We start from the raw sequence: 54639 nt of genomic DNA on the forward strand, positions 1-54639 counted from the left end.
CTCTGTATGCCGCTTTGTGTTCGGCATGGGGTGAACTGTAAAGATTGCGGCCAGGGGAATAAATAACCGCCGCAGCAATGGAAAGTTGCCGATCGGGAAACAATCCGGGTCCGCTAAGCTGCGCCGCATGCGCCGCGACCCCGATGCCCTGTTCAAGACCGTGCTCCAGGTGGTCGCCATCCTGGGCCTCATGGGGCTGATGGCCATGGTCTTCCACAAGGCCTTCGCCGACGTTTCCGTGCTGTGGCAGCAGCATTCCGGCGCGGCCTTCTGGTCCGAGCTGGCCCGCTACGTCTTCAAGAACCTCGCCGGCTAAGGGCGCGCCGGGCCTGGGCTGAGCGCGGCGTCAGTCCGCTGCGATGTCCCGCAGCCGGGGCAGCAACTGCGTCTGCCCGCGTGGCGTGAGCGCGAGCGCGCGTCCGTCGCCCCGGCGCAGCCAGTCCTGCTCGATGAAGTGCCCCAGCACCTGCTCGGCCAGTTCGCCTGCCAGGTGGTCCACGCCCTCGGACCAGTCGTGGCAGGCATAGGCGTAGCGGCGCCGGCGGCCCGAGGGGGCAGGCGCCGTGAAACCGAATGCCCGCAACGCGCCGTGCCCGGCGGGCGTGAGCGCCAGACCCTCGGGCACGGCGTCGAAGGCGCCCTGGCGCACCAGGCCCGAGAACAGCGCCACGCCCAGTTCGCCCGCCAGGTGCCGGTAGCAGCAGCGAGCGAACTTCAAGCGCGCGCGCGCCGGGTGCCGCCAGGCGGGGCTGGTGGCGTCGCGCTCCGACACGGTGGCCAGCGATTCCAGCAGGCGCCCCACCGACTCGTCAGCCAGCGCGTAGTAGCGGTGCCGACCGCGCGGCTCCACGCGGATCAGCCGGCCGTCGAGCAGCTTGCCCAGGTGCCCGCTCGCGGTGGCGGCCGACACGTCCGCGACGGCCGCCAGGTCGGAGGCGCTGGCCTTGCGCCCGCCCAGCAGGTGAAGGAGCATGCGCGAGCGCGACGGGTCGGCCAGCAGACTGGCCACGGCGGCGACGGTGGGTTCGAACGGGGCGTGCATGGGACGTCCATCATGGCACCGCGTGCCGCTCCCGCGCGAAGGTGCCCGGCACGCTGGCCAGCCAGGTGCGCTCCTCGCGCAGGATGAAGCGCTGCGTGCGCGCGCGCTCGAAGTTGGCGCGACCGGCCTCGTCGGCGCGCAGGCGGGCGCGGTAGCGTTCGTAGGCGGCAAGGTCGTCGAAGCCGATCAGGCCCCAGGCGATGTCGTTGGTGCCCTCGCTCGGCACGAAGTAGCCGATGAGGTGGCCCCCGCAGCGCGGAATGATCTCGCCCCAGTGGGCCGCGTACTCGGCGAAGGCGGGGATCTGGAAGGGGTCGAGCTGGTAGCGGATGAAGCAGACGGTGTTCACGGGTTCTCCTGTGTTGACAGGGCCACTGTGGCGCCGATCGGGTGCTCGATGCTTCGGTGTGCGTCGAAACGTTCAGTGCCGCTGGCCGCGCAGCAGCCAGCGCCCGGCCAAGGCCAGCAGCGCGTGGCCCGTGAGCCCGATCAGGCTCAGCAGCACCAGGCAGGCGAAGAGTTCGCTGGCGCGGTAGGCGCGCGAGGCGATCAGGATGGCCAGGCCCAGGCCGTCCTGCGAGGCCAGCATCTCGCCGAGGGTGCTCACGATGAGCGCCACGGTGAGCGACAGCCGCAGGCCGGCCAGGATGTCCGGCACCGCGTTTGGTAGGCCCATCTTCCACAGGAAGGCCGCGCGCGACAGGCGCAGGCAGCGCGCCACGTCGAGGAGGCGCGGCTCGACGGCAGCAACGCCGTGCACCGTGGCCAGCAGCGTGGGCCAGAGCGAGCCGAAGGCGACGACGGACAGCACCATGGCCGGCGACAGGCCGTAGAGGGCGATGGCCAGCGGCATGACGGCCGACGCCGGCAGCGGGCGCAGAAACTCCAGCGTGGGTTGCACCCAGGGGCGCAGCGTGGCCGAGCTGGCGATGGTGGCCCCCAGCGTGATGCCCGCCACGGCGGCCAGCAACCAGCCCTGCAGCATGCGCCCGATGGTGGCCAGGCTGGCCTGCAGCAGCTCGCCGCGCAGTCCCTCGGCCAGGCTGGCCGCCGTGGCTGGTGGCGTGGGCAGAAAGGCGGGGCTGAACCACCCCGTGAGGCTGGCGGCCCACCACAGCGCGATGAGCGCGACGAGCAGGGCCAGGGAGGCCGGCCAGGCGCTCTTCACGCGACGACTCCCATGCGCCGGTCGATCGCGCGCTGCAGGCGCAGCATGGTGGCGTTGAGCAACACACCGATCACGCCGATCCAGGCCAGCCAGCCGATCATCATGGCCGGCGCCAGGCTTTGCTGCGCCAGCAGCATGGCGTGGCCCATGCCGTGCGGGTTGCCAGCGAGTTCGACCGTGACGGCGATCACCAGCGCGAACCCCATGCCCAGGCGCAGGGCCGTGAACACGCGCGGCGCGATGGCGGGCAGCACGATCTTTCGGATGCGCTGCGCCGTGGACAGCCCCAGCAGCCGGCCGAGTTCGAGCAGTTGGGGGTCCACCCGCCGCACGGCCGCCTGGATCAGCAGCAGCTGGGGCCAGAAGGTGCCGACGGCCACCAGGCTGGATTCCAGGCCGGTACCGAAGCCGAACAGCAGCATGGCCAGCGGCAACAGCGCCACGGACGGCAGCGGCCGCAGCAGCTCGATGCTGAGGAACGTGGCGCGCGAGGCGCGCGCCGACAGACCGAGCGACAGGCCGGCCAGCGTGCCCAGCCCCGCGCCGAGCGACAGGCCCAGCGCGGCGGCGCCCAGGGTGAAGCCGGTGGCGGGCCAGAGCGAGCCGTCCAGCGCCGCCTGCGCCAGCGCGCTCAGCGCGGCGCTGGGTGGCGCCAGCACCTCGCTGCCCAGCGCCTGCGCGCGCCGGGCGGCGGCTTCGAACAGGCCCAGCAGCAGCAAGGGAAAGGCCGTGGCGCGCAGCGTGCGCCACAGCCGCCCCCGGGAACCGCCCGCTTCAGGCATGGCCTCGCTCGATGTGGTCGAACAGCTCGCGGCGCAGCCGCAGGAAGGTCGGGTCCTCGCGGGTGGCCAACTGGTGGCGGGGCCGATCGATCGGCACTTCGATGGCGTGCGCCAGGCTGGGGCGGTCCGGGCCGGGGTGGGTCCGCATCGCGATCACCCGGTCGCCGAGGTAGATCGCTTCCTCCAGGTCGTGCGTCACGAACAGGACGGTGAGGCCTTGCTCGCGCGCCAGGCGGGCCAGTTCGTCCTGCAGGCCCTGCCGCGTGATCGCGTCCAGGGCGCCGAAGGGCTCGTCCATCAGCATGAGCGTGGGCCGCTGCGCCAGGCAGCGCGCGATCTGCGCGCGCTGCTGCATGCCGCCCGACAACTGCGCTGGGAAGTGCTGGCCATGCGCCTGCAGGCCCACCTTGCGCAACGCGTCGGCGATGCGGCCGGGCCACTCGCCACGCGGCGTACCGGCGGCTTCCAGCGCCAGCGCCACGTTGCCGTCGACGGTGCGCCACGGCAGCAGCGCGCGGCCGTAGTCCTGGAACACCATCGCCGTTTCGCGGGAGGGCTCGGTGATCAGGCGGCCGTTGCGGTGCACCTCGCCTTCGTCGGGGCGCAGCAGCCCGGCGGCCGCGCGCAGCAGCGTGGTCTTGCCGCAGCCGCTGGGGCCGACGATGCAGACGAACTCGCCGCGCGCGACGTCCAGTCGGGCGAGCGAGACGACATCCTTGCCGCCGAGGCGGATCGCCACGCGGTCGAACCGGAGAAAGGCCTGGGTCGGTGGACCCGCGACGGGGCCGTGGGCGCTCACCGGACGATGAGGCGGTCGAGGTCGGGCACAGCATTCAGCATCTTCTGCTCCCGCATCATGTCGACCCAATAGGCCAACTGTTCCTTGTCGATGCTCGCATTCGGCCGAACGATGGGGATGTTGTTCAGCACCTCCAGGGGCAGTTTGAGGTACTGCGCCAGAGCCGCGCGAACACGGGCGTCGTTCTGTGGCTGCCGAACGAAGCGGACGCCCTCTTGCACCGCTTCGCGAAAGGCGCGCACCGCCTCGGGGTTCTGTCGCACCCAGTCGCGGTGCGCGGCGTGCAGAACGGTGGGCCGGTTGTCGGGCAGGAAGGTGAGGTAGTAGGACACGACCTGGCCGATGTTGGCGTTGATGATGCGGGCCATCATGGGCTCGCCGGTCAGCACCGCGTCGATGGAGCCGCCGCGCAGCAGATCGGCGTGCAAGGGGAAGGCCGCCTCGACGAACCGGACCTGCCGGTGGTCCACGCCCTGCTGCTTGAGCCAGGCCCGGAACGTGATGTGCAGGAAGGCGTCCAGACCCGGCACGCCGATCTTCTTGCCCACACAGTCCGCGGCCGTGCGTATGCCCGAGCCGGCGCCGGCCACCAGCCCGGCGTGGGTGATCTCCTTGGCGGTGACGGCGCCGCCCGAGACCACCACCAGGTCCAGGCCGCCGTTCACGGCCTGCAGGAAGACCGAGGCGGTGGGCCCGCCGATGTGCAGTGAACCCGATTGCAGTGCGGCCGGAATCGTGGGGTTCAGGGGAATCAGCCGCAGCTCGACCTCGAGCTTGCGCTTTCGAAAGAAGCCCTCGCTGGCGGCGACAAAGACCGAGGCGAAGTCGGTGACGCCGGTGTAGCCGAAGACGATGGGGGCGGCCGACAGGGCGGCGCGCGGCAGGCCCACGCAGGCCGCTGCGGCACCAGCACCATGAAGCACTGTGCGTCGTGAGAGGGGCATGGTCGAAGGCTCCTGAGGGGTCCGACAACGGTCACGCCGGCCACGGCGCTTGTCGGAAGATGCGCCGCAAGGCGTGGCATTCTGATCCTTTTCGCCGACAAGCGGTTGTCGATTTCCCGTCCCCTGGGCCGTCGAGTCAGTAGCTGGGCGAGCCAAGCCGGCGACCGCACTGTCCTCCGCCCGGGAGGGCGGTGTGATCTCAAGAATTCATCACGTCTTCACTGAAAGGAGTCATCCATGCCCACCGGAACCGTCCGCCTTCACCGTGTCCTCAAGGCCCCGCCGCAGCGCGTCTTCCGCGCCTTCACCGAGCCCGCCGCCATGTGCCGCTGGCTGCCGCCCTACGGCTTCACGGCCGAAGTGCAGCAGATGGAGGCGCGCCTGGGCGGCAAGCACCGCATGTCTTTCACCAACTTCGGCACCGGCCAGTCGCACGGCTTCGGCGGCGAGTACCTGGAGTTCGTGCCCGGTGAGCGCCTGCGCTACACCGACACCTTCGATGACCCGAACCTGCCCGGCACCATCACCGTCACGGTCACGTTCAAGGCAGCGCTCTGCGGCACCGAACTGAACGTCGTCCAGGAGGGCCTGCCCGAGGCGATCCCCACCGAGATGTGCTACCTGGGCTGGCAGGAATCGCTCGAGCAGTTGGCCAAGCTGGTCGAGCCCGAGATCCCCAGCGAGTGAGGCCCGGGCGCGGGCGGCGGTTCACAGGAACATGCCGCCCGACACCTCGATGCGCTGCGCGTTGATCCAGCGGTTCTGCGGCAGCAGCAGCGTGGAGATGGCATCGCCGATGTCGTCGGGCTGGCCCACGCGGCCCAGCGCCGTCTGCGCGGCAATGAAGTCGTTCACGGCCTGGTTGTCGCGCACCGTGCCGCCGCCGAAGTCGGTCTCGATCGCGCCCGGCGCCACCACGTTCACCGCGATGCCGCGCGGCCCCAGTTCCTTGGCCAGGTAGCGCGTCAGCACCTCGACGCCGCCCTTCATGGCCGCGTAGGCCGCGTAGCCCGGCAGCGCGAAGCGCGCCAGCCCGGTGGAGATGTTCACGATGCGCCCGCCATCGGCGATCAGCGGCAGCAGCGTCTGCGTGAGGAAGAACGTGCCCTTGAGGTGGACGTTCATCAGCTCGTCGAACTGCGCCTCGGTGGTCTCGGCGAAGGGCACGTGGACACCGATGCCGGCGTTGTTCACCAGGTAATCGAAACGCTCGCGCTGCCACGTGGCGCGCAGGTGTTCCTGCACGGCCTGCGCGAAGGCGGGGAAGGTGCGGCTGTCGCCCACGTCCAGCGGCAAGGCCACGGCGCGCGCGCCCAGGCGATGGACCTCCGCCACCACCGCTTGCGCTTCGTCCGCGCGGCTGCGGTAGGTGAGGAGCACGTCCACGCCGCGCGCGGCGAGCTTGAGGGCGGTGTTGCGGCCCAGGCCGCGGCTGGCGCCCGTGACCAGGGCAATGGGGTTCGTGTTCATGGAGGTTCCTGAGCAGAAGTGGAGGGTGAAGGCAGCCTATTGATCGACAATCAGCAGATAAATCACCAGAATCCAGTCAATCTGTTCGTCATTTCCGAACAAAGGAAACCCCCAATGAACACCCTGGACGCCATGCACGTCTTCGCCCGCGTGGCCGAGCTGGGCAGCTTCACGCAGGCGGCCAACAGCCTGGGCCTGCCCAAGGCCAGCGTGTCGGGCGCCGTGCAGCAACTGGAGGCCATGGTGGGCACGCGGCTGCTGCAACGCACCACTCGCCGCGTGAGCGTCACGCAGGACGGCCAGGTCTTCCACGAGCGCTGCCGCGACCTGCTGGACGACGTGGAGGACCTGCGCACCCTGTTCCAGCCCGAGGGCGCCGTGCTCAGGGGACGGCTGCGAGTGGACATGCCGATCGGCGTGGCGCGCCACCTGGTGCTGCCGCGCCTGCCGGACTTCCTGGCCGCGCACCCGCAACTCGACCTCGAGCTGAGCAGCACCGACCGCCGCGTCGACCTGGTGCGCGAGGGCTTCGACTGCGTGCTGCGCATCGGACCGCTGGGCGATTCCAGCCTGGTGGCGCGGCCCATCGGCGGCTGCGAACTCGTGAACGTCGCCAGCCCCGCCTACGTGCGCGCCCACGGCAAGCCCACGCGGCTGGAGCAGCTCGCCGGGCACCGGCTGGTGCACTACGTCACCACGCTGGGCGCGCGCTCGCCGGGTTTCGAATACGTCGACGATGCCGGCCACACGCAGTTCCTGCCCATGGCCGGCGCGCTCACCGTGGACAACTCCGAGGCCTACATGGGCGCCTGTCTCGCGGGCTTGGGCATCGTTCAGGTGCCGCGCTGGGGTGTGGCCGAGCGGCTGCGCGCGGGCGAGCTGGTGGAACTGCTGCCGCGCCACAAGGCCGCGCCCATGCCGGTGAACCTGCTGTACGCGCACCGGCGCCACCTGCCGCGGCGCGCGCAGGTGTTCATGCAATGGCTGGCCGAGGTGGTGCGGCCGATGACGGTGCCGCTGGCGCGCGGGCGCTGAGGGCGTCAGCCCTGGGGGAACAGCAGCGAGCGGTGCGTGGCCGCGCCCGCCATGGCGCCGTCGCCCACCGCCAGGGCTACATTGCCGGCCGCGCGCGCCAGGTCGCCGCAGGCGAACACGCCGGGCACGGTGGTGGCCTTCATGGCGTCGGTGCGCACGAACTCGCCCATGGGGCTTTGTTCCATCGCGCAGCCCAGTTGCGCGGCGATCGGCGTGGCCGGACGCGTCCAGCTCATCGTGAACAGGCCGTCCATGGGCAGGCGGCGGCCGTCGTCCAGCTCCACCGTGGCGTGCTCCACGAGGCGGCGCACGGGCGTGCGCTCGATGGCCACGCCTCGTGCGTTCAGTTCGCGCCCTTGCTCCTCGCTGGGCGTGAAGGCCTCGTCCAGGAACAGCGTCACCTGGCCCCAGTCGGGCAGCATCAGGGCGTGGTGCATGGCGAGCTCGCTGCGCGCGAGCACGCCGATGCGTCCCTGCTGCAGCTCGTAGCCGTGGCAGTAGGGGCAGTGGAAGACGGCGCGGCCCCAGCGCTCGGCCAGGCCGTCGATCGGCGGCAGCTGGTCCTCCACACCGGTGGCCAGCACCAGGCGCGCCGCGCTCAGTGTGTCGCCGCTGCTGGTGCGCAGCTCGAAACCCTTGCCGGTGCGCGCCGCGTTCGTCACGCTGGCGTCGACCCAGCGCACCGTGGGGTAGGCGCGCAACTGCGCCTGCGCCTCGGCGGCGATGTCCTGCGGCGGGCGGCCGTCCTGCCCCAGGAAGCCATGCGAATGCGCCGCGAAGCGGTTGCGGCGCTGGCCGGCGTCGATGACCAGCAGGCGGCGGCGCGCGCGCGCCAGTTGCAGCCCGGCGGACACGCCGGCGTAGCTGCCGCCCACGATGGCGGCGTCGAAGGCTTCAGTGTTCATGGAAGTGCTCCCGGTGGGGGTGGGCGCGAAAGCGCCGGTCGAAGTCGGCCGCGAGGTCGGCCAGGGTGATAGCCGCGAGGCGCTGGTCGATCAGCGCGCGCGCGGCGGCGAGGGTGTCGTCCAGCGCGGCGTTCACCGCCTGCTCCACCAGGCAGGCCGGGTTCTCGCTGCGGTGGCCCATGGCGAACACCGTGGGCGCGCCCACGGCCTCGTACACATCGCGCAGCGTCACGCGGCGCAGGTCGACGGCGATGGCCCAGCCGCCACCGTGGCCCTTGCCGGCCACGACGAAGCCCGCGTCGCGCAGGCCCGCGAGCGTCTTGCGCACCACCACGGGGTTGGTGCCGAGCATGCGCGCCAGTTCATCGGAGGTCATGGGGCGTCCGCTGTGCGCCATGTGCAGCAGCACGTGCAGGACAGAGGAGAGCTTGCTGTCTTTCATGTAACTTTGAAGAGTACATGAAATGCGAAACCCCGCTCCAGGCGGGGTTTTCGGGGAGGGCGTGGCGACTCAGTCGCCGCGCGGTTCTATGCAGGCCTCGAACAGCCGCAGCGCCGCTTCCAGCGCGTCGTACCCGCCCGCCACCTGGGCGAAGGGCGCCAGGCGCTCGTTGAAGTCGGCCTGCATGCGCGCCATCACCCTGTCCACGATGGCCTTGCCGCGCGGCGTGAGCCGCACCAGGTAGCCGCGCCGGTCACGCGGGTCGGGCAGGCGCTCCGCCAGGTCCTGCTTGGCGAGCTGGTCGATGCGGTAGGTGGCGGTGCCCGAGGTCACGCTGTGCATCTTCAGGATGTCGGTGGGCCGCATGGCGCACGGGTCGCCCAGGCGGCGCAGGGCCATCAGCAGCAGGAAGTCGGTGTGCTTCACGCCCTCGGCTTCGCTGTGCGCCATGGTCAGTTCGTCCAGCAGCATGCCGATGCGCCGGATGCGGATGCCCATCAGCACGCCCTCGGAACCCTCGTCGCCCAGCTCGCGGCGCCACTGGCCGACCAGCACATCCGCATTGCCCCACACCGTATTGAGGTCCGGCGCTTCCTGCGGCACGGGCAGGGCGTCGGCGTACTTGTCCAGCAGCATTTGCGCGGGGGCGTCGGCGCGCGCGCGAATGGTCTTTGCGCGGGTTCGGGTTTTGGGCGGGTTCTTGCTCATCGTCGGACAAGGGCTCTGGTGCTTTGAGGCTCGAGTATCGGGGTTTTCACTTATCTTGATTTTCAAGATACTTAATATTATTCCAATCCAGAAAGCGACCCCTCCCACCGACACGCACAGGACCACCCCATGAGCAAGACCATTCCCATCGTCGACGCGGCCCAGCACGCCGGCAGCGCCTACCACCACGTGCCCGGCCACCCCGACCCGCAGCTCAGCGCTGTGGCGAAGGGCACGCCCACCGGCGAGTACCTGCGCCGCTACTGGCAGCCCGTGGCGCTGTCGGCCGACGTGACCGATCGCCCGCAGATGGTGCGCATCCTGGGCGAGGACCTGGTGCTGTTCCGCGACAAGGCCGGCCGCGCCGGCCTGCTGTACCCGCGCTGCATGCACCGCGGCACCTCGCTCTACTACGGCCACGTGGAAGAGGCGGGCATCCGCTGCTGTTACCACGGCTGGCTGTTCGCGGTGGACGGCACCTGCCTGAACCAGCCCTGCGAGCCCGAGGGCGGCCTGCGCCGCGAGGCCGCGCGCCAGCCCTGGTACCCGGTGGAAGAGCGCTACGGCCTGGTGTTCGCCTACATGGGCCCGCCCGAGAAGAAGCCCGTGCTGCCGCGCTACGACATCCTCGAAGACCTGGAAGAGGGGGAGTTCATCGAGGTCCAGGGCGGTGGCTTCGCCGGCTACGCCGACCATGTGCAAGACCCGAACGTGCCTTACCACTGGCTGCAGAACTGGGAAAACATCATGGACCCGTACCACGTGTACATCCTGCATTCCACGTTCAGCGGCATCCAGTTCGCCGAGAACTTCAAGATCCTGCCGCGCGTGGACTTCGAGGCCGTGGACGGCGGCGTGATCTACCACGCCTGGCGCGATCTGGAGGACGGCAGGAAGCTCGAGCGCATCAACTCCGCGCTGTTCCCCAACATCTCGGCCATTCCCATGATCGACCTCTCGCCCGGCCAGGGCCGCTGGATCGGCTGGCACGTGGCGGTGGACGACCAGCACTTCCGCGGCTTCTTCGCCGCGCGCACCAAGACGCCGGGCAACTTCGCGCCCTTCAAGATGCACAACGGCAAATCCTGGACGGAGCTCAGCGAGCAGGAGAAGCAGGACTTCCCCGGCGACTTCGAGGCCCAGTACGGCCAGGGGCGCGTCACGCTGCATGGCGAGGAGCACCTGGCCACCAGCGACCGCGGCATCGCGCTGCTGCGCCGCCAGATGAAGCAGCAGATCGCCATCGTTCAACAGGGGGGAGATCCCGCGGGCGTGCACTTCAACGAGGCCGACGCCCTGGTCCGCATCCGCTCGGGCAACTTCTATTCGACCTCGGACACGACCGAAACCGCCACGGCCTGATCGGCACCGACCGGCCGTTCCCACCCCACGACAAGGAGACATCCCCATGAAACGCCTCATCCTCGCGGGCGTGCTCGCGCTCGCCTGCGGCGCGTCCGCGCTGGCCCAGACCGTCAAGGTCGGCATCATTGCGCCGCTGTCCGGCCCGTTCTCGTCGAACGGCAAGATGTGGGAGGCCACCGTCAAGGCCTACCAGAAGATCCACGGGACCAAGGTGGGTGACGCCACCGTCGAGGTGGTGTGGAAGGACCTGGCGGACATCAACCCCGCCCAGGCCCGCGCGCTCGCGCAGGAACTGATCGTGAAGGAGAAGGTGCAGTACCTCGGCGGCCTGTACTTCACGCCCGACGCGCTCGCGGTCGGCGCCATCGCGCAGGAAGCCAAGGTGCCCACGGTGATCTTCAACGCGGCCACCTCGTCCATCCTCGACAAATCCGACCACCTGCTGCGCACCTCGTACACGCTGCCGCAGGTCTCGGTGCCGGCGGCGCGCTACGCGCTGGAGCAGAAGCTGCGCACGGTTGTCACGCTGGTGAGCGACTACGGGCCGGGCCTGGACTCCGAGAACGCCTTCGTGAAGACCTTCACCGCTGGCGGTGGCCAGGTGCTGGAGCAGATCCGCGCACCGCTCAAGACCTCCGACTTCGGCCCCTTCATGCAGAAGATCAAGACCATCAAGCCCGACGCGGTCTTCGTCTTCGGCCCCGGCGGACCGCCCACCTATGCCATCATCAAGGCCTATTCGGAGGCCGGCCTCAAGCAGGCGGGCGTGCGCTTCATCGGCACCGGCGAGACGAGCGAGCTCGACCTGCCCGCCATCGGCGACGCCGCGCTGGGCCTGGAGACCGCGCTGCACTACTCGCCGGCGCACGAGTCGGCCATGAACCAGGCCTTCCTCAAGACGGCGGCCGAGCTCTCGCCGCAGGTGGTGCTCAACGCCGTGTCGGTGGGTGCCTACGACGGCATGGCGGTCATCTACCGCATGGTCGAGGCCACCAAGGGCCAGCGGGACCCGGCCAAGGCGCTCGCGGCGGCCAAGGGCTGGCAGTGGGAAAGCCCGCGCGGCCCGGTGAAGATCGACGCGCAATCGCGCGAGCTGGTGCAGAACGTCTACGTGCGCGTGGTCGACAAGGACGCCTCGGGCCGCCTGCGCAACCGCGAGATCAAGACCTACGAGATGCAGCCCGACCACGGCCGTTCGGCCGCGCTTCAGGCCAAGTGAGCGCGCGAGCACGGAGACCCCGATGTCCCTCGAACTCGCCGGGAGCATCCTGATGGACGGGGTGGCCTACGCCATGGTCCTGTTCATGATCACGATCGGCCTCTCGATGACCATGGGCCTGATGCGCGTGGTCAACCTCGCGCACGGCGCCTTCGCCATGGCCGGCGGCTTCCTGGCCGCCGCGCTGCCGGGCGCGCTCGGCCTGCCGGTGTGGCTGGGCATGGTCCTGGCCATCGCCCTGGTGGCGCTCGCGGCACTGCCCATCGAGCGCTGGCTGCTGCGCCGCTTCTACCGCCGCAGCGAACTCGACCAGATGCTGGTGACCATCGGCATCATGTTCATCTGCATGGCGCTGGCCAACATCGTGTTCGGCTCCTCCATCAAGAGCGTCGCGCTGCCCGAGGCCCTGCAAGGCTCCATCGACATCGGCTACCGGCTGGTGCAGAAGCACCGCCTGTTCGTGATGCTGCTGGGCATGGCGGTGCTGGTGCTGCTGTGGTTCGCGGTGGAGCGCTCGGACTTCGGCATCCGTGTGCGCGCGGCGGTGGACAACGCGCCCACCGCGCAGGCCGTGGGCATCGACACCGCGCGCCTCTACGCCGTCGCCTTCGCGGCCGGCGCGGCGCTCGCCGCGCTCGGCGGCATCGTCGGCGCCGAGCTGCTGCCCATGGAAGCCTCCTACGCGGGCAAGTACCTGGTGACCTTCCTGGCGGTGGTGGCCGTGGGCGGGCAGGGCACGCTGGCGGGCTCCTTCGTCGCGGCCCTGCTGCTGGGCGGCGTGGAGACCACCATGAAGTACCTGGTGCCCCAGCTCTCGTCCGTGGCCTTCTTCCTCACCATGTTCCTCGTGCTCCTGCTGCGACCGCAGGGCCTGTTCGGACGCCGCGCATGAACACACTCGCTTCTTCCCTCGCGCCCGCCGCGCCGGCCGCGCGCCGCTGGCGCGTGCCGCTGCTGCCCGAGGCTTTCATCGGCCTCGTCGCTCTGGGCGCCTACTGGCTCTTCACCGACGACGTGGGCCTGCTCACCAACATGGTGATCATGTCGATGCTGGCGCTCTCGCTCAACCTGGTGCTCGGCCAGGCCGGCATCGCGTCCATGGGTCAGGCCGCGCTGTACGGCGCGGGTGCCTACGCGGCGGGCCTGCTCGCGCTGCACGTCTCGCCGTCGCCCTTGCTGGGACTGGGCAGCGGGGTGCTGGCCGGTGCGCTGGTGGCCGGGCTCAGCGGCGCGGTGCTGTTGCGCGCGCACGGCCTCACGCTGGTGATGCTCACCATCGCCACCGCGCAACTGCTGCTCGAACTCGTCAACTGGCGGCGTGACCTCACCGGTGGCGACGACGGCCTCTCGGGCTTTTCCATCGACCCGCTGTTCGGTGTGTTCGAGTTCGATTTCATGGGTCACACCGGCTTCTTCTACGCGCTGGCGGTGCTGCTGCTGGTGCACGCGGCCTTGCGAGCCCTGGTGGACTCACCCTTCGGCCTCACCACGCGCGCCGTGCGGCTGGACGCCGGCCGAGTCGAGTCGCTGGGCGGGCGCGTGTACGCGCAACGGCTCACGGTGTACGTGGTGGGTGGCGCGGTGGCTGGCGCGGCGGGTGCGCTCTCGGCACAGACCACCAAGGTCGCGAGCCTGAGCACGCTGGACTTCCACCTGTCAGCCGCCGTGCTGATCATGGTGGTGCTGGGCGGCACGCGCCGCCTGACCGGGGCCTTGCTGGGCACGGTGGCCTACATGCTGATCCACCACATCGCCTCGGGCCTGAACCCGCACCACTGGCTGCTGGTCATCGGCGTGCTGCTGGTGGGCGTGATGCTGGTGCTGCCGGGTGGTTTGCTCGATGCCTGGGAACGGCTGGTGGCGCTGGCGCGCCGCGACAAGGAGGCCCGCCATGGCAATCACTGAGGCGACATCCCATCGGCTGGAGGCCACGGGCCTGTGCAAGGCCTTTGGTGGCCTGCAGGTCACGCGCGACGTGTCGCTCGCGCTGCCGGCGGGCGCGCGCACCGCCCTCATCGGCCCCAACGGCGCGGGCAAGACCACGCTGGTGAACCTGCTCGGTGGCGTGCTGCGCGCATCGGCCGGCAACGTGCGCCTGGACGGCGAGGACGTGAGCGCGTGGAACCCTGCGCAGCGCGCGCGCTCGGGCATCGTGCGCACCTTCCAGATCAACCGCGTGTTCAAGGAACTCAGCGTGCACGACAACGTGCGCTGCGCGGTGCTGCACCGCCACGGCCTGGCGCGGCGCGTGTGGTTGTCGCGCGCCCAGCGCGCGCAGGTGGACGCCGAGGTCGACGAGGCCCTGGGCAGCCTGCGCATCCAGGGCCAGGCGCGGCGCATCACCGGGCAGATGGCCCTGGGCGAGCAGCGCCTGGTGGAGATCGCGCTGGCCCTGGCCATGAAACCGCGCGTTCTCTTGCTCGACGAGCCCGCCGCCGGCGTGCCCGAGAGCGAGAGCGGGCGCATCCTCGAAGCGGTGGAGCGCCTGCCCGGCGACCTGGCGGTGCTGCTGATCGAGCACGACATGGACCTGGTGTTCCGCTTCGCGCGCGACATCGTGGTGCTGGTGCAGGGCGCCGTGTTCGCGCGCGGCACGCCGGCCGAGATCGCGGTCAACGAGGCCGTGCGCGAGATCTACTTTGGAAGGAGCGGCCATGCAGCCGGCCACTGAACTGCGCTTCGAGCGGGTGAGCGCGGGCTACGCCGGCGCGCGCGTGCTGCACGGCGTCGACTTCACCCTGCGCCAGGGCCGCAAGCTGGGCCTCATCGGCCGCAACGGCGCGGGCAAGACCACCACCCTGGCCAGCGCCGTGGGCCACGCGCAACTGCAGGGCGGGCGTGTGCTGCTGGACGGGCGCGATGCCAGCGCCTGGCCCACGCACGTGCGCGCCCGCGCCGGCCTGGGTTACGTGCCGCAGGGGCGCGAGATCTTTCCCTCGCTCAGCGTGGAGGAGAACCTCATCGCCGCGTTGCAGGGCCACCCGCGCGGTCCGGCGCTGGACAGGGTCTACGGTCTGTTCCCGCGCCTGCGCGAGCGCCGCCGCAACGGCGGCACGCAGCTCTCGGGCGGCGAGCAGCAGATGCTCTCGGTGGCGCGCGCGCTCATGGCCGGGCCCAGCCTGCTGCTGCTCGATGAGCCGCTGGAGGGCCTGGCGCCCAAGGTGCGCGACGAGCTGATGGATGCGATCTCGGCGCTGGTGGCGAGCACCGGCGTGGGCTGCCTGCTGGTGGAGCAGCACGTGGACGTGGTGCTGGATTTCGCCGACGAGGTGATCGTGCTCGAGCGCGGTGTGCCGGTCTTCCACGGGCCCGTCGAGGAACTGCGCCGCGATGGTGCCATCCTGGACCGCGCGATCGGGCTGGAGAAGGTGTGAGCGCCACCGCGACCATGGCCCCCGTGTCCCTTCGCATCCATGCCATCGCCTACGGCGCCGAGGACGTGCTCCTGTTCGACCTGCGCGCGCCCGCGCGCGATGGGCTGGCGCCTTTCGACGCCGGCGCCCACATCGACCTGCGCCTGCCCCGCGGCATCACCCGAAGCTACTCCCTGCTCAACGACCCGGCCGAGCGCCACCGCTACGTGATCGGCGTCAAGCGCGAGCCCGACAGCCGGGGCGGCTCGGCCTGGCTGCACGCCGACGCGCGCGTCGGCGCGCTCATTGAAGTGGATGGCCCGAGCAACCACTTCGCCCTCGACGAGTCCGCCCCGCACGCGGTCTTCATAGCGGGCGGCATCGGCATCACGCCGCTGTGGAGCATGGTCCAGCGCCTGGAGCGCCTGGGCACACCCTGGACGCTGCACTACCGTGCGCGCAGCCGCCGTGGCGCGGCCCTGCTGGACGAACTGGCCGGCCACGCCGGGCGCGTGCACCTGAGCTTCAGCGACGAAGGCGCGCCATCGCTGGACCTCGCCGCCATCGTGGCGGCGGCGCCGGCCGGCGCGCATTTCTACTGCTGCGGGCCGGTGCCCATGCTGGAGGCCTTCGAGGCCGCCTGCGCCGGCCTGGACGCGGCGCGCGTGCACCTGGAGTACTTCGCGGCCAAGGAAGCGCCCGCCACCGAGGGCGGCTTCGTCGTGCATCTGGCGCGCAGCGGGCGCACCATTCCCATCGCGCCCGGCTGCACCATCCTGGACGCGCTGCAGGCCGAGGGCGTGGCCGTGCCCTCGTCGTGCCAGCAGGGCGTGTGCGGCATCTGCGAAACGGCCGTGCTGGGCGGCGTGCCAGACCACCGCGACCTCGTGCTCTCGGAACAGGAGCGTGCGGCGGGCCGGACGATGATGATCTGCTGCTCGGGCTCGCAGTCGGCGGAGCTGACGCTGGACCTCTAGGGTCCGGTGATCGCGGCGTCCAGCGCCGCGCGGTACCGCCGGCTGCAAGGCACCACCCCGCCGTCGCGCAGCCGCAGGCGCGCGTCGCCGCTGTCCAGCGGCTCGATCGCCACGATGCGCTCCAGGTTCACCAGGTAGCTGCGGTGCACCTGCACGAATCGCGCCGGGTTCAGTTGGCGCGCGAACTCGGCCAGGGTGGAACGCAGCAGGTAGTCGTGCCCGTTCACGCGCAATCCCACGTAGTTGGCCTGGGCCTGCACCCAGTCGATGTCGTTCGCGGCGATGAGGAATTCCTTGCGCAACTGGCGCACGAGGAAGCGCTCGGGGCGGCTGGGGGGTGGGGGCTCGACCGGGGCGGGGGGCGCGGGCGGCGCATCCACCGGCAGCGGCGCTGGGGCCGGCATGGGCGGCTCTGGCGCGTCCAGCACCCGCGCCTCGCCCTGCAGGCGCAGCAGCAGCACGCGGTAGACGGTGAGCGCGCCCACGATGGCGGCGTAGGCGCGCACGTCCTTCAGGTATTCGTAGCCCCACTCCGACCACCAGGGCCCGAATGCATAGGCCTGCCCCGCCGCCGCATGCAAGGCGTGGCGCAGCGCCACCATGCCCGCCACGTGCGCCAGGCTGAACAGCACGCTGCCCAGCAGGTGCCAGGGCAGGTGGCGGGCCAGGGTGTCCCAGTGCAAGGGGAAGCGCCGGTTCCACCAGGCGATGGCGGGGATCAGCGCCAGCAACACCGCGTGGCTGGTGCCTTCCCACACCGCCGCTTCCCACCAGCCCCAGGGCAGGCCGGCCTCGCGCATGTCGGCGCGTGCCACGGCGGTGTTCAGCAGGGCGTGCAGGCCGATGACCGCGACCCAGAACGCCACCTCCGCGGTGCGGTGCCAGCGCGGGTGCCGACGGAGCCAGGCGATGGGGTTCTGGGACATGGCCGCGAGTCTAGCCAGGGCCGTTCCGCGATCCGTTCCCCGTCGCCGATGAAGGTCGTGGCCTTCAGGGCGCCCGCGTCAGGGCAGGCGCACCGATACTGCGGCGATCCGCGCCATGCCGTCCTCGAAGTCGACCTCGACGTCCACCACCGCCGCCACCGCCGCTCTCATGCGCTGGTTCGCCGACCAGGGCTGGACGCCCGCGCCCTTCCAACGCGAGCTGTGGCGGCACTGGGCGCGTGGCACATCGGGTCTGCTGGTGACGCCCACGGGCAGCGGCAAGACGCTGGCCGCGTTCGGTGGGCTGCTGATCGAGGGCCTGCGCGAGCGCACACCCGCGCCCGTGCCAGCAGCGGACCCTCGGGCGCCGCGCCTGCGCCTGCTGTGGGTGACGCCGCTGCGTGCGCTCGCCACTGACACGGCGCAGGCCTTGCAGCGCCCCATCGACGCCCTGGGCCTGGGCTGGACGGTGGCCAGGCGCACCGGCGATGCGGGCTCGCGCGAACGCCGCCTCGCGCGCGAGGGCCTGGCCGAGGTGCTGGTGATCACGCCCGAATCGCTCGCGCTGCTGCTGTCCTACCCCGACACCGCCGCCCGTTTCGCGGGCCTGCGCGGCGTGGTGGTGGACGAATGGCACGAGCTGCTCGGCAACAAGCGCGGCGTGTTGCTCCAGCTCGGGCTCGCCCGGCTGCGCGCGCTGGCGCCCGCGGCCGTCACCTGGGGCCTGTCGGCCACGCTGGGCAATCTCGACGAAGCGCGCGACGTGCTGCTGCCCCACCGGCCCGGCGCGCCCATCGTGCGCAGCGCGCGCCAGCGCCCCATCGCGCTCAAGACCCTGTTGCCCGAGGCCGGCGAGCGCTTTCCCTGGGCGGGGCACCTCGGCCTGTCGCAACTGGGCCGCGTGGTGGCGCTCATCGCGCAGGCGCGCAGCGCCATCGTGTTCACCAACACGCGCGCGCAGGCCGAACTGTGGCACCGCGCGCTGGCGTCGATCTGGCTGGAAGCGCCGCAGACGCTCGCGCTGCACCACGGCTCGCTGGACGTCGGCCTGCGCGCGGCGGCGGAGCAGGGCCTGCGCGACGGCAGCGTGCGCTGCGTGGTGGCCACGTCCAGCCTGGACCTGGGCGTGGACTTCCCGAGCGTGGACCTGGTGCTGCAGATCGGCAGCCCCAAGGGCATGGCGCGCCTGCTGCAGCGCGCGGGCCGCGCCAACCACCGCCCGGGCGCGCCGGGCACCGTGCACTGCGTGCCCACGCACGTGCTCGAACTCGCCGAGTACGCGGCGGCGCGCCAGGCCATCGCCGAGGGTCGCATCGAGCCGCGCCGTCCGCCGCGGCTGTCGCTCGACGTGCTCGCGCAGCATTGCGTCACGCTCGCGCTCGGCGGCGGCTTCCGCGCCGACGAGCTGCTGGCCGAGGTGCGCGGCACGCACGCCTTCGCGGGCCTGAGCGCCGTGCAATGGGAGGCCGTGCTGGCCTTCATCGAACGCGGTGGCCAGGCGCTGGAGAACTACCCCGATTTCCACCGGGTGGTGGTGGACGGGCAGGGCCTCTACGGCGTCAGCGACCGGCGCGTGGCGCTGCGGCACCGGCTCTCCATCGGCACCATCACGGCCGACGGCGCGGTGGAGGTGCGCTACCTGCGCGGCGCGGCGCTGGGCTCGGTGGAGGAGGGCTTCATCAGCCGGCTGCGCCCGCGCGATCGCTTCCAGTTCGCGGGCCGCACGCTGGAGCTCGTGGCGGTCGACGGCATGACGGCCTACGTGCGCAAGGCGGCCTCGCCCAGCGCCAGCGTGCCGCGCTGGCAGGGCGGGCGCATGCCCTTGTCCACCGAACTGGGCATGGCCGTGGAGGCCGCGCTCGCCGGCCCGCGCGACGCCCCCGAAATGCGCGCGCTGGCCCCGCTGCTCGACCTGCAGGCGCGCGCGTCGGCCCTGCCCACGGCCGGGACGCTGCTGGTGGAGTCCGTGCCGGCGCGCGGCGGCGGAGGCCTGTTGTTCATCTACCCGTTCGCGGGCCGCTCGGTGCACGAGGGCATGGCCGCGCTGTGCGCGCTGCGCTGGGGCCGCGCTTCGCCCAACACCTTCCTGTACGCGGTCAACGACTACGGTTTCGTGCTCGATGCGCAGCGGCGCGCCCCCGTGGACGAGGCCCTGCTGCGCCAACTGCTCACGCCCGAGGCGCTCATGGACGACTTGCGCGAGGCCCTGAACCTGAGCGAGATGGCGCGCCGCCAGTTCCGCGAGATCGCGCGCGTGGCCGGCCTGCTCACGCCCTCGCTGCCCGGCGGCACGCCGCGCAGCCTGCGGCAGTTGCAGGCCTCCAGCGGCCTGCTGTTCGATGTGCTGCGCCGCCACGACCCCGGCCACGTGCTGCTGGCCCAGGCCGAGCGCGAGGTGTTCGAGGCGCAGATGGACGTGCAGGCGCTGGCCGCCGCCCTGCAACGTGGCGCCGCGCGCCGGCTGGTGTTGCAAGCGCCGCGCACACTCACGCCGCTGTCGTTCCCGCTGTGGGCCGAAACCACGCGCGGCGAACTCAGCACCGAAGACTGGTCGGCGCGCGTGCGGCGCGCGGCCGAACAACTTCAGAAGCGCCATGGGTGAGACGCAGGACATCGCACTTGGCGGCGAGGCCTTGCGGCTGCACGCCGACCGCGCGCTGCACTGGCCCGCGCGCCAGCGCCTGCTGGTGGCCGATGTGCACCTGGGCAAGGACGACGCCTTCCGCGCCGCCGGCATCGCGCTGCCCACGGGCGGCGCGCGCCACGACCTCGACCGCCTGGCCGCGCTCATCGCCACCACCGCCGCGCAGGAACTCTGGGTGCTCGGCGACCTGCTGCACGGCGCCCGGCCCGACGCGCCCTGGCGCGACGAATGGCGGCGGTTCCGGACACGGCACGCGCAACTGCAGATCGTGCTGGTGGAGGGCAATCACGACCGCTCGGCCGCGCGCGCCGACCTGGGCATCGCGCGGCTGCAGGGGCGCGTGGTGGACGGCCCCCTGGCTTTTGCCCACGCGCCGTCCTCGGCGCCAGCCACCGGGCCCGCCGGCGGCGCACCCCACCCGACGGTGTGCGGCCACGTGCACCCCGTGGTTCGCGTGCCCGGCCTGCGCGGCCGCTTTCCGGCGTTCGTGCAGGTCGATCACCAACTGGTGCTGCCGGCGTTCTCGGCCTTCACGGGTGGCTGGCTGATCGACCGCGCGCAGGCGCGCCACGCCTGCCTGAACGGCCACCTGCTCGACCTGGGCCCGGTGGGCTGAGCGCGCCGGCCGTCCCCGGCCGTTCCCGGTTCGTCCCGGCCCGCCCCCGGTCCGTCCCTGTGCCTTTCGTCCGTCCCGCCGTGCACCGCAACATGCCGGCATGAACCGCCGACACGACATCGACACCCTGCGTTTCCTGGCCTTCGCGCTGGTGATGGTCTACCACCTGGGCATGGCCTACGTGGCCGACTGGCCCTGGCACCTGAAAAGCGCGCACGCGGCCGAGTGGCTGCAGTGGCCCATGCGCGCGCTCAACCTGTGGCGACTGGACCTGGTGTTCCTGGTCTCGGGGCTGGCACTGGGCTTGCTGATGCGCCGCGAGACGCCGGCGCCGGCGCTGTGGCGCCAGCGCAGCGCACGCCTGCTGCTGCCGCTGGCCTTCGGCATGGCGGTGGTGGTGCCCTACCAGGCCTATGCGCAGGCGCTGGCGGGGGGCTTCATCGAGCCCGGGTTCGGCGCCTTCCTGTGGCGCTACGCACAGGGCGGCCCCTGGCCGGCCCAGGCCTTCGACGGCGCGCACGTCGGCGTCACCTGGAACCACCTGTGGTTCCTGCCTTACCTGTGGGCCTACACCTCGGTGCTGCTGCTGGCGCGGCGTGCGCTGGCCCCACTGGCCCCGCGCTTCCAGGCGTTGCGCGGCGCGTGGCTCATGCTGCTGCCCCTGCTGCCGCTCATGATGGGGTCGCTGCTGCTGCGCCGCCATTTCCCGCCCACGCACGACCTGGTCAACGACTGGTGGATGCACGCCGTGTACTTCACCGTCTTCCTCTACGGCTGGTGGATCGGCACCGACGCCGCGCTGTGGCGCGAGCTCACGCGCCTGCGCTGGTGGGCGCTGGGCGGGGCGGTGCTGGCCTTCGCCGCGCACCTGGGTTTTCGCCTGGGGCTGACGACGCCCTGGCCCTGGGCGCGGCTGGCGGCCGACGCCGTGTCCTGGTGGGCCATCGTGGCGGCGCTGGGCTTCGCGCACCGCCACCTGAACCGCCCCTGGCCCTGGCTGGGCTGGGCGCGCGAGTCGGTCTATCCCTGGTACGTGCTGCACCAGACCCTGATCATCGTGGCGCTGGCCTGGCTGATGCCGCTGGGTCTCGGGCCGGTGGCCGAGCCACTGGGCGTGCTCACGCTCACGGTGCTGGGCTGCTGGGCGCTCAACGACGGCCTGATCCGCCGCGTGGGGTGGTTGCGCGCGTGCTTCGGGCTGGCGCCCCTGCGCCGGATCTCAGCGCCCTTGCAGGCGCAGCTGCCCCGGCAGGGGCAATGAGCGCCGCAGCACGTCCTCGGCCAGCCACAGGGCGCTGCGGCGCGCGCGCTCGGCCACCATGGGCAGGGGCATCTGCTGGTAGTCGTCGTTGAAGACCTCGAAGCTGTAGTCGCCGCTGTAGCCCATGGCGTCCAGTGTCTGCACCATCTCGATGAGCTGCGGCGTGTGAACGCCCTCGCCCGGAAAGACGCGCCAGGTGCGCGCCGTGGTCATGCGCTCCTCGAAGGTGCGCGTCTCCTGCCACAGGAAGTCGGAGAGCTGCACCAGGAAGACCTTGCCGGGCTCGATGTCGGCCAGCGCGTCCAGCGGCGTTTTCGCGGCCAGGATGTGGAAGCTGTCCAGGCAGACGCCCAGGTTGGGGCAGTCGGCGCGGCTCACCACGTCCCAGGCGCTGGTGTATTCGTTGATGGTGCGGCCCCAGGACAGGCCCTCGTAGGCGATGCGGATGCCCAGTGGCAGCGCCAGCATGGCGAGCTTGCGCAGGTCGCGCGCGAGGTGATCGGGGTCCTGCGAGGCGTGGGCCGAGGTGGACGAACAGGCCAGCAGCACCTGGCTGTCCAGCGCGGCGCACATGCGCAGCATGGTCTTGGCGATGTCGAGCTTGTAGTCGTGCAGGTGGCCCGAGAGGCCTTCGAAGTCGCGCAGCACCTGAAAGCCGGTGGCGCGCAGGCCGCTGGCCTTTACCTCGGCCACCGCGGCCTGCCAGCCGGCGGGGTGGCCCACGAGGTCGTTGGCCTTGAGCATGACCTGGCCGAAACCGGCCTCGCGCATGGCGCGCAGCTTGGCGTCCAGCGGGCCGGCCAGGGTGATGGTGTCCATGCCGACGTCGCGCATGGCCTCGCGGGCGCTGCGTGGGTCGTTCATGGTGCCGTCCTGGCCTGCGGGTCCTGCACCAGCTCGAACACCACGCCGCCCAGGTAGGCCCTGGTGATGGCGCCGCGCCGCTCGGCATGCACCGCCTCCGACTCGACGAATTCCACGCCGCGATCGCGCAGCGCGCGCACGGCGGCCAGCACGTCGCTCACGCCGATGCCGATGCGCTGCCACTGCTCGCGATCATCCAGGGCGTCCACGGGCGGCTCCACGAGCTGCAGCAGGAAACCTTGCCCGGGCCGCCGCCCCGGCACGCGCAGCAGGTGGCCCGCGGGCATGATGCCGAAGCGCTCCTCGTCGGGGATGGGCGTGGCACCGAGCAGGGTCTCGTAGAAGGCGGTCCAGTCGCCGCTGCGGCCCAGGCCGATGTACTGCACCAGGCCGAACAGGCGCATGTCGAACAGCGCGGGCGGGTGCGGGTCCACGCCGGGGATCGGGACGAAGTCCACGTCGTAGATCGAGAAGTCGCGGTAGCGGTCGATCAGGTAGAGGCGGCTGCCGCCCACGCCGTGGATGGCGGGGATGTTGAGCTCCATGGCCTCGGGGTGCGTGGGCACCTCCCAGCCGCCGCGCGAGAGCACGTACTCGCGCGCGGCGCGGGCGTCGCGCACGCGCAGGCCCACGGCACCGATCACCGGCCGCGCATCGCCGTGCGCCGCGCCGAGCGCGTCGATGGGGTGCGCGTTCACCACCAGGTTGAGCGCGCCCTGGCGGTACAGCAGCACCTCGCGCGAGCGGTGCCGCGCCACCGGGCGAAAGCCCATCATCTCCAGCACCTGGCCCAGGGCCTGCGGCTGCAAGGTGGCGTACTCGACGAACTCGATGCCGTCGAGGCCGAGCGGGTTGTCGGTGTCGCTGGTGGACGCCTGCAGCGGCTCGCGCGCGGGCAAGGCGTCGATCGACGCTTCGTTCATGGTTTCGCCTCCTGAGGGGCCGGTGGCGGCGTGTCGAGCTGCGCGAGTTCGCGCAGGCGCTCGGGCGTGGCCACCGGCAGGCCGAAGAACTCGAGGTAGGCGGGGATCTGCTCGAACAGCATGTCGGTGCCCACCTGCACGCGGCAGCCGCGCGCCTGCGCGGCCGACAGGAAGGCGGTGAAGCGCTCGCGCATGACCACCTCGCCCACGAAGCTGCGGGCGTCCAGGCGGTCCACGTCCAGCGGCAGCGGGTCGCCGGGCGCCATGCCCAGCGGCGTGGCGTTGACCACGAGGTCGACGCCGGCCGGGTCGCGTTCGCCGGTGCTGATCTGAAGCAAGGGATAGGCCGCGCGCAGGCGCCCGCTCAAGGCCTCGCTGGCCGCGCCGTTCGTGTCGAACAGCGACAGATGCGCCACGCCCGCCGCCGCCAGCGAGGCCGCGATGGCCGAGCCCACACCGCCGCTGCCCACGACGAGGGCGCTGGCACCTTTCAGCGCCAGGCCCTTGCGCTGCACGCCGCGCACGAAGCCCTCGCCATCGAACATGTCGCCGATCAGGCGGCCGTTGGGCGCGCGCTTCACCGCGTTGCAGGCGCCGGCCACCTGCGCGGTGCGCGAAACCTCGTCGAGCAGCGCCACCACGCCCACTTTGTGCGGCATGGTGATGAGAGCGCCGATCACATTGGGCGCGGCCATCAGCGGCGGCAGCAGCGATTCGAGCGCGCCGGCCGGGCAGTCGATGGGCACCACCACCGCGGGGGTGCCGCTGGCCGCGAACCAGGGGTTGTAGATCAGCGGCGCCTTGAAGCTGTGCGTGGGATGGCCCAGGTGGACGATCACCCGGGTGTGGCCGTCGATGCGGGGCGTGTTCATGTCGCGGCGCCCCGTTCGGTCAGCCGGTGTAGCCGGCCAGGCGCGGCAGGAACAGCACGAAGTCGGGCCAGAAGGTGGTGATGGCCAGCGCGATCAGCATCACGCCCAGGAAGGGCAGGGTGGCGCGCACCAGATCGCCGAGGGAGACGTTGGCGATCCTGGTCATCATGAACAGCAGCAGGCCATAAGGCGGTGTGACCAGGCCGATCATGATGTTGAGCACCGCCATCACGCCGAAGTGCACCGGGTCCACGCCCAGGGCCACGGCCGTGGGCAGCAGCACGGGCAGGATCACCAGGATGATGGTGGAGCCTTCGAGGAAGGCGCCCAGCACCAGCAGCAGCAGGTTGGCCAGCAGCAGGAAGGTGAAGGGCGAGAGCTCGAGTCCCTTCATCACCGCGCTCAGCGAGGCGGGGATGTTCTCCGAGGTGATGACGAAGTTGAACACCGTGGCGCCCGCGATCAGGATGCCGATGGACACGCTGGTGCGCGCGCTCTGCTGCAGCGACTCGTAGACGTCGCGCAGGCGCAGGCTGCGGTAGTAGAAGGCCGCGATCAGCAGCGCATAGGCGGCGGCCACGCCGGCGGCCTCGGTGGGCGTGGTGATGCCGCTGTAGAGGCAGCCCAGCAGCAGCAGCGGCATCATCAGCGCGGGCAGGGCCTCGCGCGTGATGCGCGGCAGCTCGCGCAGCGGCACCGCGTCTTCCACCGGGAAGCGGTGGCGCTTGGCCAGGTAGTGGATCAGCGCCATCTGCACCGCGCCCAACAGCAGCCCGGGCAGCACGCCGGCCAGGAAGAGGTAGCCGATGGAGGTGCCCGAGACCAGCGCGTACAGCACCAGCGGAATCGATGGCGGCAGGATCGGCCCGATGACGGCCGACACCGCGGTGAGCGCGGCCGCGAAGGAGGCCGGGTAGCGGCCGTCGCGCGTCATCATGGCCTGCATGAGCTTGCCCGAGCCGGCCGCGTCGGCCAGGGCCGAGCCCGACATGCTGGCAAACACCACGCTCTGCAGCACGTTCACCTGCGCCAGGCCGCCGGGAAAGCGGCCCACCAGCGCGTTGCACCAGCGCAGCAGGCGGTCGAGCACGCTGCCCGAGCTCATGAAGCTGGCGGCCAGGATGAACAGCGGAATGGCCAGCAGCAGGTAGCTGGAATAGGTGCTGTTGAGCAGTTGCTCGGCCGCGCTGCCCATGTCCATGCCCTTGAGCCACAGGTAAAGGATGGACGCGCCGATCATGGCCTGCCCGATCGGCACGCCCAGCAGGCTCAGCAGCACGATGGCCGCGACGGCCAGCGAGAAGGGACTCGTCGGGTTCACAGGGAGCCTATGTGGGTGGATTCGGTCTGCTCACGCCCACGGATGGCGTTCACGATCAGCCACAGGTGACGCGCGATGACGGCCACGGTGAACACGAGGTAGATCGAGTAGAGCCAGTCGAAGCGGATCTTCAGGTACGAGCTGCTCTCCACCTTCATGAACGTCACGTAGTCCCAGGTGGCGGGCAGGGCCAGCGCGAACAGCAGCACGATGGCGATGGAGCCCAGCGAGGAGAGCACGCGCCGCCCGCGCGGGCCGAACATGGACAGCAGCAGATCGATGCGGATCTCCTCCTCGTCGCGCAGCACGAAGGCCGAGCCCCACAGGATCAGCCAGAGCCAGGCGACGAGCGAAATCTCCGCCGTCCAGCCCACCGGCAGATCGAACAGGTAGCGCAACGCGATCTGCAGGATGAAGGCGAGGAAGATCACACCCAGAAGGACGGCGGCCACAGCCTCGGCTGCACGCGCGAGGAGGCCGAACCCAGAGGCACCGAGGAACCGGCTTTGCCGGGCCTCAGGTGCCGCCCCCTCGAGGGGGTCGCGCGAAGCGCGGCGGGGGTGATTCATCACTTGACCGCGGCGATCTTGTCGATGATTCCGGGCGCCCAGGCCTTCGCTTCGTCCGACGCCAGGTAGATCTTCTGCGCGTGCTCGCGGAAGGCGTTGATGTTGGGCACGTACACGTCCAGCCCCTGGCGCTTGAAGCCCTCGGCCAGTTCGGCCTCGCGCTTGACGTGCTCGTTCGCGCTCCAGGTGATGGCCTTGTCCACCGCCGCCTGGAAGGCCTTCTGCTTGTCGGCCGACATCGCCTGCCAGGCCTTGAGGTTCATGGTGAGCAGGTCGAAGGCCACCAGGTGCGAGGTGAGCACGACCTGGCCCATCACCTCGTAGAACTTCATGTTCTGCACGTTGGGCAGCGGGTTGTCCTGGCCGTCCACGGTGCCGGTCTGCAGGGCCGTGTAGGTCTCGGCGTAGGCCAGCGGCGTGGGGTTGGCGCCCAGCGAGCGGCCCAGCAGCTGCCAGGCGTCGCCCGCGGGCATGCGCAGCTTCACCCCGGCCAGGTCGGCCGGCACGTTGACCTTCTTCTTGCCGCGCAGGCCCACGTGGCGCGTGCCGAAGAAGGTGGGGCCCAGGATCTTCACCTTCAGCTGGTCCTCCACCTGCTTCTTCATCTGCGCGCCCAGGTCGCTGGCGAAGAAGGCGTTGAGGTGGTTGGCGTCGCGGAACAGGTAGGCCGAGGTCAGCACCGACCAGGCCGGCACCTGCTTGGAGATGTCCTGCGGCGCGATGTTGCCCATCTCCAGGTTGTCGCGCTGCAGGGCCACGAGTTCGGTCCCCTGGCGGAACAGCGTGGAGTTCAGGTGCGCCTCGATGCTGTGGTCGGGTGCGATGTCGGCGCTCAGGCGCCTGATCATCTCGGCGCGGATGTCGGTGTCCGAGAACACCGCGGCGAAGCGCAGCTTGCTTTGCGCGCGGGCGCGGCCCGGCAGCAGGGCCCCGGCGGCCAGGCCGGCGCCGGCGCAGAGGAGGGAACGGCGGTCGATGGTGCGGTTCATGGTGCTTGTCTCCGTTGGTGTGACGGTTGTTGTGAGGAAAACGGCTCAGGCGGTGGCGGCCTCGCGCAGCCGCTGCGCCACCGCGTGCAGCGCGAGCTCGTAACCCATGGGGCCGAGTCCGCAGATCACGCCGGTGCTGGCCAGGGAGGTGAGCGAGTCCTTGTAGGGCGCTTCGCGGCGGTGGATGTTGGTGATGTGGACCTCGATCACCGGCAGGTCCAGCATCTTCAGCGCGTCCAGCAGAGGGATCGAGCGGAAGGACAGGCCAGCCGGGTTGATGATCACCGCCGCGCCGGCGGCGCGCGCTTCCTGCACCCAGTCCACCAGCACGCCTTCGTGGTTGGACTGGCGGAACACGCAGTTCAGCCCGAGTTCGGCGGACAGCGTGAGGCAGCGCGCCTGCACCTGCGCCAGGGTGGTGTGGCCGTACAGGTGCGGCTCGCGCACCCCCAGCAGGTTCAGGTTGGGGCCGTTGAGGATGTGTACGGTGGCGCTCATCGTGGGGGTGGGAGTGCGGCGGCGGGCTTGGCCGGAAGGGGCGCGTGGCCTACAGTCGTCTCCTGCTGTCGTGTGGCTGGAAGGCGATTCTTGGGCCGCCACAGGAAACACTTTCCGCATTGGAAACAGCTTCCGCATCACAAAAATTCAGAGACATGAACCTCGCTCTTGACCGCGGCCTCTCGCTGCTCGAACACCTCTCGCGCCACCCCGACGGCCTGCCGCTGGCCCTGATGGCCGAGGAACTGGACATCCCCCTGAGCGCCTGCCACCGCCTGCTGGGCGACCTGCAGCAGCGCGGTTACGTGCGCCAGAAGCGCAAACAGGGCGACTACCAGCTGACCACCAAGGTGGTGGCCATCGGCCTGGGCTACCTCAGCCACGGCGGCATCGTCGACATCGCGGGGCCCTTGCTGGAGCGGCTCGCGCAGCTCTCGGGCGAACTGGTGCGCCTGTCCCTGGTGGACGACGACCGCCTCACCTTCGTGGCCAAGGCCCAGGGGGCGCGCCAGCAGGGCGTGCGCTACGACCCCGACATGGGCGCCGACGTCTGGCTGTCGTGCTCGGCCTCGGGGCACGCCTGGCTGCACACGCTCAGCGACGAGCGCGCGCTGGAACTGGTGACGCGCCAGGGATTCGGCACGCCCAGGGACTACGGCCCCAAGGCGCCGACGACGGTGAAGGCCATGCTGGGCTTTCTGCACGCGGCACGCGTGCGCGGGTACGCCATGATCGATGAGGTCTTCGCGCCCGGCATGAGCGCCATGGCAGCGCCGGTGATGCGCCGCCACGAGGCCATCGGCGTGATCAGCATTGCCGGACCGCGCACGCGGCTGAGCGTGGCGCGCATGCAGGAACTCGCGCCCGCGCTGCTGGCGGCGGCGGCGGAGTTGGGGCCGATCAGCAACGCGTCCAGCCTGTTCGGTCGGCCACCCCTGGGCAAAGGGTGAGCCCGCGGCGCTCAGGGATTTCACGCGGCGCCGGGCCGCTGGCCACGGGTAGCATGGGACAGGAGGAACCCGATGGACCTGTTCGACATGCCCGATCACGAGACCCTGGCCCTGTACAAGGAAATCGCGCGGCACCTGCTCTTCGCCATGGTGGCCGGCGGCCTCATCGGCCTGGAGCGCAGCTACCACGGCCGACCGGCCGGCTTTCGCACGCACACACTGGTGTGCCTCGCCTCCAGCCTGCTGATGCTGGTGACGCTGTACCAGGGCGTCTGGTTCGAGCAGGACAACAGCAAGGGCACCGTGACCATGGACCCCACGCGCATGGCCCAGGGCATCATGACCGGCATCGGCTTCCTCGGCGCGGGCGTGATCTTCAAGGAAGGCCTCACGGTGCGGGGCCTCACCACGGCGGCCTCGATCTGGATCACCGCCTCCATCGGCGTGCTCATGGGCATCGGCTTCTACTTTCCGGCCGTGCTGGCCACGGTGCTCACGCTGGTGGCGCTGGTGGTGTTGCACCGGGTGGAGCGCTTCGTTCCAACGCACACCTACGCCCAGCTCAACGTGCGCTTCGACCGCCTCAAGGCCATGCCCGAGGCCGATCTGCGCCAACTGCTCAAGGAGCACGGCTTCACCATCGCCAACCTGAGCTACCGGCTGGAAGAGGGCGACGCCTTCGAGTACCGCATGATGCTGCGCACCATGCGGCCGAAGAACCTGGCGGTGCTGGCCCGCTCGCTGGGCACGCTCAAGGTGGTGGAGCAGTTCCGACTCTCGCCCACGGGCGACTGAGCTTCAGACCATGTAGCGGTCCCAGTAGCCGGCCTGCGGCTCGATCTGCTCCACCACGTCCACCCACAGGCCCGACGGGTCGCGGAAGCCGAAGCGGCGCTGGCCGAAGGCCTCGTCGGTGAGCGGCAGGCCCACGTGGCCGCCGCGCGCCTCGAAGTCCGCGTGCGCCGCCCGCGCGTCGGCCACCTGCAGCTCGAAGCACAGGCCCAGGCCGCTGAAGGTCTCGGGGCCGGGCGGGGCCGAGGGGTGGTCGGGCGACATGAAGGCCAGTGAGGCGCTGCCGTCTTCGCTGCACAGCCAGACGAACCAGCTGCTGGCGAAGCCGCATGACCAGCCCAGGCGCTGCTCCCAGAAGGCCTGGCAGGCGCGGATGTCGGGTGTCACCACGATGGGGTAGTGGTCCTGATAGCGGGGTTTGCTGTCCATGGGAAACTCCTTGTTTGAAATAAACAGACTGTCGGTCTGTTTGTTCAATGTAGGATACCGACAGACTGTCTGTCAATGACGTTCCTGGTCAAGGAGAACGAGGATGAAGAACGTTGAACGCGCCCATGCCACTCGCGCGCGCCTGGTTGGGGTGGCGCGCCGCATGTTCGGCGAACTGGGCTACGCCGGCACCGCCACCGAGGCGGTGCTGCAGGAGGCCGGTGTGGCGCGCGGCGCGCTGTACCACCACTTCGCCGACAAGGCCGCGCTGTTTGAGGCCGTGTGCCTGGCGGTGTGCGAGGACATCGTGCCGGCGGTGGACGAGGCCGCCGGTGCGCGGCGCGATCCGCTGGACGCGCTGGTGCAGGGCTCCATCCGCTGGATCGAAAAGACCTCGGAGCCCGAGGCGCGGCGCATCCTCATGATCGACGCGCCCACGGTGCTGGGCTGGGAACGCTGGCAGGCGCTGGACGACCGGCTGAGCCAGGCCTCGCTGGCGGCGGGCATGAAGGCGGCGATCGCCGCCGGCGCCATCCGCTTCGACTGCCGGCTGGAGCTGGCGGTGGCCATGATGAACGGCGCGCTCAATGCGCTGGCGCTGCGCGTGAACGCGCCCGAGGCGCCGGTGCCGCCGCGCGAATGGCGGCGCGCGGTGCGCGCGCTGTGGGCGGCGCATGCGGTCGATCGGGGGTGAGCGCGTTTGGCCCCGCACCGTTTGCCGATCGTCACATCTGCCGGCTTGACGAACATACCAACTGGTCGGTAATCTCCGCTCCCTTGCCGAATCCGCCCGGAGAACACCCATGGACGCCCCGACCCTCAGCTCCCGCGACCGGCTGCTCCAGGCGGCCATGACGCTGGTGCGCACCAAGGGCTACACCGCCACCACGGTGGACGACCTGTGCGCCGCCACCGGCCTCACCAAGGGCGCGTTCTTCTATCACTTCAAAACCAAGGAAGACATCTTTGCCGCCGCCGCGCAGCGCTTCGGTGAAGAGGCCGACGCGCTGTTCCGCCGAGCCGGCTACATGGACAAGGCCGACCCCCTTCAGCGCCTGCTCGGCTATGTCGACCTTCGCATCGAGCTGCTGCAGGGCGAGATCGCGGAGATCACCTGCGTGCTGGGCACCCTGGTGCAGGAGGTGCACATCACCCACCCCGCCATCCGCGAGGTGTGCGACCGCCACATCACGGCCAACGCGGACCTGGTGACCGAGATGGTCACGGCCGCCAAGCGCCAGCACGTCCCCCGCGCGCGTTGGAGCGCCGAGGCCCTGGGCCTGTACGTGCAGGCCGTCATTCAAGGATCGCTGCTGCTGGTGAAGGCCCGGCAGTCGATCGAGCCCGCGGTCGAGTGCCTGCGCGTGCTGCGCCGCCACCTCGAACTGCAATTCCTTCCCACCCCCGCCAAGGAGACAGTGAAATGAGCTCTGTCGATGGCTTCATGGCCCCCGTGCCATTCGATGCCGAACGCATGATCCATGGCGGCTTCAACGTGATCCTCGATGTCTGAACACACCTCTCCCGCGCCCGCCCGGGCCACCGGCCGCGACTGGCTGGGCCTGGCGGTGATCGCACTGCCCTGCATGGTCTATGCGATGGACATGACCGTGCTCAACCTCGCGCTGCCCGTGCTCAGCGCCGAGCTGCGGCCCAGCGCCGCGCAACTGCTGTGGATGGTCGACATCTACAGCTTCCTGGTGGCGGGCTTTCTCATCACCATGGGCAACCTCGGCGACCGCATCGGCCGGCGCAAGCTGCTGTTGATCGGCGGCGCGGCCTTCGGCCTGGCCTCGCTCATCGCGGCCTTCTCCACCAGCGCCGAGATGCTGATCGCCATGCGCGCGCTGCTGGGCGTGGCCGGTGCCACGCTCGCGCCGTCCACCATGTCCCTCATCCGCAACATGTTCCACGACGAGGAGCAGCGCCGCTTCGCCATCGGCGTGTGGATCGCGAGCTTTTCCATGGGCGCGGCCATCGGCCCGCTGGTGGGTGGTGCGCTGCTGCAGTGGTTCCACTGGGGCTCGGTGTTCCTCGTGGCGGTGCCGGTGATGGCGCTGCTGCTGGTGCTGGGGCCGCTCGTGCTGCCCGAGTTCAAGGACCCTGACGCGGGGCCGATCGATCTCGCGAGCGCGCTGCTCTCGCTGGCCTCGGTGCTGGCGGCGGTCTACGGCATCAAGACCATCGCCACCCATGGCCTGGTGCTGGCGGGCCTGCTGCCGCTGGCGGCGGGCGTGGCCCTGGGCTGGGTGTTCGTGCGGCGCCAGTCGCGTCTGGCGCACCCGCTGCTGGACATCGCGCTGTTTCGCCAGCCGCGCTTCGCGGCGGCGCTGGCGGCCTACGCGCTGTCCTGCCTGGCCATGTTCGGCGTGTACATCTTCATCACGCAGTACCTGCAGGTGGTGCGCTCACTGGACCCGCTGAGCGCGGGCCTGGTGACGCTGCCCTGGGCGCTGGCCTTCGTGTTCGGCTCACTGGGTGCCCCGCGTTTGGCGAGCTGGTTCGCGCCGGTGCGCATCCTCATCGGCGGCCAGGTGGCGGCGGTGATCGGCTTCCTGATGCTGCTGATGGTGGACACCGGCACGGGCCTGCCCTGGCTGGTGGCGGGCACGGTGGTCATGAGCCTGGGCATGGCACCGGTGTTCACGTTGGGCAACGAGATCATCATCACCTCGGCCCCGCCCGAGCGCGCCGGTGCGGCTTCGGCGCTGTCGGAGACGGCGTCCGAGTTGAGCGGTGCCCTGGGCGTGGCCCTGCTGGGCAGCCTGGGCGTGGCCTGGTACCAGGCGCGCGTGGGGGCGGGCATGCCGGCGGCGCTGCCCGAGCACGCCGCCGACGCGGCGCGCGACACACTGGCGGGTGCGCTGCACGCGGCAGGTTCACTGGGCGGCGCGGACGGCCCGCTGTTCGCCGCGCTGGCGCGTGGGGCCTTCGTCGAATCGCTGCACCTGGTCACGCTGGCCGGCGCGGCGGTGATCGCGGCGGCTTGCGTGATGACGGCGCTGTTGTTGATGCGACGGCCGGCGGCGGCCGCTGCCTGAGGGGTCCGCCATGACCTTGCGGGGGTGACTCACATCAGATCATTTGAGCGATAATCTAAGCTCAAAGGAGCAGATTCATGCCGGGTCCCGCATCATCCCGTCGAAGCGCGCCCGCACGGCCCAAGGCGCGCAAACCACCCATGCCGGTGCCCGCTGCCAGGAACACCACCGGCTTTGTCACGAGTTTCCTGAAGGTTTACGAGACGGATGCGATGGAGCGCGTTCGCATCGTCAAGCTCGGCGTCCCGGCAAGCGCCGTTGATGCGATCGCGCGCCGCATGGCCATCCCCAAGGAGAAGCTCGTCGGCACACTCGGCCTGGCGCGCGCTACCGTCGATCGCAAGGCACGTGAGAACAAGCCCTTGTCATCGGACGAGAGTTCACGCGTGCTGGGCATGGCGCGCCTCGTCGGCCAGGTCCAGGCCATGGTCGAGGAGTCCGGTCAGGCGGAGGGTTTCAACGCGGCAGAGTGGGTGGCTCATTGGTTGGAGAAGCCGCTGCCGGCCCTGGATGGCCAACGCCCCGCCGACCTGATGGACACGCCGGAAGGACAGAGCATCGTGTCGCAGTTGGTGTCCCGCATGCAGAGTGGGGCTTACGCGTGAGTGTGGTGTTGTGGCGCATCGCCACGGACGCGCGGGAGTACAAGGCCGACGATCTGGACGGCAAGGGCGCTGAAAGAACCGGCGGTCGGTGGAACCGACCCGGCCGCCCCGTGGTTTACACCGCTTCTTCGGTGGCCTTGGCATGCCTGGAGACCGTGGTCCATCTCAATGCGGGCGACTTGCCGCTGAACCGGTTTCTCGTGCGAATCGTGGTGCCGGATGATGTGTGGGCAGCCCGCAAGGTAGAGGCTGCAGCGGATCTGCCTTCGGGTTGGAACGCCATTCCCGAGAGCCGGGTATCGCTGGACATCGGTGACCGCTGGTTGCGAAACGCATCAAGCGCACTGATGGCCGTGCCCTCCGTCGTCGTGCCCGAAGAGTTCAATGTGCTCATCAATCCCATGCATGCGCACGCCGCAGGGATCCGGGCTGGCAAGGTGCGGTCATGGTTCTACGACCACCGACTGGTTTGAGGCATTCCCGTCGGCGCCCGGCCTCAATGGAAATCCCGGCTCTCCGTCGCCAGCCGCCCCAGCAAGGGCGTCAGGTCCTCCAGCCGTCCCGCGATCAGGTTGCACAGCGGCCCCTCGCGCTGCCACACGCCGTGCACCGCCAGCAGCCGCGCGTGCAGCAGCGCGGCGCGCTGGCGTTCGCGCACGTGGCGCCAGACGATCACCTGCACTGCACCGGTCTCGTCCTCCAGTGAGACGAAGACGGTGCCGTTGGCCGTGCCCGGCTGCTGGCGCACGGTGACGATGCCGCAGGCGCGCGCGAAGCGTTTGTCGGGCAGGGCCTTGAGCTCTTCGGCCGTCATCAGGCGCCGCGCCTGCAATTGCGGGCGCAGCAGGGCCAGCGGGTGGCGGCGCAGCGTCAGGCGCGTGGCCGCGTAGTCCCACACGATGGCTTCGCCCTCGGGCGCGGGCGGCAGTTCGATGGGCGCCTCGTGCACAGGCGCGTGGCGCAGCAGCGCGGGCGGCGTGCGCAGGCCCGCCGCGTCCCACATCTGCTGACGCCGGTGGCCCGAGAGACCGATCAACGCGTCGGCCGCGGCCAGCAGTTGCAGCTCGCGCGGGTCCAGGCCCGCGCGCTGCGCGAGGTCTTCGGCGTCGCTGAAGGGCGCGTCGCGGCGCGCGGCGGCGATGCGGTCGGCCGCCCCGCTCGACAGGCCGCTCACGCGGTTGAGGCCCAGGCGCACCGCGGGTGCCTGCGGCGGGCCTTCCAGCGTGCAGTCGCGCTCGCTGTGGCAGACGTCCACCGCGCGCACCACCACGCCGTGGCGCTGCGCGTCCTGCACCAGCTGGCTGGGCGTGTAGAAGCCCAGCGGCTGGCTGTTGAGCATGGCGGCGAGGAAGGCGGCCGGGTGGTGGCGCTTGATCCAGCACGAGTCGTAGACCAGCAGCGCGAAGCTGGCGGCGTGGCTTTCGGGAAAGCCGTAGTCGGAGAAGCCGTGGATCTGCTGGTAGATGCGTTCGGCGAACTCGGCCGAGTAGCCGTTGGCGGTCATGCCCGTGACGATCTTCTCGTGGTACTTGTGCAAGCCGCCCTTGCGCTTCCACGCGGCCATGGCGCGGCGCAGTTCGTCGGCCTCGCCTGCGGTGAAGCTGGCGGCGATCATGGCCAGTTGCATCACCTGTTCCTGGAACACGGGCACGCCCAGGGTGCGTTCCAAAGCAGGCTTGAGTTCGTCCTTTTCATAGGTCACCGGCTCCTTGCCCTGGCGCCGGTTCAGGTAGGGGTGGACCATGTCGCCCTGGATGGGGCCGGGCCGCACGATGGCGACCTCGATCACCAGGTCGTAGAAGCAGCGGGGCCGCAGGCGCGGCAGCATGCTCTGCTGCGCGCGACTTTCGATCTGGAACACACCCACGGTGTCGGCCTCGCAGATCATGCCGTAGGTGGGGTCATCGCCGTCGGGGATGTCCTGCAAGTCGAACGGCCGGCCCAGGCACTGGCCGATGAAGACCAGCGCCTTGCGCAGCGCGGTGAGCATGCCCAGCGCGAGCACGTCGACCTTGAGCAGGCCCAGGGCCTCGAGGTCGTCCTTGTCCCACTCGATCACGGTGCGGCCTTCCATGGCCGCGTTCTCCACCGGCACGATGCGCGTGAGCCGGTCCTGCGTGAGGACGAAGCCGCCCACGTGCTGCGAGAGGTGGCGCGGAAAACCCGACAGCTCGCCGATGGCCTCGCCCGTGAGCACGCCGACGAGGTCGATGAGCTGGCGCACGGCCAGGTCATCGGGCCGCAGGCCCACGGCCAGCAGGCGCTCGGCCGATGGCGTTCGGCCATCGAACCACTGCTGCTCTTTCGCGAGGCGGTCGATCACCTCGGCGTCGAAGCCGAGGGCCTTGCCCACGTCGCGGATGGCGCTGCGGCGCTGGTAGGTGATGACGGTGGCGGCCAGCGCGGCGCGCTCGCGGCCGTACTTGCCGTAGATGTACTGGATCACCTCCTCGCGGCGCTCGTGCTCGAAGTCGATGTCGATGTCGGGCGGCTCGTTGCGCTCCTTGCTGACGAAGCGCTCGAACAGCACGGTCTGGCGCGCCGGGTCCACCTCGGTCACGCCCAGGCAGTAGCAGACCACCGAGTTGGCCGCGCTGCCGCGGCCCTGGCACAGGATCTTCCTGTCGTCGCGCGCGAAGCGAACGATGTCGGCCACGGTGAGGAAGTAGTGCTCGTAGCGCAGCTCGGCGATGAGTGCGAGTTCGTGTTCGATCTGCGCGCGCACCTTGTCGGGGGTGCCGCCGGGCCAGCGCCGCGCCGCGCCCTGTTCGGTGAGCTCGCGCAGGTGCTGCGTGGGCGTGCGGCCCTCGGGCACCACCTCGGCCGGGTACTGGTAGCGCAGTTCGTCGAGCGAGAAGTCACAGAGCCCGGCCACGCGCAGGGTTTCGGCCAGCAGGTCGGCCGGGTAGGTGGTGGACAGGCGCAGGCGCGAGCGCAGGTGGCGCTCGGCATTGGGCTGCAATTGCCGGCCGCAGGCGGTGAGCGGCTGGCCCAGGCGCGTGGCGCTGAGCACGTCCTGCAAGGCCTGGCGCGAGCGAACGTGCATCAGCGCATCGCCCGTGGCCACGAGGGGAATGGCGCTGAGTTCGCCAGCCTCGCGCAGGCGCGCGAGCCAGGCCTCGTCGTCGATCTGGCGCAGCAGCGTCACCGCGAACCAGCAGCGCCCGCTGAAGCCGGTGAGCAGCCAGCGCGCGACGTCGAGCAGGCGCGGCAGCGGCGTGCCGCGATCGGGCGCGGCGAGCAGCAGGCAATCGCCCAGCGCGCCCGGTTCGATGTCGGCCAGGTGCAGGCGGTACTCGCCCTTCTTCGGGCTGGCGCGGCGCAGGCGCGTGATGAGTTCGCACAGGTTGCCGTAGCCCGCGCGGTTCTGCGCCAGCGCCACCAGCGTGAACGGCGCGTCGTGCACGCGGAACTGCGCGCCGACGATCAGCGGCAGGCCGCACGCCTTGGCCTCCACGTGCGCGCGCACCACGCCGGCCATCGAGCATTCGTCGGCGAGGGCGAGCGCCGTGTAGCCCAGTTGTGCGGCGCGGCGCACCAGCTCCTGCGGGTGGCTGGCGCCGCGCAGGAAGGAAAAGTTGCTGAGGCAGTGCAGCTCGGCGTAGGCGGGGAGGGTGGGGGGCGTGTTCATTCGGAAACCTCCGGGCCTTCAGAAGACCCCGTGCAGGTACCAGGCGCCGCCTTCGTCGGCCAGGCGTTCCTGGAACACCCACAGCACGCCGGCCTGCTCGTCGAGCGCGACGAAGTAGTCGCGCTGCGCGTGGCGGTGGGCCGCGCCATCGGCCGCGCGGTCCCACCAGCCACCTTCCACGCGGTGCGGTCCGGCGATGAGTTGCAACACGCCGCGGTACACGGGCCGGTGCCCGCGCACCGGCAGGCGCAGCGGCCGGGGCAGCACCCAGCTCGGCTGCGGCGTGTGATCGGGCGCGGGGATCGCGGGCCGGGCGCGCGGCAGGGGCTCGCCCACGGGCTGCCAGCGCTGCATGTGTTCGAGCCGGTGGTCGTCCAGGGGCACGGGGCGCAGCACGCGCTGCGGGCCCAGCCGCGCCGCGATCCGCTCCAGCGTCTCGTCCAGCGCCACGTCGGCCGTGCCGTCGTCGGGCAGCAGCGAGCCGCTCGGTGGCGCCAGCGCTTGCGTGCCCAAAGCCTCCAGTTCCAGGTCGCCCGCGGGGGCCAGCAGTTCGGTGCGCGCCAGGTGCTCGGCGAGCAGGCGCGCCAGGTGCTCGATGCGCCGCGTGGGCGTGCGCGTGCGGATGACCAGTTCGCCGCCTTCGCCCGCGGCGCGCGAGCGCATGGCGTCGTGCGCCCAGCGCAGCGCGAAGGCCGTGACGCCCCGGTGCCGCGCGGCCAGCCAGCCGCACAGGCGCAGCAGCAGGCGGTGCGCGCCATGCATGAGCGCGGGGGCGTCCTCCACGCGCGACATCAGCTCCAGCCGCGCGAGGAAGGTTTCGGGCGGGGCGAGCCAGTGCTGCGGCTCGGGGCACTGGCCATAGGCCTGGTCGAAGGCCGCCAGCAGCGCGGTGTCGAAGCGCCGGCCCAGGCCCGCGCGCGGCAGGCGGCGCACGTCGCCCAGGGTGCGGCAGCCCAGGCGCGCCAGCGTGCCGCGGTGCGGCGCCACGGCGCCGAGCGTGTCCATGGGCAGGCGGTCCAGGGCCCGGGAAAGCGAGGCCTCGGGGTCGACGCCCTCGGCACCCGCGCGCGCGAAGGCCAGCGCGGCCAGGCCGGTGGGCGCCCAGCCGATGCGCTGCACGCCGAATTCGGCCGCCGCCGATTCGCGCACGCGCTCGCGCAGCGCGGCCCGGCCGCCGAACAGGCGCAGGCTGGCTTCCAGCTCCATCAGCACGGCGCCCTCGACCTCGGCCACGCGGGGCGTGAACTGCAGGGCCCAGGTGCCCAGCGCAGCCACCGCCTCAGGCGCGCTGGTGTTGTCGCCGTTCGTGTCGGGCAGGAGCAATGCGGCCCACCACATCGGCGGCCTCCTCGTGATCATGGGGCCCGTGACCGAGCGCGCGCATGCGCGGCGTGAGCACGGCGTGCAGCCCGCCGGGCACCGAGGGCAGGTGCAGCTCGCCCTCGTGCGGAGGGCCTTTGCGCTTGAACACGCGCACGCGCAGGGCCCAGTCGTTGCCGTGTCGCACCAGCAGGCGCAGCGGCGCGGGCGAGGCCTGGCCTTGCGCGGCCTGCGGGCGGAACAGCAGCACCAGGCCGTCGTTGCCCTGCGCGCTCACCTGCAGGCGGCGCAGGGCGTCGGGGCGGGCCTGGGGCAGCCAGGCCAGCAGCGCGCCGCAGGCGTTGGCGCGGATGAGCTGTTCGCTCGCCCACAGGCGCTCGGCCTCGCTGTCGGCCTGCACCCAGATCAGCTGGCGCGCGGGCAGCCCCAGCTGTTGCAGGCCGGGGCCGTGCGGCGTCCAGGGCGGGCCCACCAGCGCCAGGCAGCGGCCGGCCAGTTGCGACAGGCTGGGCGCGAGCAGGCGCCATTCGTGGGCGCCGGGCCGGGTCTGCAGCACCTCGGTGAGCGAGCGGCAGGGCCAGCCGCCGCCGGGCAGTTCACGGTCCAGCAAATCCCAACCCGAAGTGAGCACTCGCGAAACCGGTGCGCCAATCTCATGGCCACGCCAGAGGGCGTCGGCCACGCGGCGCGGCCAGGGCGCCGCGGGCGGGGTGGGGGCCGAGGGCTCGGCCGAAGGGAAGGACATGGCATCGTGAAACTGTATGCACGTACAGTATCACAGATGATTTTTCCGTGATGAATGGAGGCGACGGGCTGTAGGCAGGCAACCCGAAGGGGTGGACCGCGACCCAGGGCCGCCTTGTGGCCTGTCAGTCCTTACCCATCCATCCAAGCATGATTTCTCGCTCCCATTCCTTGCCTCGGCTGCCTTCTTCCGTCCCGCCGTCCCCCCAGCGGCTGGTACGCAGCCATTCCTTCAGCGGCGCGATCCATGGTTCTCCTGTCCAGCCTTCGGTGCCGACCGACGCCGGTGTGGCGGAGCAGGCGGCCGTTGTGCCCGCCCATCCCCAGCAGCCGGTGGTGGTTTTTGATCTGGGGCGCCTTCCCCCTGAACTGCAGCAACTGGTTGCCGCCGCCTTCGGCAATCCCCACGAAACCTGCACCCTGGAACAGCTTCAGGTGGCTTTGAAAGCGTTCAAGGCGGTGAGCGAGGTGAACCAGTCCTTTCATCGAAACACCCTGCCCCTGTTGCACGCCACCTTCCTGCGCCTGTTCGGAGCGGGCCGCATCAAGGGCGCCTCCCTCGACAGCCTGCCTCAGAACCTGCCCCAGATCCTCGAAGGCATCGTGGCCCGCTCGGGCCTGTGTGGTCTGCAGTGTCTGAGCGACCTGGTCAATGGCAGTCTGGGAATGGACCCGAACCTTGCTCGCAAGGCCTTCAACCGTTGGGTCCATCTGGCCAGAACGGCCATGGCGACCACTGCCTTGCCGTACAAGGCCTTGCCTACCTTGATCGCCATGCGCTTGGGGGAGATGCTGCGGCGGCCTGGTGTGCCACCGACGCATGCCCTGGTGCTGATGAAGCAGTTGGTTCGCATGGCCAAGACCGGTGGCTTGTCCCCCGATATCGCCGAGCCGGTCCTGATCGAAGTGGCCCTGGTGGCCCTGGCGCAGGAGCTCGCCTGGAATGCCTCATTCCGTGCGCCTCCCCAATTGGGCTTGGGTCTGCAGTGGGTGGAGCTCGGTTCGGCCGATGTCCTGGACGCGATGAATGTGAATGGGCTGAAGCACCTTTTCGTGGGCATCCAGACACCCTTGCTCGCCGTGGCCCGGGTGCTGGCCACACGACGGAGATCCGGGGGGGAGCCGCTCACCAAGGACACGGTATTGACCGCGCTGACATTCTTGGCTGACCGCCCCTGCCCTCCGATCGGTGGTCTGGCCGAGGCGCTGGACATCATTCAGCGCATGGACCTGGACCGGCCCCAATAAGGCCGGTCAACGCCGGGTCTTCTCCTGCTGCGCCGCCACCTGCTCACGCAGCCGGTCCTCCATCTCACGCAGCTCCGGCGTGAACGCCTCGCCGAAGTCCTCGGCCTCGTAGATGCGGCGGATTTCGATTTCCGAGTCGCCGCGCATGGGGTTGGGGCAGCGCTTGGCCCAGTCGATGGCCTCCTGCAGCGAGGCGCACTGCCAGATCCAGAAGCCGGCGACCAGCTCCTTGGTTTCGGCGAAGGGGCCGTCGGTCACGCGGCGCTTGTCGCCCGAAAAATGCACGCGCGCGCCCTTGGAACTCGGGTGCAGGCCCTCGCCCGAGACCATCACGCCGGCCTTGACGAGCTCTTCATTGAAGCGGCCCATTTCGGCGAATTCTTCCTCGGTGGGCATCACGCCCGCTTCGCTGTCGGCGGTGGCCTTGATCATCACGATGAATCGCATGGGGTTCTCCTGGTGTGGGTCGGTTGGTGCAACAAGGTGATTGCAACGGTACGACGGGCCAGGCCGGTCAGTCTCGACAGATCCACCGGCCTGGCCTTGCGGACGGCGACGAACGGCAGTGCCGCGCCCGCGCCTCAGAACTTCAGCCGCGCCCCCACCACCAGCGAACGCGGCGCGCCGGGCGTGAGGATGGCGTCGTTGGCCCCGGCGATGTCGCGCACGCTGAACATCGACACGTATTGTTTGTCGCCCAGGTTGCGCGCCTCGGCGAACACCTCCCAGTCCTTGGCCGTGTAGCCCGCGCGCAAGCCCCACAGGGTGTACGAGTCCACCTTGTAGGTGTTGGCGAAGTCGGCCCAGCGGCTGCTCACCACATCCAGCGTGGGGCCGGCGAAGAAGCCGCTGCTGTGGCGGTAGATGGCTTCGGCGCGCAACGCCAGCCTGGGCGCGGCGGGCAGCGTGTTGTTGCCGTAGAGCGCGTCCTTGCGGAAGCGGAAGTGGTTGATGGTGAGGTTCACCAGGGGCTCCAGGCGGTGACGACCGCCCTCGCCGATGGCGAAGCTGCCGCCCACCAGGGCTTCCACGCCCGCGTGCACCGTGTCGTCGGCGTTGATCGACAGGCTGGTGCCGGGCGCGCCGGGGTCGTCGCGCGAGAGGATCTCGTTGCGCAGCCGGGTGTAGTACGCCGCCACGTCCCAGTGCCACCGGTTGCCGCCACCCAGGGCCTGCTGGCCGCGCGCACCCACCTCGACCACCGTGCCGCTCATGGCGTCGAGCAGGGTGTTGGGCGGGCCACCGGGGGTTTCGTCTTCCAGCTCGTACAGCGTGGGCGCTTCGTACACGCGGCTGATGTTGGCGAACAGCTGCGCGTCGGGTGTGAGCTGGCGGATCAGGCCCACGCGCGGGTTGAGGCTGTCGTAGTCGCCCTTGAGCCGGGACGTGGCGACCTCGCGGCTGGTGGTCACCGCCTGGGCACCGTAGACCAGGGTCCAGTTCGGCGCGAACCGCCAGCGGTCCATCACGAACAGCTCCAGGTTGTCGGCCTTGTTGTCGACCACGGCGAAGCGCGTGCGCGCACCGCCGGGCGTGTAGCTGAAGTTGCCGCCATCGACGGTGGTCTGGGCCCAGTTCAGGCCGACCAGCAGGTCGTGCGCGCCCAGGCGGCGCTGGTAACGCACCGTGCTGCCCAGGGTGCGCTGCTCGGTGTCGATCAGCAGCGAGAAGAAGGGCGGCGCATAGACGATGGGGTGGAAGAGCCGCTGGTTCTCGACCGACAGGCCCACGCTGAGCTGGCTGTCGGCGTCGATGTCCCACACGGTCTTGTTGGCCAGGCGCCAGGTCTTGACGTTGTACTGGTAGTCGCCGGCGATGGCCTCGGGCGAGCCCTGGCGCGGCTGGTCCAGCCACTGCTGGCGCGTCAGGCCGCCGGGCAGTTGCTGGTCGTTGTCGATGGCGCTGAGGTAGACGCGTGTGCTCACGCGGTCGCCGAGCTGCCAGCCGCCGTTGGCGTAGAGGCTGGTGCGTTCCTGTTGCTGGTGTCCGCGAAAACCGTCGTAGCGGCGCGTCTCGGCGGTGACCAGGCCGTCGAAGCTGCCGCTGACGGTGCCCAGGGTGATCCGCCCCTGGCGCTCGCCGAAGCTGCCGGCGCTGAACAGCGCTTCATTGGGCGCGCCGTCGCGCGCGGTGGGCGTGATGAAGTCGATGGCGCCGCCCAGCGTGCTGGCGCCGTAGGTGAGCGCGTTGGCGCCGCGCGCCACGATGGCGTGGCGCGCCGACAGCGGGTCGATGTCGCGGTTGTGGTTGTTGCCGTCGGCCGCGCTCACGGGCAGGCCGTCCTGCAGCATGCGCACGCCGTTGCCGTCGTAGTTGGTGGCGTCCAGGTTGGAGCCGCGGCTGGAGAGGAAGACGGAGTCGCCGGTGGAGCCGCCCGCGGCCCACAGGCCGGGCGTGTAGCGCAGCATGTCGGCGAGGTTGCTGACGCCGCGCTGGCGCAGGCTTTCGCCGTCGATCAGCGAGACGCCGCCGGGGGTGAGGGCCTGTTCGGCCTGCAGCGCTTCGCGCGTGGGGTCGATGGACTTGTCGGCCTTGATGGTGATGGTGGGCAACTGGGCCGCGGGCTGGCTCTGGGCCAGGGCAGCGGGGACCAGCACGGCCGCGCACAGCGCGGCGCATGACGGACGGTTCATGGTGTTTCTTTCGGTGGCGAGACAGGGCACGGTCGGCCTGCCACGGGGGCGGCCGTCCTGACGGGGAAGAAGCGTCAGGCCCGCTGGGGCGGGCCGTGCGAGGGCGGCGGCAGGGCGTGCCGCCGCGCCACCACCGTGGCTGGCCTGGCGGGCGCCAGGGGTGCGCCGTCAGGTGCCGCAAAGGAAAGCGCGCCCGGGACGGGCAGTGGGGCCGGCGTGGCGCCGACCGCGCACAGGTCGGCGCAATGGGCCAGTGCGTCGGCACCGGTGGCGTCTAGCGCGAGCGCCTCGCGGATCTCGGCCGGCAGCGCGGCGGAGGCTTCACGCGCGTTCGCGGGGTCGCCGCACCAGGCGGCCATCGTCCCGGGGGCCTGCGCCATCAGGGCGGCGTGCGCCACCGGCAGGCACAACTGCGCGAACCAGGCCAGCAGGGCCAGGGTCCAGGTCAGGCGCAGTCGATGGCGAAAAGAAGGGGGCCGCACGGGCGCGCATTGTAGGCAGCGCGCCCGGCGGAGACGGGCCGGATCAGCCCACGCGCAGCGGCACGAACAGCGTGGCGCCGTCGCGCATGAGCTGCAGCGCGATGGACTGCTTCGCCTCGCGCGCCTCGGCCTTTACCTGGTCCACCGTGGTCACCGGCTTGCCGTTGATGCCGATGAGCAGGTCGCCGGCCTGCACGCCCGCCAGTTCGGCGGCGCCCGTCACGTCCTCGATCAGCAGGCCCTGGCGCGCGCCGCTGGCGCGGCGCTCGGGCTCGCTCAAGGGCCGCAGCATCAGGCCGAGCTTGTGCTCGCTGCCGGCGGCCCCGTCGCCCTTGGCGGATGCCGTGCGCTGGTCGGCCGCGCTGGCGAGTTCGACGGAGGTTTTCGCCTCGCGCCCGTCGCGCCAGTAGCCGATCTCCACCCGCTCGCCGGGCGCCGCCTGACCCACCAGCAGCGGCAGGTCGGCGATGCGCTCCACCGGCTCCTGGCCCACGCGCAGGATCACGTCGCCCGAGCGCAGGCCGGCCTTGTCGGCGGGGCTGCCGGGCTCCACCTGCGCCACCAGCGCGCCGCGCGGCGCGTCCAGGCCGAAGGACTCGGCCAGCGGCTGGTTCACGTCCTGCGCCGCCACGCCCAGGCGGGCGTGCTGCGCCTGGCCGGTCTTCACGATCTGGTCCTTCACTTTCAGGGCGACGTCGATCGGGATGGAGAAGGCCAGGCCCTGGTAGCCGCCGGTGTGGCTGAAGATCTGCGAGTTGATGCCCACGACCTGCCCCCTGGCGTTGAACAGCGGCCCGCCGGAGTTGCCGGGGTTGATGGCCGCGTCGGTCTGGATGAAGGGCACGTAGCTCTCGTCGGGCAAGGACCGGCCCTTGGCGCTGACGACGCCCACGGTGGCGGTGTTCTCGAAGCCGTAGGGCGAGCCGATGGCCAGCACCCAGTCGCCCACGCGCAGGTCCTTCTCGGAACCCAGCGGCACGGTGGGCAGGTCCTTGGCCTCGATCTTGAGCACGGCCACGTCGGTCATCGGGTCGGTTCCGAGCACGCGGGCCTGGAACTCGCGCCGGTCGGGCAGCTTCACCGTCACGCGCGAGGCACCGTCGACCACGTGCGCGTTGGTCAGGATCACGCCGTCCTTGTCGACGATGAACCCCGAGCCCTGGCCGCGCACGATGTCCCGGCGGGGCGCGTCGCCGCCGTCGGGGAACGGGAAGGGGAAGGGAAAGCCGAAGGGGCTGGCGCCCTGGCGGGGGCCATCGCCCTGCAGGCCCACGCGGCGCGTGCCGCTGACGGAGATGTTGACCACCGCCGCGCCATTGGCCTGGGCGATGGCGGCGAAGTCGACCTGGCCGGCGCCGGGCGCCGCGACCGGGGCCGCGGTGCGCACGAAGGCGGTGGGGGTGGCGGTGGCGGGCGCCACGGCCGGTTCGTTGTGACGCGACAGGCCCCAGCCCACGGTCAGGCCGCCCACGGCGCCCGACACGAGCATGGCCGCCACCAGGGGCAGCAGGCGGTGGCGCAGATAACGGGTGTTCGTGGCCATGTTCAAGCACTCCCTCCATCGAGCCGCACCATCAGCAGCGCGTCACCGGCCTGGCGCAGCGCCGACAGCGCCGACCACGGGTGGTGCAGCCGCAGGTGAAAGGCCGCTTCCTCCAGCAGGGACCAGGCCGCCATCGATGAGCCCGCCTGGTCGCGCAGCAAGGAGCGCGCGTGCTCGATGCGGTGCGCGGCCTGCATGTCGTGGTCGCAGTAGATGGCGACCATGGCGTCGCGCACGTCGTCGAGCAGCGGCGCGAGGTCGGTGGCGGGCAGGCCCGGCGCGAGCGGGCGGTGGTGGCCGGCCGCATGGATCAGGGAATCGATGCCGGTGACCGACGAGGGCAGAGGGTTCTGTTGCATGACAACTCCAGTCGCTGGGGCCGGTGCGGTGGCGGGATTGCCACGGTGCCGGCGTGCGATGAAGCATCGGCGCGCCGGGTTGCCCCCCGGCTACCGCGCGCGGGCGCCATGTTTCAGATGCAATGAAGCGGCGAACGGCGTGAAGGCGTGTCAGCGCGGCGGGTGCAGCAGGCGCTGCAGCACGGCGTCCAGTTCGGCCCAGTTCAGCGGCTTGGCCAGCACCGCCTGAACACCGGCGGCACTGGCGCGCGCGCCGAAGTCGGTGCCACCGTAGGCCGTGGCGATGATCGCCACCACGCCGGGCGACAGGCGCCGGCAGCGCTCGATCAGATCCAGCCCGCTCAGGCGCGGCATGGCCTGGTCGCTCAGCACGGCGGCGAAGAGCGCCGGCTCGGCCTCGAAGGCCCGCCAGGCCCGCTCGGCGTCGCTGAAGCCGCGTGGTTCGAAGCCGCGCTCGGCCAGGTGCTCCTCCAGCAGCGCCACCAGCGCGGGCTCGTCGTCCACCACCATCACCACCTCGCCCTGGCCCGACCAGGCGCCGGCCTCGCCACCGGTCACCGGGTGCACGGGTTCGGGCAGCGGCAGGTGCAGGGTGATGGCCGTGCCCTCGCCGGGGGCGGTGCGCAGCTCGATCGCGCCGTGCGCATCGCGTACCGCGGCGTGCACCACGGCCAGGCCCAGGCCGGTGCCGCCCTGCGCGCCACGCGTGCTGTAGAAGGGCTCCAGCAGGCGCGGCAGGTGCGCCGGCTCGATGCCGGGGCCGTCGTCCTCGACCAGCAGGCCCAGCCAGCGGCCCGGGCGCAGGCTGCCCTGCCACAGCACGCGCGGGTGCTCCACGGTTTCGGTGAACAGGCGCGCGCGCAAGCTGCCGCGTTCGCCCACGGCCTGCACCGCGTTGCGCATGAGGTTGAGCGCGGCCTCGAAGAAGGCCACGCCGTCGCCCACCAGCTCCGGGTCGTCGGCGTCGAGATCGAGCCGCGCGTCCACGCCCTCGGGCACGTCCTGCACGGCCAGGGTCCAGGCCTCCTGCACCAGGGCGCGCGGGCGGTAGGGCTGGCGCAGGCCCTGCCCGGTGCGGCCGAAGGCCATCATGCGCGCCACCAGGGTCTTGCCGCGCTCGCCCGCGCTGAGCATGTGCTGCACGTGGCCGGCCAGGGCGCTGCCTTCGGGCGCCAGCGCCCGCGCGCGTTCGCCGAACCCCAGGATGGCCGCGAGCACGTTGTTGAAATCGTGCGCCACGCCACCGGCCAGCGCGCCCAGGGCCTCGAACTGGCGCGCGCGCTGCAACTGCTCGTCGAGCCGGCGCGCGGCCTCCGACACCGCGACCTCGTCCGACACGTCGTAGGCCGTGCCGGCCAGCAGCAGCAAAGCCCCTTGCGCGTCGCGCAGGCCCTGGCCGCGCAGGCGCACGTGGCGCGGCGGCTCGCCCGGCGGCGTCACGCGCAGGGTGACGGAGAAGTCGCGCGTGCGCTCGCGCACGTGGGCGTCGATGGCTTCACGCAGGCGCAGGCGGTCGTCCTCGCTCAGGCGCTCGGGCCAGGACAGGGCGTGCGTGGCCGGCGGTGCGCTGGCGCTGGCGTCGAAGCCCAGCAGCTCGCGCATGCGCGGCGAGAGGTAGTGGCGCTCGCTCGCCGGATCCCATTCCCACAGGCCTTCTCGCGCGGCGGCGAAGGCACGCGCGGCGCGCTCGCGCTGGCGCTGCAGGTCGCGCTGGCTGTGCTCGCGCCAGCGCTGCTCGCGCGCGTGGCGCAGGCTCAGCACGGTGGTGACCAGCAGCGCGGCCAGCGCGAAACCGCCCACCAGCCAGGCCTGCAGGCGCCAGTCGGCCAGCACCACGTGCGTGTCGCGCGAGAGCACCACCGCCAGCGGCGCGCGCTGCATCGTGTGGCCGGCCAGCAGCAGGCCGTGCGTCTGGCCGTCGTCGCCGGGCGCGTCCACGATCTGCGTCCACGCGGCCACCCCGACCGGCGGGCGCAGCGTGCCGGCGCGCTCGGGCCAGCCGCTCGAGGGTTCGGACTCGAGCAGCGGCGTGCCGTCGGTGCGCAGCACACGCAGGCGCGCGTCGGGCGCGGGCCGTCGCCGGTCGAAGCCGCCCAGCAGCAGGGCGGTGTCGGCCGCGACCACGATGACGCCGTGGTAGCGGCCATCGGGCGAGTACCAGGGCATGGACAGCGGGATCCAGGGCGTGTGGTGCCCGGGCCAGGTGGCGGGCGCGCCGATGTGGGCCGAGCCCGGGGCGGCGCCCGCCGCGCTGTGGAAGTAGTCGGCGCGGCCATGCGCGGGCTCGACCAGCAGCATCTGGCGCGCCGCGGGCAGCGCGGCGGCGCGCGCGCGCAGCACCGCGGCGGCCACCGCGGTATCGGGGGCCCAGGCGCCGCCCGCGATCTCCTCGGCCGTGGCCTGCATGGCGGTCTGCGCCGCGGCCAGCGCGCTGTCGGCCTGGTCGGCCAGGGCGCTGGAGAGGGCCGCGAGCATGCGCTCTTCGCTGTCCAGCAACTGCTGGCGCAGCGTGGCCAGGCCCACGCCCAGGCCGGCCACCAGGCAGGCCGCGATCAGCAGGGGAAGGATCACCGCGCGGTCGAGCAGCAGCTCGCGCCAGTGCGGTGCGCGCGCGGCGGCGGCGCCGCCGTCGTCGAGCGAGAGTTCGCTGATCGGGGTGGGGGTGGGTTCGAGGGCCATGCTGACAGGCGGGCGCTACCATCGACCATAGCGGATGCCGGCACGCGCCGCACCCCAGGCCCCACACCACCCCTTGCCGATGACCGACGATTCGCAGGCCACCGCCCACCCGCCGCACATCCTGGTGGTGGACGACGACCCCGCGCTGCGCGAGCTGCTGCAGGGCTACCTGGGCGAGGCCGACATGCGCGTCACCGCCGTGGACAGCGGCCGGCGCCTGTTCGAGGTGTTCGACGAGGAAGCCATCGACCTCGTGGTGCTCGACCTGCGCCTGCCCGGCGAGGACGGCCTGGCCCTGGCGCGCCAGTTGCGCGAACGCGCGCCGGTGCCGGTCATCCTGCTCACCGGCCGCGCCGAGGAGGCCGACCGCGTGATGGGCCTGGAGCTGGGCGCCGACGACTACGTGACCAAGCCCTTCAGCCCGCGCGAGCTGCTGGCGCGCATCCGCGCCGTGCTGCGCCGCTACCAGTTGCGCGCGCCCGACGAGGCCGCGCGCGACGACCAGCGCCGCGCCTTCCGCTTCGCCGGCTGGGAGTTGAACCTGCGCACGCGCCGCCTCACCGCGCCCGACGGCCGCAAGGTGGAACTGGGTAACCACGAGTTCAGCCTGCTCATGGCCTTCTGCGGCGCGCCGCAGCGCGTGCTCAGCCGCGACCAGTTGCTCGAACTCTCGCGCCTGCACAGCGCCGAGGTCTACGACCGCGCCATCGACGTGCAGGTGCTGCGCCTGCGCCGCAAGATCGAGGCCGACCACGGCAAACCCACGCTGATCGTGACCGAGCGCGGGGCGGGGTACCGGTTCAATGCGGCGGTGGAGACGCTGTATTGAGCGCGCGGCTTTGGGCCGGGTGTGCGTCAAGTACCTGCAGCACGTGCGCTGCCCGTTGCGCAGCGGGATGGTGAGGCACTTCGTGCAGCCGGTATCCGCAAGCGGTGTACCAGCGCACGACCCTGTCGTGCACAGCGACGGCTTGCTCGAACGATTGGTCTCGCTCCGAGTCGGTGGTGTAGATGTCCTGCCATGGCGGAAGAACGAACACCAGCGGATGGAACGGATAGCGGTCCAGCAAGGCTTGCAGTTCGCTCGGCGGCAACGGGCTGGCTTCGTGGAGCATGCCAATGGCCTCAATGGCGCTGCGATCGAAGAAGACCCGGTGCGCTGCGCCGCAATGGCGTTGGTACTTCTCAAGGTCCCTATCGAGAATGGCGCGTGCGAACTCCAGTGGGGCCGGTCGTGGGCTCAACCCCCTGGCTAGCCGCTCGGCAATGATGGCGCGAGCGGATTCTTCGACGGTGGGTTGGCCGATGCCGGACAGGTGCTCAATCAGCGCCGTCTTGCCGGCACCCGGTCCGCCCGTGAGAACGATGCAGGGCATTCAGTTCGCGCTTCATTGCACCGCGTGCTGCAGCACCTCGGTGGCTCACTGATTGAGGCTCTTGCCTGCGGACCGGGCGGCCACCAATGCCCGCCCATGAACCTCGGGCGGCACGCGCCGCAGCTTGCCCGACGCCGGTTTCTCCGGGCTCAGGCCTTCCTTCTTGCAGTCATCGAGGTAGTCCTTGATGGCGTGCTCGAAGGCCTTGCGCAGACCGGACACGGTTTTTCCATGACAGCTGATGATGCTGCGGATGCCCAGGATGCGCCCCACGAAGAGGTTGTCTCGTTCGTCGTACTCGACGTGGGCCGTGTAGCCCTTATGGGTCATGGTGTTCATGGTGTCCCTCTTGCACGTGCCAGCAGCTCGCGGGCTTCTTCCACCTGATAGCGCTTGGCTTCCTTCCCGGGGTGTGGGCGATGGCGGCGCTACTGTTCGCCTTCAATCTATCAACCGCTACCTGCAGAAGCGCTTGGGGGTACCCTCCGGCCCTGCTCGTCCAGCACCATTTCCCCATCCGACTTGACGAAGGCCTTCTTCGGTGGCTCGGGCAGCAGGTCCAGCACCAGTTCCGAAGGCCGGCACAGCCGCGTGCCCTGGGGCGTGACCACGATGGGGCGGTTCATCAGGATGGGATGCGCTCCGATGAAGTCGAGCAGTTGCTCGTCGCTCCAGTGCGGCTGGTCCAGGCCCAGTTCGGCGTACGGCGTGCCGCGTTCGCGCAGGACCTCGCGCACGCTGAGGTTCATGGCGGACAGCAGGCCGCGCAGCTCGTCGCGCGAGGGCGGCGTTTTCAGGTACTCGATGACGCGCGGCTCGACGCCGCAGTGGCGCATCAGCGCCAGCACGTTGCGCGAGGTGCCGCAGGCGGGGTTGTGGTAGATGGTGTATTCGCTCATGGGGTCTGTCCTTCGGCGGCGGGTCGAGTGGAAGCGGTGCTGGTGTGGCTGGGCCGCCAGCGGTTGACCATCGCCACCAGCGTCAGCATCACCGGCACTTCCACCAGCACGCCCACCACCGTGGCCAGGGCCGCGCCGGAGTGCAGGCCGAACAGCGAAATGGCCACGGCCACGGCCAGCTCGAAGAAGTTGGAAGTGCCGATCAGGCAGGCCGGGCCGGCCACGTCGTGCGGCAGTTTCAGCCAGCGTGCGCCCCACCAGCCCAGGAAGAAGATGCCGTAGGTCTGGATCAGCAGCGGCACCGCGATCAGCGCGATGACCAGGGGCTGCGCGAGGATGGTGTCGGCCTGGAAGCCGAACAGCAGCACCACCGTGCCCAGCAGCCCGGCGATGGACCAGGGCTTGAGCCGCGCCACCAGCGCGGCCAGCGCCGCCGGCCCGCGGCGCAGCAGGCGCGCGCGGGTGAACACGCCCGCCGCCAGCGGCAGCACCACGTACAGCACGGTGGACAGCAGCAGCGTGGACCAGGGCACCGTCACGTCGGTCACGCCCAACAGGAAAGCCGCGATGGGCGCGAAGGCCACGACCATGATCAGGTCGTTCACCGAGACCTGAACCAGCGTGTAGTTCGGGTCGCCGCGCACCAGCTGGCTCCACACGAACACCATGGCCGTGCACGGCGCCACGCCGAGCAGGATCATGCCGGCGATGTACTCGCTGGCCGAGGCCGGGTCCACCCAGGGCGCGAACAGGTGCTGGAAGAACAGCACGCCCAGCGCGGCCATGGTGAAGGGCTTGACCAGCCAGTTGATGACCAGGGTGAGCGCCAGGCCCTGCGGGCGGCGGCGCACCTCATGCACCGCGCCCCAGTCCACCTGCACCATCATCGGGTAGATCATCACCCAGATGAGCGCGGCCACCACCAGGTTGACGTGAGCGACTTCCAGCGCCGCCACCTGCGCGAAGGCCGATGGCACGGCGCTGCCCAGCGCCACGCCGGCACCGATGGCCAGCGCCACCCACAGGCTGAGCCAGCGTTCGAACAGACCCATGGGGCTTCCTTTCAGCACGTGGTGCAGGGTTCGGGCGAGGTGAGCTCGCAGGGCTGGCCTTCGCAGCAGTGCTCGCTGAGGTAGGCCAGCAGGCCGTTCATTCGGGCGAAGTCCGCGCGGTAGATGAGGTGGCGGCCGTCGCGCTCCTGCGAGATGAGGCCGGCGCGGTGCAGCTCCTTCAGGTGGAAGGACAGCGTGGTCGCGCTCGCCTCGAGTTGCTCGGCGAGGCCGGTGGGCGTCAGGCCCCCGGGCCCGGCCTGCACCAGCGCGCGAAAGGCGCGCAGGCGCGTGGCCTGCGCCAGGGCGGCCAGGGCGGCAATGGCATCGGGTTCGTCCATGGTGGGCTCCGGGCTGTGTTCGATATTTCAACGAATATCAAATTATAGAAGTGTGAATGTGACGAACACAAGACAAGCCCTGCGCCCGGGCCGTCACGGTGCCGTCGTCCGAGCGTCATGCCTCCGTCGCGAGGCGTTCATAGCCTGTTCGCGTCGCCACCACCCCAGGGCAGGCCCATGACCCAGGTCGATCTCATCTACTTCAACGCCGGCGGCGGCCACCGCGCTTCCGCCCTGGCCCTGCAGGGCGTGCTGAACGAACTGCAGCTCCCGTGGAACGTTCGCCTGGTCAATCTGTTCGAGGTGATCGACCCCTCGCAGAACTTCCGCCGCCTCACCGGCAGCGCGCCGGAGGACTGGTACAACCGCCGCCTCGCGCGCGGCTGGACCCTGGGCATGTCGCAGGAGCTCAAACTGCTGCAGGCGCTCATCCGCCTGACGCACCCCACGCTGGTGCGCAAGCTGCACGCGCACTGGCGCGCCACCCGGCCCGACCTGGTGGTCTCGCTCATCCCCAACTTCAACCGCGCCCTCTACCAGAGCCTGGCGCAGGCACGCCCCGGCGTGCCCTACGCCACCGTGCTCACCGACCTGGCGGACCACCCGCCGCGCTTCTGGATCGAGCGCGGCCAGCCGCAGCACTTCATCTGCGGCACGCCGCGCGCGCGGGCGCAGGCCCTGGCGGCCGGCCACGCGCCTCAGCGCGTGCACAGCACCAGCGGCATGATCCTGCGGCCCGATTTCTACCGGCCGCCCGTGGCCGACCGCGCGGCCGAGCGCGCGCGCCTGGGACTGGACCCGCAGCAGCCCGCCGGCCTGGTGCTGTTCGGCGGCCACGGCTCGCGCGCCATGCTGGGCATCGCCCGGCGCCTGCCCGACGTGCCGCTCATCCTCATGTGCGGGCACAACCAGGCGCTGGCGCGCGCCCTGGCCCAGGTGCCCGCGCGCGCGCCACGCCACATCGTGGGCTTCACGTCCGACGTGCCGCGCTACATGGACCTGGCCGATTTCTTCATCGGCAAGCCGGGCCCCGGCAGCGTGAGCGAGGCCCTGCAGCGCGGCCTGCCGGTGGTGGTGTCCGACAACGCCTGGACCATGCCGCAGGAGCGCTACAACGCCACCTGGATCCGCGAGCGCGGCGTGGGCCTGGCCTACCGCAGCGCCACCGGCCTGGCGCCGGCCGTGGCCGAGCTGCTGGGCGACCTGCCGGCCTGGCGCGAGCGCGCGCGCGCACACCACAACCGCGCGCTGTACGAAGTGCCGCAGATCCTGGCGGGCATCCTGCGGGGGGCCACGCAAGGCTCGGGACAGCCACTGGCGGACGAGCTGGTGTGCTGAAAAAGTGTGCGTCGGTCTGACCGGCGGTCAGATCGGTGGAGTCGGCGTGGGGCGGAACGCACGCGGCCGGGGCTTTCCTGCGGGCGGGGTTTGTGCGTGCACTGACGCGGCGCTTACAGTTGCGTCTGTTTCACCTTACTGCCCCCGGAGATCCGATGCCCCGCCGCGTGATGATGGTCGACGACAGCGACAGCGACTTGCTGTTCACCCGGCTGGCGCTGCAGCGTTGCGGCGTGCCCTGCGAGGTGCTGGGCTTCGAGCGCGCCGAAGAGGCGCTGGCCCACCTGGCCGCCTCGCCCGACCATGGCGTGGACCTGATCCTGCTCGACATCAACATGCCGGTGATGGACGGCTTTGCCTTTCTGGAGGCCTTCGAGTCGCTGCCATTGGCGCACCGGGGCAGCGCCGTGGTGGCCATGCTGTCGTCCTCCGCCGACCCGGCCGACCGCACGCGGGCGGGCAGTTTCAGCAGTGTCAAGGGCTACCTGACCAAGCCGCTGGGCAAGGCCGAAGCCGCCGCCGTGCTCCAGGACGTGAGCTGACGGGTTCCTGCGCTGGTCGAAAAACCCCGGGCAATCCCTTCATTTCCCCGGCCGCGCGCCGACATCCCTCGTTAGCATGCCCTGCGTGCGCCGCCGCTGCGGTGCGCGTGGGTCAAACATCGCCGCTCAACGGGGCCTGAAGGCCCGAAGGACATCGGTTTTGGACAAGGTCGGTCAAGCGGCACCGCACCGCTGGTCTTGGGGACTGTGGTTCGTCGGCGTGCTGCTGTGCGCGGCGGCGGCCGCCGCCTGGACGCACGCCGAGCGCAGCGAACGCGCGCAGGAACGCCTGCAGGCCGAGGCGAGCCAGCTCAGCCAGCGGCTGCAGGAACGCCTGCGCCAGATCGAATACGGGCTGCGCGGCGCGCGCGGCGCCGTCATGGCCGCGGGCGGCGAGGCCATCACGCGCCAGGGCTTCGACGCCTACGTCTCCACGCGCGACCTGCCGCGCGAATTCCCCGGCGCGCACGGTTTCGGTTTCGTGCGCCGCGTCGCTGCGGCAGACAGGGACGCCTTCCTGGCGCGTGCACGCGCCGAAGGACCCCCGGATTTCCAGATGCGCACCCTGGAGCCGAACGCCGGTGAGGCCTATGTCACGCAATACCTGCTTCCGCTGGCCGACAACGCCCACGCCGTGGGCCTGGACCTGGCCTCGGAGCCCCAGCGCCGCATCGCCGCTCAGGCCGCGGCGCGCGAAGGCCGCGCGCAACTGAGCGCACCGCTCACCCTGGTGCAGGCCAGCGGCCAGCCGGGCGGCGGCCTGCTGTTTCTGCTGCCCGTGTACCGGGGCGCCGACCCGGGCCCCGACGCCGAGCGGCGCTGGCAGGACACCATCGGCTGGGTCGTCGCGCCATTGATCGTCGAGGAACTGCTGGCCGACCTCGTGCCGGCACCGCGCGACATCGCGGTCACGCTCGGTGACGGCTCCCATGTGCTGTACGACGGG

Annotated in this window: 57 protein-coding genes (1 of these 57 only partly in view); 24 read left to right on the top strand and 33 right to left on the bottom strand. The window is 71.0% G+C overall.

Features of this window, described 5'->3' with window-relative positions; genetic code table 11:
- Window positions 1-127 precede the first annotated feature (127 nt).
- A complete protein-coding gene (locus tag GTO19_RS12645) occupies window positions 128-316 on the top strand; it encodes a hypothetical protein (RefSeq protein ID WP_291021248.1) in 189 nt (62 codons plus the stop codon).
- Window positions 317-346: 30 nt separating this feature from the next.
- Here the strand turns inward: GTO19_RS12645 and GTO19_RS12650 are convergent, their stop codons facing one another.
- From GTO19_RS12650 to GTO19_RS12675, 6 genes are all read right to left on the bottom strand, one after another.
- Window positions 347-1042 (bottom strand): helix-turn-helix transcriptional regulator, encoded by a 696-nt coding sequence (locus GTO19_RS12650; protein ID WP_291021249.1) that lies wholly within the window; start codon window positions 1040-1042, stop codon window positions 347-349.
- A gap of 10 nt (window positions 1043-1052) precedes the next feature.
- Window positions 1053-1391, bottom strand: coding sequence for an NIPSNAP family protein (locus GTO19_RS12655; protein WP_291021250.1), 339 nt, complete (start codon window positions 1389-1391; stop codon window positions 1053-1055).
- A 72-nt stretch (window positions 1392-1463) separates the two neighbouring features.
- A complete protein-coding gene (locus GTO19_RS12660) occupies window positions 1464-2210 on the bottom strand; it encodes an ABC transporter permease (RefSeq protein WP_291021251.1) in 747 nt (248 codons plus the stop codon).
- The gene (locus GTO19_RS12665; protein ID WP_291021252.1) at window positions 2207-2992 is read right to left on the bottom strand and encodes an ABC transporter permease; all 786 of its coding nucleotides are present in this window, start codon (window positions 2990-2992) and stop codon (window positions 2207-2209) included. Before GTO19_RS12665 ends, GTO19_RS12660 begins: the two co-directional genes overlap by 4 nt.
- Window positions 2985-3791, bottom strand: coding sequence for an ABC transporter ATP-binding protein (locus GTO19_RS12670; RefSeq protein WP_291021253.1), 807 nt, complete (start codon window positions 3789-3791; stop codon window positions 2985-2987). Before GTO19_RS12670 ends, GTO19_RS12665 begins: the two co-directional genes overlap by 8 nt.
- Window positions 3788-4735 carry an ABC transporter substrate-binding protein gene (locus GTO19_RS12675; RefSeq protein WP_291021254.1) on the bottom strand — a complete coding sequence of 316 codons (948 nt, stop codon included), beginning with the start codon at window positions 4733-4735 and terminating at the stop codon, window positions 3788-3790. Before GTO19_RS12675 ends, GTO19_RS12670 begins: the two co-directional genes overlap by 4 nt.
- A gap of 237 nt (window positions 4736-4972) precedes the next feature.
- Here GTO19_RS12675 and GTO19_RS12680 point away from each other — a divergent pair, with 237 nt between their 5' ends.
- Complete coding sequence (locus tag GTO19_RS12680; protein ID WP_291021255.1) at window positions 4973-5422, top strand: SRPBCC family protein; 450 nt, start codon at window positions 4973-4975, stop codon at window positions 5420-5422.
- Window positions 5423-5443: 21 nt separating this feature from the next.
- On the opposite strand, the gene GTO19_RS12685 is transcribed toward GTO19_RS12680, so the two are convergent.
- Window positions 5444-6205, bottom strand: coding sequence for an SDR family oxidoreductase (locus tag GTO19_RS12685; protein WP_291021256.1), 762 nt, complete (start codon window positions 6203-6205; stop codon window positions 5444-5446).
- Window positions 6206-6319: 114 nt separating this feature from the next.
- Between GTO19_RS12685 and GTO19_RS12690 the strand changes: the two genes are divergently transcribed.
- On the top strand, window positions 6320-7240 hold the full coding sequence (locus tag GTO19_RS12690) for a LysR family transcriptional regulator (protein ID WP_291021257.1): 921 nt from the start codon (window positions 6320-6322) through the stop codon (window positions 7238-7240).
- A gap of 5 nt (window positions 7241-7245) precedes the next feature.
- Here GTO19_RS12690 and GTO19_RS12695 read toward each other — a convergent pair whose 3' ends face one another.
- The 3 genes from GTO19_RS12695 to GTO19_RS12705 form a co-directional block, all read right to left on the bottom strand.
- Window positions 7246-8145, bottom strand: coding sequence for an NAD(P)/FAD-dependent oxidoreductase (locus GTO19_RS12695; protein WP_291021258.1), 900 nt, complete (start codon window positions 8143-8145; stop codon window positions 7246-7248).
- The gene (locus GTO19_RS12700) at window positions 8135-8587 is read right to left on the bottom strand and encodes an Rrf2 family transcriptional regulator (RefSeq protein WP_291021259.1); all 453 of its coding nucleotides are present in this window, start codon (window positions 8585-8587) and stop codon (window positions 8135-8137) included. The genes GTO19_RS12695 and GTO19_RS12700 overlap by 11 nt, the downstream gene beginning before the upstream one ends.
- Before the next feature lie 69 nt (window positions 8588-8656).
- Window positions 8657-9295 carry a MarR family transcriptional regulator gene (locus tag GTO19_RS12705; protein WP_291021260.1) on the bottom strand — a complete coding sequence of 213 codons (639 nt, stop codon included), beginning with the start codon at window positions 9293-9295 and terminating at the stop codon, window positions 8657-8659.
- A 129-nt stretch (window positions 9296-9424) separates the two neighbouring features.
- Between GTO19_RS12705 and GTO19_RS12710 the strand changes: the two genes are divergently transcribed.
- Genes GTO19_RS12710 through GTO19_RS12740 form a run of 7 tightly spaced genes read left to right on the top strand, consistent with a single transcriptional unit; the run spans window position 9425 to window position 16209 of the window.
- Window positions 9425-10657 carry a Rieske 2Fe-2S domain-containing protein gene (locus GTO19_RS12710; RefSeq protein ID WP_291021261.1) on the top strand — a complete coding sequence of 411 codons (1233 nt, stop codon included), beginning with the start codon at window positions 9425-9427 and terminating at the stop codon, window positions 10655-10657.
- 46 nt (window positions 10658-10703) lie between these two features.
- Window positions 10704-11879: an ABC transporter substrate-binding protein gene (locus GTO19_RS12715; RefSeq protein WP_291021262.1), complete on the top strand. Its 1176-nt coding sequence runs from the start codon at window positions 10704-10706 to the stop codon at window positions 11877-11879.
- Between the two features lie 22 nt (window positions 11880-11901).
- Window positions 11902-12771, top strand: a complete 870-nt coding sequence (locus tag GTO19_RS12720; protein ID WP_291021263.1) for a branched-chain amino acid ABC transporter permease — start codon at window positions 11902-11904, stop codon at window positions 12769-12771.
- On the top strand, window positions 12768-13784 hold the full coding sequence (locus GTO19_RS12725; protein ID WP_291021264.1) for a branched-chain amino acid ABC transporter permease: 1017 nt from the start codon (window positions 12768-12770) through the stop codon (window positions 13782-13784). The genes GTO19_RS12720 and GTO19_RS12725 overlap by 4 nt, the downstream gene beginning before the upstream one ends.
- A complete protein-coding gene (locus tag GTO19_RS12730; protein WP_291021265.1) occupies window positions 13771-14550 on the top strand; it encodes an ABC transporter ATP-binding protein in 780 nt (259 codons plus the stop codon). The genes GTO19_RS12725 and GTO19_RS12730 overlap by 14 nt, the downstream gene beginning before the upstream one ends.
- Window positions 14534-15253 carry an ABC transporter ATP-binding protein gene (locus GTO19_RS12735; protein ID WP_291021266.1) on the top strand — a complete coding sequence of 240 codons (720 nt, stop codon included), beginning with the start codon at window positions 14534-14536 and terminating at the stop codon, window positions 15251-15253. Before GTO19_RS12730 ends, GTO19_RS12735 begins: the two co-directional genes overlap by 17 nt.
- Window positions 15254-15267: 14 nt before the next feature.
- Window positions 15268-16209 (top strand): PDR/VanB family oxidoreductase, encoded by a 942-nt coding sequence (locus tag GTO19_RS12740; RefSeq protein WP_291021336.1) that lies wholly within the window; start codon window positions 15268-15270, stop codon window positions 16207-16209.
- Here the strand turns inward: GTO19_RS12740 and GTO19_RS12745 are convergent.
- Window positions 16206-17135, bottom strand: a complete 930-nt coding sequence (locus tag GTO19_RS12745; protein ID WP_291021267.1) for a LytTR family DNA-binding domain-containing protein — start codon at window positions 17133-17135, stop codon at window positions 16206-16208. The two genes, GTO19_RS12740 and GTO19_RS12745, sit on opposite strands and share 4 nt — an antisense overlap.
- A 115-nt stretch (window positions 17136-17250) precedes the next feature.
- Here GTO19_RS12745 and GTO19_RS12750 point away from each other — a divergent pair, with 115 nt between their 5' ends.
- The 3 genes from GTO19_RS12750 (at window position 17251) to GTO19_RS12760 (ending at window position 21656) form a co-directional block, all read left to right on the top strand.
- Window positions 17251-19737 (top strand): ligase-associated DNA damage response DEXH box helicase, encoded by a 2487-nt coding sequence (locus GTO19_RS12750; protein ID WP_291025870.1) that lies wholly within the window; start codon window positions 17251-17253, stop codon window positions 19735-19737.
- A complete protein-coding gene (gene pdeM / locus GTO19_RS12755) occupies window positions 19730-20395 on the top strand; it encodes a ligase-associated DNA damage response endonuclease PdeM (protein WP_291021269.1) in 666 nt (221 codons plus the stop codon). The genes GTO19_RS12750 and pdeM overlap by 8 nt, the downstream gene beginning before the upstream one ends.
- Window positions 20396-20495: 100 nt before the next feature.
- Window positions 20496-21656: an acyltransferase gene (locus GTO19_RS12760; protein WP_291021270.1), complete on the top strand. Its 1161-nt coding sequence runs from the start codon at window positions 20496-20498 to the stop codon at window positions 21654-21656.
- Here the strand turns inward: GTO19_RS12760 and GTO19_RS12765 are convergent.
- From GTO19_RS12765 to GTO19_RS12795, 7 genes are all read right to left on the bottom strand, one after another.
- Window positions 21615-22520, bottom strand: coding sequence for a sugar phosphate isomerase/epimerase (locus GTO19_RS12765; RefSeq protein WP_291021271.1), 906 nt, complete (start codon window positions 22518-22520; stop codon window positions 21615-21617). The two genes, GTO19_RS12760 and GTO19_RS12765, sit on opposite strands and share 42 nt — an antisense overlap.
- Window positions 22517-23443 (bottom strand): 4-hydroxyphenylpyruvate dioxygenase, encoded by a 927-nt coding sequence (locus tag GTO19_RS12770; RefSeq protein ID WP_291021272.1) that lies wholly within the window; start codon window positions 23441-23443, stop codon window positions 22517-22519. The genes GTO19_RS12765 and GTO19_RS12770 overlap by 4 nt, the downstream gene beginning before the upstream one ends.
- Window positions 23440-24315: a shikimate dehydrogenase gene (locus GTO19_RS12775; RefSeq protein WP_291021273.1), complete on the bottom strand. Its 876-nt coding sequence runs from the start codon at window positions 24313-24315 to the stop codon at window positions 23440-23442. Before GTO19_RS12775 ends, GTO19_RS12770 begins: the two co-directional genes overlap by 4 nt.
- Window positions 24316-24334: 19 nt before the next feature.
- Complete coding sequence (locus tag GTO19_RS12780; RefSeq protein ID WP_291021274.1) at window positions 24335-25636, bottom strand: TRAP transporter large permease; 1302 nt, start codon at window positions 25634-25636, stop codon at window positions 24335-24337.
- Complete coding sequence (locus GTO19_RS12785; protein ID WP_291021275.1) at window positions 25633-26088, bottom strand: TRAP transporter small permease; 456 nt, start codon at window positions 26086-26088, stop codon at window positions 25633-25635. The genes GTO19_RS12780 and GTO19_RS12785 overlap by 4 nt, the downstream gene beginning before the upstream one ends.
- A 116-nt stretch (window positions 26089-26204) precedes the next feature.
- Window positions 26205-27194, bottom strand: coding sequence for a TRAP transporter substrate-binding protein DctP (gene dctP / locus GTO19_RS12790; protein WP_291021276.1), 990 nt, complete (start codon window positions 27192-27194; stop codon window positions 26205-26207).
- Between the two features lie 45 nt (window positions 27195-27239).
- Complete coding sequence (locus tag GTO19_RS12795; RefSeq protein ID WP_291021277.1) at window positions 27240-27692, bottom strand: type II 3-dehydroquinate dehydratase; 453 nt, start codon at window positions 27690-27692, stop codon at window positions 27240-27242.
- Window positions 27693-27847: 155 nt separating this feature from the next.
- Between GTO19_RS12795 and GTO19_RS12800 the strand changes: the two genes are divergently transcribed.
- The gene (locus GTO19_RS12800; RefSeq protein ID WP_291021278.1) at window positions 27848-28642 is read left to right on the top strand and encodes an IclR family transcriptional regulator; all 795 of its coding nucleotides are present in this window, start codon (window positions 27848-27850) and stop codon (window positions 28640-28642) included.
- A gap of 72 nt (window positions 28643-28714) precedes the next feature.
- Window positions 28715-29437, top strand: a complete 723-nt coding sequence (locus GTO19_RS12805) for an MgtC/SapB family protein (RefSeq protein ID WP_291021279.1) — start codon at window positions 28715-28717, stop codon at window positions 29435-29437.
- Between the two features lie 3 nt (window positions 29438-29440).
- On the opposite strand, the gene GTO19_RS12810 is transcribed toward GTO19_RS12805, so the two are convergent.
- Window positions 29441-29863, bottom strand: coding sequence for a VOC family protein (locus GTO19_RS12810; protein ID WP_291021280.1), 423 nt, complete (start codon window positions 29861-29863; stop codon window positions 29441-29443).
- Between the two features lie 103 nt (window positions 29864-29966).
- Here GTO19_RS12810 and GTO19_RS12815 point away from each other — a divergent pair, with 103 nt between their 5' ends.
- The 5 genes from GTO19_RS12815 to GTO19_RS12835 all read left to right on the top strand — a co-directional run bounded on the left by GTO19_RS12815 (window position 29967) and on the right by GTO19_RS12835 (window position 33982).
- Complete coding sequence (locus GTO19_RS12815; RefSeq protein ID WP_291021281.1) at window positions 29967-30557, top strand: TetR/AcrR family transcriptional regulator; 591 nt, start codon at window positions 29967-29969, stop codon at window positions 30555-30557.
- A 109-nt stretch (window positions 30558-30666) separates the two neighbouring features.
- Window positions 30667-31290: a TetR/AcrR family transcriptional regulator gene (locus GTO19_RS12820; RefSeq protein WP_291021282.1), complete on the top strand. Its 624-nt coding sequence runs from the start codon at window positions 30667-30669 to the stop codon at window positions 31288-31290.
- A gap of 78 nt (window positions 31291-31368) precedes the next feature.
- On the top strand, window positions 31369-32904 hold the full coding sequence (locus GTO19_RS12825) for an MFS transporter (RefSeq protein WP_291021283.1): 1536 nt from the start codon (window positions 31369-31371) through the stop codon (window positions 32902-32904).
- Window positions 32905-33044: 140 nt separating this feature from the next.
- Complete coding sequence (locus GTO19_RS12830; RefSeq protein ID WP_291021284.1) at window positions 33045-33509, top strand: antitoxin Xre/MbcA/ParS toxin-binding domain-containing protein; 465 nt, start codon at window positions 33045-33047, stop codon at window positions 33507-33509.
- Window positions 33506-33982 carry an RES family NAD+ phosphorylase gene (locus GTO19_RS12835; protein WP_291025871.1) on the top strand — a complete coding sequence of 159 codons (477 nt, stop codon included), beginning with the start codon at window positions 33506-33508 and terminating at the stop codon, window positions 33980-33982. The genes GTO19_RS12830 and GTO19_RS12835 overlap by 4 nt, the downstream gene beginning before the upstream one ends.
- A 23-nt stretch (window positions 33983-34005) precedes the next feature.
- Here the strand turns inward: GTO19_RS12835 and GTO19_RS12840 are convergent, their stop codons facing one another.
- The 9 genes from GTO19_RS12840 to GTO19_RS12885 all read right to left on the bottom strand — a co-directional run bounded on the left by GTO19_RS12840 (window position 34006) and on the right by GTO19_RS12885 (window position 48148).
- The gene (locus tag GTO19_RS12840; protein WP_291021285.1) at window positions 34006-37140 is read right to left on the bottom strand and encodes an error-prone DNA polymerase; all 3135 of its coding nucleotides are present in this window, start codon (window positions 37138-37140) and stop codon (window positions 34006-34008) included.
- Window positions 37141-37158: 18 nt separating this feature from the next.
- A complete protein-coding gene (locus GTO19_RS12845; RefSeq protein WP_291021286.1) occupies window positions 37159-38478 on the bottom strand; it encodes a DNA polymerase Y family protein in 1320 nt (439 codons plus the stop codon).
- Window positions 38420-39205: a translesion DNA synthesis-associated protein ImuA gene (gene imuA / locus GTO19_RS12850; protein ID WP_291021287.1), complete on the bottom strand. Its 786-nt coding sequence runs from the start codon at window positions 39203-39205 to the stop codon at window positions 38420-38422. Before imuA ends, GTO19_RS12845 begins: the two co-directional genes overlap by 59 nt.
- A 1253-nt stretch (window positions 39206-40458) precedes the next feature.
- Window positions 40459-40899, bottom strand: coding sequence for a YciI family protein (locus tag GTO19_RS12860; RefSeq protein ID WP_291021289.1), 441 nt, complete (start codon window positions 40897-40899; stop codon window positions 40459-40461).
- 134 nt (window positions 40900-41033) lie between these two features.
- Window positions 41034-43085 carry a TonB-dependent receptor gene (locus GTO19_RS12865; protein WP_291021290.1) on the bottom strand — a complete coding sequence of 684 codons (2052 nt, stop codon included), beginning with the start codon at window positions 43083-43085 and terminating at the stop codon, window positions 41034-41036.
- Between the two features lie 74 nt (window positions 43086-43159).
- Window positions 43160-43567, bottom strand: coding sequence for a hypothetical protein (locus tag GTO19_RS12870; protein WP_291021291.1), 408 nt, complete (start codon window positions 43565-43567; stop codon window positions 43160-43162).
- Between the two features lie 43 nt (window positions 43568-43610).
- Window positions 43611-45110 (bottom strand): Do family serine endopeptidase, encoded by a 1500-nt coding sequence (locus tag GTO19_RS12875; protein WP_291021292.1) that lies wholly within the window; start codon window positions 45108-45110, stop codon window positions 43611-43613.
- A 2-nt stretch (window positions 45111-45112) separates the two neighbouring features.
- Window positions 45113-45469, bottom strand: a complete 357-nt coding sequence (locus GTO19_RS12880; RefSeq protein WP_291021293.1) for a hypothetical protein — start codon at window positions 45467-45469, stop codon at window positions 45113-45115.
- Between the two features lie 150 nt (window positions 45470-45619).
- A complete protein-coding gene (locus GTO19_RS12885; protein ID WP_291021294.1) occupies window positions 45620-48148 on the bottom strand; it encodes an ATP-binding protein in 2529 nt (842 codons plus the stop codon).
- Between the two features lie 79 nt (window positions 48149-48227).
- Here GTO19_RS12885 and GTO19_RS12890 point away from each other — a divergent pair, with 79 nt between their 5' ends.
- Entirely contained in the window at window positions 48228-48977 is a 750-nt protein-coding gene (locus GTO19_RS12890) for a response regulator (protein ID WP_291021295.1), read from the top strand.
- Here the strand turns inward: GTO19_RS12890 and GTO19_RS12895 are convergent.
- From GTO19_RS12895 to GTO19_RS12915, 5 genes are all read right to left on the bottom strand, one after another.
- Window positions 48949-49524, bottom strand: a complete 576-nt coding sequence (locus tag GTO19_RS12895; RefSeq protein WP_291021296.1) for an AAA family ATPase — start codon at window positions 49522-49524, stop codon at window positions 48949-48951. The genes GTO19_RS12890 and GTO19_RS12895 overlap by 29 nt on opposite strands.
- Window positions 49525-49569: 45 nt before the next feature.
- Window positions 49570-49863 carry a type II toxin-antitoxin system HicB family antitoxin gene (locus GTO19_RS12900; protein ID WP_291021297.1) on the bottom strand — a complete coding sequence of 98 codons (294 nt, stop codon included), beginning with the start codon at window positions 49861-49863 and terminating at the stop codon, window positions 49570-49572.
- 110 nt (window positions 49864-49973) lie between these two features.
- On the bottom strand, window positions 49974-50423 hold the full coding sequence (gene arsC / locus GTO19_RS12905) for an arsenate reductase (glutaredoxin) (RefSeq protein ID WP_291021298.1): 450 nt from the start codon (window positions 50421-50423) through the stop codon (window positions 49974-49976).
- Window positions 50420-51475 (bottom strand): ACR3 family arsenite efflux transporter, encoded by a 1056-nt coding sequence (arsB, locus tag GTO19_RS12910; RefSeq protein WP_291021299.1) that lies wholly within the window; start codon window positions 51473-51475, stop codon window positions 50420-50422. Before arsB ends, arsC begins: the two co-directional genes overlap by 4 nt.
- Before the next feature lie 11 nt (window positions 51476-51486).
- Complete coding sequence (locus GTO19_RS12915; protein ID WP_291021300.1) at window positions 51487-51813, bottom strand: helix-turn-helix transcriptional regulator; 327 nt, start codon at window positions 51811-51813, stop codon at window positions 51487-51489.
- Between the two features lie 177 nt (window positions 51814-51990).
- Between GTO19_RS12915 and GTO19_RS12920 the strand changes: the two genes are divergently transcribed.
- The 3 genes from GTO19_RS12920 to GTO19_RS12930 form a co-directional block, all read left to right on the top strand.
- Window positions 51991-53151: a galactosyldiacylglycerol synthase gene (locus GTO19_RS12920; RefSeq protein WP_291021301.1), complete on the top strand. Its 1161-nt coding sequence runs from the start codon at window positions 51991-51993 to the stop codon at window positions 53149-53151.
- Window positions 53152-53306: 155 nt separating this feature from the next.
- Complete coding sequence (locus tag GTO19_RS12925; RefSeq protein WP_291021302.1) at window positions 53307-53693, top strand: response regulator; 387 nt, start codon at window positions 53307-53309, stop codon at window positions 53691-53693.
- 160 nt (window positions 53694-53853) lie between these two features.
- Window positions 53854-54639, top strand: partial view of a PAS-domain containing protein gene (locus GTO19_RS12930; protein ID WP_291021303.1) — the 5' end (the start) only. It continues 5496 nt past the right edge of the window; 786 of the gene's 6282 nt are visible here — the first part of the coding sequence; the start codon lies at window positions 53854-53856; its stop codon lies off the right edge, out of view.

The sequence above is a fragment of the Hydrogenophaga sp. genome, assembly GCF_011772445.1.
Taxonomy (GTDB): Bacteria; Pseudomonadota; Gammaproteobacteria; order Burkholderiales; family Burkholderiaceae_C; genus Hydrogenophaga.

Coding starts and splice junctions, on each gene's coding strand:
- GTO19_RS12645 (WP_291021248.1), top strand. CDS start 128: ATGCGCCGCGACCCCGATGCCCTGTTCAAGACCGTGCTCCAGGTGGTC.
- GTO19_RS12650 (WP_291021249.1), bottom strand. CDS start 1,042: ATGCACGCCCCGTTCGAACCCACCGTCGCCGCCGTGGCCAGTCTGCTG.
- GTO19_RS12665 (WP_291021252.1), bottom strand. CDS start 2,992: ATGCCTGAAGCGGGCGGTTCCCGGGGGCGGCTGTGGCGCACGCTGCGC.
- GTO19_RS12675 (WP_291021254.1), bottom strand. CDS start 4,735: ATGCCCCTCTCACGACGCACAGTGCTTCATGGTGCTGGTGCCGCAGCG.
- GTO19_RS12680 (WP_291021255.1), top strand. CDS start 4,973: ATGCCCACCGGAACCGTCCGCCTTCACCGTGTCCTCAAGGCCCCGCCG.
- GTO19_RS12685 (WP_291021256.1), bottom strand. CDS start 6,205: ATGAACACGAACCCCATTGCCCTGGTCACGGGCGCCAGCCGCGGCCTG.
- GTO19_RS12690 (WP_291021257.1), top strand. CDS start 6,320: ATGAACACCCTGGACGCCATGCACGTCTTCGCCCGCGTGGCCGAGCTG.
- GTO19_RS12695 (WP_291021258.1), bottom strand. CDS start 8,145: ATGAACACTGAAGCCTTCGACGCCGCCATCGTGGGCGGCAGCTACGCC.
- GTO19_RS12700 (WP_291021259.1), bottom strand. CDS start 8,587: ATGAAAGACAGCAAGCTCTCCTCTGTCCTGCACGTGCTGCTGCACATG.
- GTO19_RS12705 (WP_291021260.1), bottom strand. CDS start 9,295: ATGAGCAAGAACCCGCCCAAAACCCGAACCCGCGCAAAGACCATTCGC.
- GTO19_RS12710 (WP_291021261.1), top strand. CDS start 9,425: ATGAGCAAGACCATTCCCATCGTCGACGCGGCCCAGCACGCCGGCAGC.
- GTO19_RS12715 (WP_291021262.1), top strand. CDS start 10,704: ATGAAACGCCTCATCCTCGCGGGCGTGCTCGCGCTCGCCTGCGGCGCG.
- GTO19_RS12720 (WP_291021263.1), top strand. CDS start 11,902: ATGTCCCTCGAACTCGCCGGGAGCATCCTGATGGACGGGGTGGCCTAC.
- GTO19_RS12725 (WP_291021264.1), top strand. CDS start 12,768: ATGAACACACTCGCTTCTTCCCTCGCGCCCGCCGCGCCGGCCGCGCGC.
- GTO19_RS12730 (WP_291021265.1), top strand. CDS start 13,771: ATGGCAATCACTGAGGCGACATCCCATCGGCTGGAGGCCACGGGCCTG.
- GTO19_RS12735 (WP_291021266.1), top strand. CDS start 14,534: ATGCAGCCGGCCACTGAACTGCGCTTCGAGCGGGTGAGCGCGGGCTAC.
- GTO19_RS12740 (WP_291021336.1), top strand. CDS start 15,268: ATGGCCCCCGTGTCCCTTCGCATCCATGCCATCGCCTACGGCGCCGAG.
- GTO19_RS12745 (WP_291021267.1), bottom strand. CDS start 17,135: ATGTCCCAGAACCCCATCGCCTGGCTCCGTCGGCACCCGCGCTGGCAC.
- GTO19_RS12750 (WP_291025870.1), top strand. CDS start 17,251: ATGCCGTCCTCGAAGTCGACCTCGACGTCCACCACCGCCGCCACCGCC.
- pdeM (WP_291021269.1), top strand. CDS start 19,730: ATGGGTGAGACGCAGGACATCGCACTTGGCGGCGAGGCCTTGCGGCTG.
- GTO19_RS12760 (WP_291021270.1), top strand. CDS start 20,496: ATGAACCGCCGACACGACATCGACACCCTGCGTTTCCTGGCCTTCGCG.
- GTO19_RS12765 (WP_291021271.1), bottom strand. CDS start 22,520: ATGAACGACCCACGCAGCGCCCGCGAGGCCATGCGCGACGTCGGCATG.
- GTO19_RS12770 (WP_291021272.1), bottom strand. CDS start 23,443: ATGAACGAAGCGTCGATCGACGCCTTGCCCGCGCGCGAGCCGCTGCAG.
- GTO19_RS12775 (WP_291021273.1), bottom strand. CDS start 24,315: ATGAACACGCCCCGCATCGACGGCCACACCCGGGTGATCGTCCACCTG.
- dctP (WP_291021276.1), bottom strand. CDS start 27,194: ATGAACCGCACCATCGACCGCCGTTCCCTCCTCTGCGCCGGCGCCGGC.
- GTO19_RS12795 (WP_291021277.1), bottom strand. CDS start 27,692: ATGAGCGCCACCGTACACATCCTCAACGGCCCCAACCTGAACCTGCTG.
- GTO19_RS12800 (WP_291021278.1), top strand. CDS start 27,848: ATGAACCTCGCTCTTGACCGCGGCCTCTCGCTGCTCGAACACCTCTCG.
- GTO19_RS12805 (WP_291021279.1), top strand. CDS start 28,715: ATGGACCTGTTCGACATGCCCGATCACGAGACCCTGGCCCTGTACAAG.
- GTO19_RS12810 (WP_291021280.1), bottom strand. CDS start 29,863: ATGGACAGCAAACCCCGCTATCAGGACCACTACCCCATCGTGGTGACA.
- GTO19_RS12815 (WP_291021281.1), top strand. CDS start 29,967: ATGAAGAACGTTGAACGCGCCCATGCCACTCGCGCGCGCCTGGTTGGG.
- GTO19_RS12820 (WP_291021282.1), top strand. CDS start 30,667: ATGGACGCCCCGACCCTCAGCTCCCGCGACCGGCTGCTCCAGGCGGCC.
- GTO19_RS12825 (WP_291021283.1), top strand. CDS start 31,369: ATGTCTGAACACACCTCTCCCGCGCCCGCCCGGGCCACCGGCCGCGAC.
- GTO19_RS12830 (WP_291021284.1), top strand. CDS start 33,045: ATGCCGGTGCCCGCTGCCAGGAACACCACCGGCTTTGTCACGAGTTTC.
- GTO19_RS12840 (WP_291021285.1), bottom strand. CDS start 37,140: ATGAACACGCCCCCCACCCTCCCCGCCTACGCCGAGCTGCACTGCCTC.
- GTO19_RS12845 (WP_291021286.1), bottom strand. CDS start 38,478: ATGTGGTGGGCCGCATTGCTCCTGCCCGACACGAACGGCGACAACACC.
- imuA (WP_291021287.1), bottom strand. CDS start 39,205: ATGTCCTTCCCTTCGGCCGAGCCCTCGGCCCCCACCCCGCCCGCGGCG.
- GTO19_RS12860 (WP_291021289.1), bottom strand. CDS start 40,899: ATGCGATTCATCGTGATGATCAAGGCCACCGCCGACAGCGAAGCGGGC.
- GTO19_RS12865 (WP_291021290.1), bottom strand. CDS start 43,085: ATGAACCGTCCGTCATGCGCCGCGCTGTGCGCGGCCGTGCTGGTCCCC.
- GTO19_RS12875 (WP_291021292.1), bottom strand. CDS start 45,110: ATGGCCACGAACACCCGTTATCTGCGCCACCGCCTGCTGCCCCTGGTG.
- GTO19_RS12880 (WP_291021293.1), bottom strand. CDS start 45,469: ATGCAACAGAACCCTCTGCCCTCGTCGGTCACCGGCATCGATTCCCTG.
- GTO19_RS12885 (WP_291021294.1), bottom strand. CDS start 48,148: ATGGCCCTCGAACCCACCCCCACCCCGATCAGCGAACTCTCGCTCGAC.
- GTO19_RS12890 (WP_291021295.1), top strand. CDS start 48,228: ATGACCGACGATTCGCAGGCCACCGCCCACCCGCCGCACATCCTGGTG.
- GTO19_RS12895 (WP_291021296.1), bottom strand. CDS start 49,524: ATGCCCTGCATCGTTCTCACGGGCGGACCGGGTGCCGGCAAGACGGCG.
- GTO19_RS12900 (WP_291021297.1), bottom strand. CDS start 49,863: ATGAACACCATGACCCATAAGGGCTACACGGCCCACGTCGAGTACGAC.
- arsC (WP_291021298.1), bottom strand. CDS start 50,423: ATGAGCGAATACACCATCTACCACAACCCCGCCTGCGGCACCTCGCGC.
- arsB (WP_291021299.1), bottom strand. CDS start 51,475: ATGGGTCTGTTCGAACGCTGGCTCAGCCTGTGGGTGGCGCTGGCCATC.
- GTO19_RS12915 (WP_291021300.1), bottom strand. CDS start 51,813: ATGGACGAACCCGATGCCATTGCCGCCCTGGCCGCCCTGGCGCAGGCC.
- GTO19_RS12920 (WP_291021301.1), top strand. CDS start 51,991: ATGACCCAGGTCGATCTCATCTACTTCAACGCCGGCGGCGGCCACCGC.
- GTO19_RS12925 (WP_291021302.1), top strand. CDS start 53,307: ATGCCCCGCCGCGTGATGATGGTCGACGACAGCGACAGCGACTTGCTG.